This is a genomic window from Mucilaginibacter sp. P5_A4, assembly GCF_056400605.1.
This window is the reverse complement of sequence record NZ_JBFUKX010000008.1, coordinates 115,344-168,276: the sequence shown is the minus strand read 5'-3', so window position 1 is coordinate 168,276 and position 52,933 is coordinate 115,344. Positions and strand designations below refer to the sequence as shown.

At 43.3% G+C, this 52,933-nt stretch carries 35 protein-coding genes (1 of these 35 running past the window's edge); 19 read left to right on the top strand and 16 right to left on the bottom strand.

The genetic code is table 11. From position 1 onward, the window contains the following. The 4 genes from AC1DQW_RS07820 to AC1DQW_RS07805 all read left to right on the top strand — a co-directional run. Positions 1–415 (top strand): glycosyltransferase family 9 protein (locus AC1DQW_RS07820; protein ID WP_477453569.1); only part of this gene is annotated, 415 nt, incomplete at its 5' end. Next, entirely contained in the window at positions 403–1,473 is a 1,071-nt protein-coding gene (locus AC1DQW_RS07815) for a glycosyltransferase family 4 protein (protein ID WP_477453568.1), read from the top strand. The genes AC1DQW_RS07820 and AC1DQW_RS07815, both read left to right, overlap by 13 nt. A gap of 142 nt (positions 1,474–1,615) precedes the next feature. Next, on the top strand, positions 1,616–3,454 hold the full coding sequence (locus AC1DQW_RS07810; RefSeq protein ID WP_477453567.1) for an ABC transporter ATP-binding protein: 1,839 nt from the start codon (positions 1,616–1,618) through the stop codon (positions 3,452–3,454). Between the two features lie 36 nt (positions 3,455–3,490). Continuing rightward, positions 3,491–4,288, top strand: coding sequence for a DUF5672 family protein (locus AC1DQW_RS07805; protein WP_477453566.1), 798 nt, complete (start codon positions 3,491–3,493; stop codon positions 4,286–4,288). A 4-nt stretch (positions 4,289–4,292) separates the two neighbouring features. Here AC1DQW_RS07805 and AC1DQW_RS07800 read toward each other — a convergent pair whose 3' ends face one another. After that, positions 4,293–5,186: a glycosyltransferase gene (locus AC1DQW_RS07800; protein ID WP_477453565.1), complete on the bottom strand. Its 894-nt coding sequence runs from the start codon at positions 5,184–5,186 to the stop codon at positions 4,293–4,295. A 325-nt stretch (positions 5,187–5,511) separates the two neighbouring features. On the opposite strand from AC1DQW_RS07800, the gene AC1DQW_RS07795 reads away from it, so the two are divergent. After that, positions 5,512–6,519: a hypothetical protein gene (locus tag AC1DQW_RS07795; RefSeq protein ID WP_477453564.1), complete on the top strand. Its 1,008-nt coding sequence runs from the start codon at positions 5,512–5,514 to the stop codon at positions 6,517–6,519. Positions 6,520–6,570: 51 nt separating this feature from the next. On the opposite strand, the gene AC1DQW_RS07790 is transcribed toward AC1DQW_RS07795, so the two are convergent. Beyond that, positions 6,571–7,254, bottom strand: a complete 684-nt coding sequence (locus AC1DQW_RS07790; RefSeq protein ID WP_477453563.1) for a porin family protein — start codon at positions 7,252–7,254, stop codon at positions 6,571–6,573. 194 nt (positions 7,255–7,448) lie between these two features. On the opposite strand from AC1DQW_RS07790, the gene AC1DQW_RS07785 reads away from it, so the two are divergent. The 4 genes from AC1DQW_RS07785 (at position 7,449) to AC1DQW_RS07770 (ending at position 15,155) form a co-directional block, all read left to right on the top strand. Next, positions 7,449–9,173, top strand: a complete 1,725-nt coding sequence (locus AC1DQW_RS07785; protein WP_477453562.1) for a glycoside hydrolase family 3 protein — start codon at positions 7,449–7,451, stop codon at positions 9,171–9,173. A 614-nt stretch (positions 9,174–9,787) separates the two neighbouring features. Continuing rightward, on the top strand, positions 9,788–12,958 hold the full coding sequence (locus AC1DQW_RS07780) for an ATP-dependent helicase (protein WP_477453561.1): 3,171 nt from the start codon (positions 9,788–9,790) through the stop codon (positions 12,956–12,958). Between the two features lie 81 nt (positions 12,959–13,039). Next, positions 13,040–13,582, top strand: a complete 543-nt coding sequence (locus AC1DQW_RS07775; RefSeq protein ID WP_477453560.1) for a transposase — start codon at positions 13,040–13,042, stop codon at positions 13,580–13,582. A gap of 226 nt (positions 13,583–13,808) precedes the next feature. Beyond that, on the top strand, positions 13,809–15,155 hold the full coding sequence (locus AC1DQW_RS07770; RefSeq protein WP_477453559.1) for a M28 family metallopeptidase: 1,347 nt from the start codon (positions 13,809–13,811) through the stop codon (positions 15,153–15,155). A gap of 415 nt (positions 15,156–15,570) precedes the next feature. Here AC1DQW_RS07770 and AC1DQW_RS07765 read toward each other — a convergent pair whose 3' ends face one another. Both AC1DQW_RS07765 and AC1DQW_RS07760 read right to left on the bottom strand, forming a co-directional pair. Beyond that, positions 15,571–17,403, bottom strand: coding sequence for a RagB/SusD family nutrient uptake outer membrane protein (locus AC1DQW_RS07765; RefSeq protein ID WP_477453558.1), 1,833 nt, complete (start codon positions 17,401–17,403; stop codon positions 15,571–15,573). 18 nt (positions 17,404–17,421) lie between these two features. Next, complete coding sequence (locus AC1DQW_RS07760; protein WP_477453557.1) at positions 17,422–20,742, bottom strand: SusC/RagA family TonB-linked outer membrane protein; 3,321 nt, start codon at positions 20,740–20,742, stop codon at positions 17,422–17,424. Between the two features lie 269 nt (positions 20,743–21,011). On the opposite strand from AC1DQW_RS07760, the gene AC1DQW_RS07755 reads away from it, so the two are divergent. From AC1DQW_RS07755 to AC1DQW_RS07735, 5 genes are all read left to right on the top strand, one after another. Next, entirely contained in the window at positions 21,012–21,155 is a 144-nt protein-coding gene (locus AC1DQW_RS07755) for a DUF6728 family protein (protein ID WP_477453556.1), read from the top strand. Then, positions 21,152–21,529 carry a RidA family protein gene (locus AC1DQW_RS07750; protein WP_477453555.1) on the top strand — a complete coding sequence of 126 codons (378 nt, stop codon included), beginning with the start codon at positions 21,152–21,154 and terminating at the stop codon, positions 21,527–21,529. Before AC1DQW_RS07755 ends, AC1DQW_RS07750 begins: the two co-directional genes overlap by 4 nt. 128 nt (positions 21,530–21,657) lie before the next feature. Next, complete coding sequence (gene recG, locus AC1DQW_RS07745) at positions 21,658–23,760, top strand: ATP-dependent DNA helicase RecG (RefSeq protein ID WP_477453554.1); 2,103 nt, start codon at positions 21,658–21,660, stop codon at positions 23,758–23,760. A 397-nt stretch (positions 23,761–24,157) separates the two neighbouring features. Next, positions 24,158–25,540 (top strand): M20/M25/M40 family metallo-hydrolase, encoded by a 1,383-nt coding sequence (locus tag AC1DQW_RS07740; protein ID WP_477453553.1) that lies wholly within the window; start codon positions 24,158–24,160, stop codon positions 25,538–25,540. Between the two features lie 257 nt (positions 25,541–25,797). Next, entirely contained in the window at positions 25,798–27,117 is a 1,320-nt protein-coding gene (locus AC1DQW_RS07735; RefSeq protein WP_477453552.1) for an MFS transporter, read from the top strand. Between the two features lie 114 nt (positions 27,118–27,231). On the opposite strand, the gene AC1DQW_RS07730 is transcribed toward AC1DQW_RS07735, so the two are convergent. After that, complete coding sequence (locus tag AC1DQW_RS07730) at positions 27,232–28,179, bottom strand: tryptophan 2,3-dioxygenase family protein (RefSeq protein WP_477453551.1); 948 nt, start codon at positions 28,177–28,179, stop codon at positions 27,232–27,234. Between the two features lie 182 nt (positions 28,180–28,361). Here AC1DQW_RS07730 and AC1DQW_RS07725 point away from each other — a divergent pair, with 182 nt between their 5' ends. Next, a complete protein-coding gene (locus AC1DQW_RS07725; protein ID WP_477453550.1) occupies positions 28,362–28,838 on the top strand; it encodes a universal stress protein in 477 nt (158 codons plus the stop codon). Between the two features lie 76 nt (positions 28,839–28,914). Here AC1DQW_RS07725 and AC1DQW_RS07720 read toward each other — a convergent pair whose 3' ends face one another. The 3 genes from AC1DQW_RS07720 to AC1DQW_RS07710 all read right to left on the bottom strand — a co-directional run bounded on the left by AC1DQW_RS07720 (position 28,915) and on the right by AC1DQW_RS07710 (position 32,296). Next, the gene (locus AC1DQW_RS07720; protein ID WP_477453549.1) at positions 28,915–30,204 is read right to left on the bottom strand and encodes an HAD-IB family phosphatase; all 1,290 of its coding nucleotides are present in this window, start codon (positions 30,202–30,204) and stop codon (positions 28,915–28,917) included. 75 nt (positions 30,205–30,279) lie between these two features. Further along, complete coding sequence (locus AC1DQW_RS07715) at positions 30,280–31,266, bottom strand: acyltransferase family protein (protein WP_477453548.1); 987 nt, start codon at positions 31,264–31,266, stop codon at positions 30,280–30,282. Positions 31,267–31,327: 61 nt separating this feature from the next. Next, complete coding sequence (locus AC1DQW_RS07710) at positions 31,328–32,296, bottom strand: NAD-dependent epimerase/dehydratase family protein (RefSeq protein WP_477453547.1); 969 nt, start codon at positions 32,294–32,296, stop codon at positions 31,328–31,330. Positions 32,297–32,461: 165 nt separating this feature from the next. Between AC1DQW_RS07710 and AC1DQW_RS07705 the strand changes: the two genes are divergently transcribed. From AC1DQW_RS07705 to AC1DQW_RS07695, 3 genes are all read left to right on the top strand, one after another. After that, a complete protein-coding gene (locus tag AC1DQW_RS07705; RefSeq protein WP_477453546.1) occupies positions 32,462–33,643 on the top strand; it encodes a formimidoylglutamase in 1,182 nt (393 codons plus the stop codon). Positions 33,644–33,700: 57 nt separating this feature from the next. Then, the gene (locus AC1DQW_RS07700) at positions 33,701–34,873 is read left to right on the top strand and encodes a redoxin domain-containing protein (protein ID WP_477453545.1); all 1,173 of its coding nucleotides are present in this window, start codon (positions 33,701–33,703) and stop codon (positions 34,871–34,873) included. 178 nt (positions 34,874–35,051) lie between these two features. After that, on the top strand, positions 35,052–36,185 hold the full coding sequence (locus AC1DQW_RS07695) for a redoxin domain-containing protein (RefSeq protein ID WP_477453544.1): 1,134 nt from the start codon (positions 35,052–35,054) through the stop codon (positions 36,183–36,185). Between the two features lie 149 nt (positions 36,186–36,334). Here AC1DQW_RS07695 and purD read toward each other — a convergent pair whose 3' ends face one another. The 4 genes from purD to AC1DQW_RS07675 all read right to left on the bottom strand — a co-directional run bounded on the left by purD (position 36,335) and on the right by AC1DQW_RS07675 (position 41,529). Beyond that, positions 36,335–37,609 carry a phosphoribosylamine--glycine ligase gene (gene purD / locus AC1DQW_RS07690; protein WP_477453543.1) on the bottom strand — a complete coding sequence of 425 codons (1,275 nt, stop codon included), beginning with the start codon at positions 37,607–37,609 and terminating at the stop codon, positions 36,335–36,337. A gap of 271 nt (positions 37,610–37,880) precedes the next feature. After that, a complete protein-coding gene (locus AC1DQW_RS07685) occupies positions 37,881–38,744 on the bottom strand; it encodes a hypothetical protein (RefSeq protein WP_477453542.1) in 864 nt (287 codons plus the stop codon). 375 nt (positions 38,745–39,119) lie between these two features. Beyond that, positions 39,120–39,362, bottom strand: coding sequence for a hypothetical protein (locus tag AC1DQW_RS07680; RefSeq protein ID WP_477453541.1), 243 nt, complete (start codon positions 39,360–39,362; stop codon positions 39,120–39,122). Between the two features lie 178 nt (positions 39,363–39,540). Next, positions 39,541–41,529, bottom strand: a complete 1,989-nt coding sequence (locus tag AC1DQW_RS07675; RefSeq protein WP_477453540.1) for a hypothetical protein — start codon at positions 41,527–41,529, stop codon at positions 39,541–39,543. Between the two features lie 508 nt (positions 41,530–42,037). Between AC1DQW_RS07675 and AC1DQW_RS07670 the strand changes: the two genes are divergently transcribed. Next, positions 42,038–43,828 (top strand): sensor histidine kinase, encoded by a 1,791-nt coding sequence (locus tag AC1DQW_RS07670; RefSeq protein ID WP_477453539.1) that lies wholly within the window; start codon positions 42,038–42,040, stop codon positions 43,826–43,828. 309 nt (positions 43,829–44,137) lie between these two features. On the opposite strand, the gene AC1DQW_RS07665 is transcribed toward AC1DQW_RS07670, so the two are convergent. The 4 genes from AC1DQW_RS07665 to AC1DQW_RS07650 all read right to left on the bottom strand — a co-directional run. After that, complete coding sequence (locus AC1DQW_RS07665) at positions 44,138–44,518, bottom strand: hypothetical protein (protein ID WP_477453538.1); 381 nt, start codon at positions 44,516–44,518, stop codon at positions 44,138–44,140. 5 nt (positions 44,519–44,523) lie between these two features. Further along, a complete protein-coding gene (locus AC1DQW_RS07660; RefSeq protein ID WP_477453537.1) occupies positions 44,524–48,357 on the bottom strand; it encodes a DUF6443 domain-containing protein in 3,834 nt (1,277 codons plus the stop codon). A 28-nt stretch (positions 48,358–48,385) separates the two neighbouring features. Then, complete coding sequence (locus AC1DQW_RS07655) at positions 48,386–52,663, bottom strand: DUF5977 domain-containing protein (RefSeq protein WP_477453536.1); 4,278 nt, start codon at positions 52,661–52,663, stop codon at positions 48,386–48,388. 70 nt (positions 52,664–52,733) lie between these two features. After that, a protein-coding gene (locus tag AC1DQW_RS07650; RefSeq protein ID WP_477453535.1) for a hypothetical protein crosses the window boundary here: on the bottom strand, positions 52,734–52,933 show its final stretch. The gene runs 757 nt beyond the window's last position; only the last 200 of its 957 coding nucleotides appear in the window; the start codon falls outside the window, past its right edge; the stop codon is at positions 52,734–52,736.

The following is a 52,933-nucleotide window of genomic DNA, read 5'->3' as shown; positions in this document are numbered from 1 at the left end:
TGGTAGTGGTATGGAATGGGGGCTTGATAATTTTGCCGGGCTGATTAATGCTTTATCACCCGATAAATACAACGTGATTATTACAGGATCAGATAAAGAAAAGCTGTTATTAACAGACTGGATAAAAAACCTGCCTGCCACAGTTACAGATATGACCGGCAAAATGACCCTGCCACAATTGATAACTTTTATAAGCCAGGCTGATGGACTGATAGCATCCGGAACCGGACCTTTGCACCTGGCGGCTATGACAGGTATTAATACATTAGGTTTATTTCCATCGGCGAGGCCAATCCATCCGGGGCGATGGGCCCCATTAGGTAAAAAGGCCGAATATTTAGAAAGCGGGACTAACAACCTTGATCTGATTTCGGTTGATTTGGTTGATAAGCAAATAAAATTATGGAAAAAATGAGCACGCCGGGGATATTAGTTACGTTGGATTCAATGCGTTATCCAAATACAGGCTTGTATTACTTTGGCAAAAGCTTAGGTAAAGCGCTTATCAGACAAAACAATGAAAAATTTGATCTGAATTATTTTTTATACCCTAATACACCGGAATTTGATAATGACGATGTTAAAAAAGATTATTTCAAAAAGTATCACAAGTTTTTTTATATCAATAAAAAAAATATTAGTCTTTTTCATTTTACCGATCAGCATTCCAGGTTAAAACCCAAAAAGGTTAGGTCGGGTAAAAAAGTCCTTACTATACATGACATAAACCAGGTACACGAAAACCAAAATGCCAAACAGTTAAAACATTACCTAAAAAAATTAGGTGAACGTATATATCCCTGTGATAAAATTGTAACTATATCGGATTTTGTAGCCAGGGATGTTTTAAATTATTTTCCGGATGTAGCCGATAAGATTAGTGTAATTTATAATGGTGCTGATAAACTTGAGCTAAAAAGCGGCCACCAGCCAACCTATAAACCCCTAAAGCCATTTTTATTCTCAATAGGAATAGTATCGGCAAAAAAAAACTTTCATGTATTACCGGCTTTACTCGCAGGTAACGATTATGAATTAATAATAGCAGGCATATTAACACCTTACAAAGAAAGCATTATAGAGTATGCCAAAAAGTTTGGTGTTGAAAACAGGATAAGGCTTACCGGGCCGGTTTCTGAAAATGACAGGGCCTGGTATTATAAAAATTGCGAAGCTTTTGTTTTTCCATCTATTGCCGAAGGGTTTGGCTTACCAGTAATTGAGGCGATGCATTTTGGCAAGCCTGTATTTGCATCAACCCGAACTTCGCTGCCGGAGGTTGCCGGTGATGCCGCCTATTATTTTAACACTTTTGACCCGGAAGATATGAAGAATACGTTTAATGAGGGAATGCAGCATTTTAGCAAAAGTGATCAGTCCGCTAAAGCGATAGCTCATGCTAATAAATATAACTGGGATAAAACAGCACAACAATATATGCAAATTTACCAGGAGTGCCTTAACAATAAGTGATCAGAACTGTTTTTTAGCTTGCCGCTATAAGCTAAACAAATGGTGTGTTTTTAATCTTTATTAGGGGCAACAACGGGGCTAAATATACATGCACTACGTCCACGTTGCTAATTTTACATAGTTTTGTGCTTTAATATTTTAAATGAAAACTTATTTCAGGCTTTTATCATTTGCAAAACCAATAGAAAAATTTGCTATACCCTATATCATCTTTACGTTGTTATATGTGGTGTTCAGTACCTCTGTGTTAGGTCTGTTGGGGCCATTACTTAATACCTTGTTTCACGTTGGCGCATCAACCTGTGATCCAAAAACCGTTGTTGCAAACGCTAAAGATATTTCAACATTTGATATTGCTGGCTGGTTTAAATATTATACTAATCACTTTATTATTATATATGGTGAGTGGGGTGCATTAAAGTTTGTATGTGCTGTAATAGTTGTAGCCGTTTTTTTAGGTAATATATTCCGTTACTTATCCCAGCGTATTATGGAGAGCTTGCGTATTCATACACTGCTTAGAATCAGAAAAGCTGTGTTTGATAATGTAATGAACCTGCACATGGGCTTTTTCAGCAATGAGCGCAAGGGCGATATCATGTCGAAAATTGCATCCGAAGTACAAACGGTACAATTTTCGGTAACCGGCACTTTACAGGTTGTTTTTAAAGAGCCTTTGTTACTTATCGGCTACCTGGTTTGGCTGTTTATAATATCTGCCAAGCTCACGCTTATATCATTACTTATTATTCCTATAGCCGGTTTTTTAATTTCACGCATTGTAAAAAAATTACGATCACAGGCAATCGCGGCACAAAATTCTTATGCCAACATGATCAGCTACCTTGATGAGGCCCTTTCGGGAATTAAGATCATCAAGGCATTTAATGCTACCGATTTTATTATTAAGCGTTTTGATGACGAAAACGTTCGATACTCCAAAATTACAAGAGCCATGTCCAAACGGCAGCAACTGGCATCGCCGGTTTCCGAAACGTTATCGGTAACCATGATCTCTTTTGTGGTACTTTATGGCGGATACCTTATTTTTAATAAAAGATCAGATCTGAGCCCGGGTGATTTCATTGCTTACATCGCATTGTTTTCGCAATTAATGCGCCCGGCAAAAGCCATTGGCGATGCTTTTAGCAACATTCATTCGGGTTTGGTAGCCGGTGAACGCATACTTGCACTTATTGATGAAAAGCCATTGATAAAGGATGCGCCGGATGCAATTGTTACAGATGAGTTTAAGGAAGGAATACATTTTGAAAATGTTTCCTTTGCCTACAATGAAAGAGAGGTATTGAAAAACATCACCCTTACGCTGCCAAAAGGTAAAACCATAGCATTGGTTGGCCCTTCGGGCGGTGGTAAGTCTACCCTTATGGATATGCTGCCACGATTTATTGAGCCTCAAACCGGCAGGATTATGGTTGATGATCATGATATACAAAAGTTAAAAATAACTTCCCTGCGAGGCTTAATGGGCTTTGTAAACCAGGAATCGATATTGTTTAACGATAGCATATTTAACAATATAGCATTTGGTAAAAATAATGTAACGCAGGAAGAAGTTGAAGCTGCCGCCCGTATTGCCAATGCACATAATTTTATAATTGAAACAGATAATGGTTATCAAACCAATATTGGCGATAGGGGAACTAAGCTATCTGGGGGGCAAAGGCAAAGAATATGTATAGCAAGAGCTGTACTTAATAATCCGCCAATCATGCTGCTTGATGAGGCAACTTCGGCACTGGATACCGAATCGGAAAAATTGGTTCAGGATGCGCTGAACAACCTGATGAAGAACCGAACATCGCTGATTATTGCGCACCGCCTTAGCACTATACAAAATGCCGATTTAATAATTGTACTGGATAACGGAATGGTTGCAGAGCAAGGCACGCACAGTGAATTAATTAACCGTAATGGGTTGTACAGGCGCTTAATAGATATGCAGGCTTTTAATGGGTAACAAGCTATATTATTGTTTTATTGATAAAGGATTGATATGAAAGTAGCTGTTGTTATACCATTTTATAAAGATAAGCTATCCGCTTTTGAGAAAATTGCGCTGGAGCAAGCCCGGAAAGTTTTATTTGGCTATCCCATAATCGCCATAAAGCCCCAAAGCTTGATATTGACCGGCGAAATAAATGCATTTCCATTTACAGATATCATAAGCTTTGATGACAATTATTTTAAAGACGTTCAGGGTTATAATGCTTTAATGCTCTCTGATGACTTTTATAAACGTTTTTTAGATTATGAGTTTATACTGATACACCAACTGGATGCTTTTGTATTTAGTGATGAGTTAAGCTATTGGTGCAGCCAACCGTATGATTACATTGGTGCCCCCTGGATTCGAGTGGCCGAGTACCCGGATTTTATTAAAGCACTTAAATCAAAAATTCAATTTTATTACCACGCTCGTTTTAACGTTCAAAAAAATGGATTTCCATCACCCATGCAATACGAATACAGAGTGGGTAACGGAGGGTTTTCATTACGAAGAGTGAAAAAATTTCATGATTTGAGTATAAGCATGCGCCACAAAATGGAAAGCTACTTAACACGCACCGAGCATGAATTTAATGAAGATATTTTTTGGGGTATTGAAGTAAATCGCCGACGTAAAATATTAAAAATTCCCAACTACAAAAAAGCGCTTAAATTTTCAATTGAGTTGGCTCCCGTGCGTTCATTTAAACTAAACAACAACCAAGTACCCTTTGGATGCCATGCCTGGGACAAGCATCTTGACTTTTGGCGGCCAATATTTAAAACCTACGGATACGATGTATAGCAGGCTAAAGCTGTGTATTGTTTAAGGTAAGGTATTTTTTAACGATATAGAATTTCAGTTTAAAAAACAGCTTAATATCGAGGTTCAAAAACTTTTTATTTTTCCAAAGCATTTTAAACGCAGTTGTAATAGGATAGTTGAACTTGATTAGCTGATCAATGAAATGTTTAAAGGTGTTTTTTTCTATATAAACAACTTCGTGGGGTGTAAGCGCTCCAACATTTTTAGGCAAATATTTGTTCCATTTATCATGGAGTTTTAAATTTTCCTTCATCCAGGTTTTATCGTAAACGCCTTCAGAAAAATGATCAAGTAGTATATCATAACTAACAGCTACCTTATACTTTTGCCCCACTGATAAAGAGAAATCAATATCATAGCCATGGAATTTTTTGAAAGTGATTTCGTCAAACATAATTTCTTCGGCTATACTTTTAGTTGTCATCATAAATACACCATCAACGCAGGCCACTTCTGCCAGGTTTTGATTATTGGGGTTATGATAAACATGTTTTGATCGCTTTTTTTTATGCTTAAATGATTGGATAATATTGGCGAATGAAGTACCTGATCCTGCCCCTCCCCAACCAGAAGGACTTATTGCTTTATAACTGCTGCCTGCGATACCTACTAAACCTAATGATGGGTCGTTATAAAAAAGATCTATAAGTTTTTGCCCCCAGTTATGGGATTTTATTAACACATCTTCATGCATAAAGCATAAAATATCATATTGTGCTTTGAAAATGCTTTGGTTATAAACCTGGCATATACCCATTTCGCCGTTGCTGTTGTCGGTTGAAATTATTTCATGAGGAACCCCGATTGTAGCTGCAATATTATCTCTTACCTGTTTAAGATGAGCACTATTTGCAGATGAAATAATAATTGAGATCATTACTAATTAATTGTTTTGACAAAAGTAGTTCAGTAATATAACGAATAATTATCCCTTTTAATACAATAATCATTCCTAACACGTAACATTACGTGTAGTTTTGTTAGTTCGCTACAGGGATGATGTTGAAAATATGATAAAACAAGCCCCTGACGGATTTTAAATGGAGAGAATGTATATAGCTGATCTTTATATCTGGGGTAATTAAACTTTTGTTACACTTAGTAAAATAATGAATAGTTTTTGCTGCATTATCATCAGAACGCCTATATTTAAAAACTAATTTAAACTATTCAATTAATCAATTTTAACGGGACCTGTTGATGTGATAAAGTGCTATGCAAATACCAAAATATATATTTTTTGTCCCGGGGGATTTGCAACAGGTGGTCCCGAAGCGCTGCATCAGTTAGGAGCACAACTTATATTATTGGGCTTTGATGCTTATATGTATTACTATTCCCCGGCACCCGATTTGGGCGATTTGGTGCATAACAACTATAAAAAATATAATGTGCCGGTAGCGGGGGAACCAGAGAATGAGCCGCAACACATCATTATATTGCCAGAAACCTATTTAATGCCCATTTTTGAATACAATTATCACAGGATAAGGAAAGTAATCTGGTGGCTAAGTGTAAACAACTATTACATTACGCAGCAGTATATAGTAGATGGTATAAAACACAAAAAGTTTATTAAGCTTCGTACATACTTTGGCAGTTTCCGCATAGCGTCATTCAGCAAGCTCAGACGTCGCCAAATTCAGCACATCAGCCATTCTTATTATTCGCAGGTGCATCTGCTCGAGAATGGCGTAAAACCTGCCGGGCGAATTTCTGATTATATGAACAACGAGTTTTTTGATGGCGTTGATGAAAGTATCGCCAAAGAAAATATCATTATTTACAACCCGGTTAAAAATGATGAGTTTTTGGATCAGATCATCCGTTTAACCCCAACTTTAAATTGGATACCTATAAAAGGCATGATGCCGACACAGGTAGCCGATTTGATGAATAAGGCAAAATTATATGTAGATTTTGGCTATCATCCCGGCAAGGAGCGTATGCCACGCGAAGCCTGTATTATGCGTTGTTGTATGATAATTGGCAAAAACGGTTCAGCGGCGTATACTGAAGATATGCCCATCCCCGAACGATACCGGTTTGATAAAAGTACGGATCTGATTCCCGAAATTATTATACGAATTAACGAATGCCTTGCTAATTATGAAAACCTGGTAACAGATTTTGAACCTTACCGAAAGGTACTTTACCGCGAGGAGCAGGAATTTAAAGAAGATGTGCAAAAAGTATTTGTAAGGGCCTAAAAAAAGCCACCCGACAATCCCGAATGGCTTTTAAAATTGTTTTAACTGCTTTTACTGGAACTTAAATCCCAACCCAACCTGCCAAACCTGGTTGCGGTAATCGGGCAGGTATGAATCATTGTCGGGGTGATTGGCCGATAGGTCGATATTATATCTTGCCCTGAGTTCTACATTCCTGGCAACATCAACACTTAAGCCTATAACACCGCTTACGTTGGTTTGGTCGCCGCGGTTATTATAAAAATGTTCGTAGTCGGTTACAAAATCGGTTTGGTAAGTGTTATTGGTTGATGTTAAAAAGTTAATCGAAGGGCCTACCAGGAAGTTAAAGTTTGGTGCAAGCTTAACTTTTAACAGCAACGGTACATCAATGTAATTGGTACGCTGTGTAAACCTGCCATATTCGGTATTTGCGGCATATCCCTTTCCGGAGTACATGATCTCGGGGGCAAACGATAATGGGTAAACAATGGGAATATCCAAAGTTAACCCTGCATGAAACCCGGCTATGGCATCGGTACTGAAATTAGAATCATAAGCATCAATGGTGTTTGAGATATTTAAACCTGCGGCTACGCCAACCTTTACACGGTAAAAGTCATCGTCCTGGCGGCGAAACCTTTCGCGTCTTTCATCCCTATGTGGTGGTCTGCGTCGGGGAGGCCCATAATATCGCTGCGCACTGGCTGTGTATGCTGTAAATAAGCATAAGGCTAAAAAGATAAATTTTTTCATTTTTTGTTGTTTTTAAAGGTAATGAACTACCATGAGCATTGTTTTATGTTTTGCTCATGAGGCATTCATGGTTAGTTTGTTTTTTATACATTCATAGAGTTGAAATTAAGCCAAAGGTTTATTACAGGGTTTAATTTTTGTAATAATTGCATGCCGATCAATCTGCCAAAACAACATTTATACTACATTTGGGAATGCCAAAATTGAAAACCAGTTATTGTTTTATCTTAATTATCACCCTTAATTTTATTGCTGTAAATGCTTTTGCACAAAAGGAAAGCTATATAGAGAGTTTAAATAAGCAAAACCATTGGGTCGATTCGGTTTATAAAAAGCTGAGCAAAAAGCATCGTGTTGCACAGCTACTTTTTGTACGAGCACATACTAATAAGGGCCAGGCTTACGAGGATTCGGTAGCCAAGGTGATCAAAAAACAGCAAATTGGCGGCCTTGTATTTTTCCAGGGTGGCCCCGGCAGGCAGGTTAACCTCACCAATAAATACCAGCAACTGGCAAAAGTGCCCTTACTGATAGCCATGGATGGCGAATGGGGACTCGGTATGCGTTTGGACTCCACCATATCGTACCCCTACCAGATGACTCTTGGCGCCATACAGGATAATAACCTGGTATACAAAATGGGGCAGCAGGTAGCCTACGATTTTAAGCGGATAGGTGCCCAGATAAATTTAGGCCCCGATATGGATGTAAACAATAACCCCAACAATCCGGTAATCAATTACCGGTCCTTTGGCGACAATATGTACAATGTAGCCAAAAAGGGCATAGCCTATTTTAAAGGTATGCAGGACGCCGGTTTACTCACCACAGCCAAGCATTTCCCCGGCCACGGCGATACCAATGTGGATTCGCATTTTGATTTGCCGCTGTTGCCTTACAGTCGCGGCAGGTTAGATTCATTGGAAGAATATCCTTTCCGCGAGGCCATCAACGCCGGCATTAGCGGTGTGATGATAGCACACATGAGTATTCCCGCGCTGGATAGTACGACACATTTACCGTCAACCCTTTCGCGCCCTATCATTACCGGTGTTTTAAAAGATTTGCTGAGGTTTAAAGGATTGGTAGTATCTGATGCTATGGAAATGAAGGGCGTTACAAAATACTTCCCCGACGGAGAAGCCGATGTAAGGGCCTTTATTGCAGGTAACGATATTATCGAATTGTCCGAAGACTCCAAACGCGCCATCAAGCTTATCCGCAAGGCGGTGCGTAAGGAAAAGGTAAGCAAAGAAGAGTTTAAAGCCAGGGTAAAAAAGGTATTGGCTGCCAAATACTGGGCCGGGCTTAATAATTACCAGGAGGTATCGCCGGTAAACCTTGGCGAAGACCTTAACGGGCCGGCTGCTAAAGAGCTGGTGCAGCAATTAAGCGATGCGGCGGTAACCGTATTAAAGGGTGATGCATCAACCTTAAAGCTCAACCCATTTTTAAAAACAGCCATTTTGAGTATTGGTGTTTCATCGCCTACCGTTTTTCAGCAGGAAGCTGCTAAAAACTTCCCGAACAGTAAATTATTTATGGTTGATAAAAATACCCCCGCCATCGAACTTAAAAACATATTGGGTTTATTGAGCCAGTACCAGCAGGTAATAGCAGGCGTGCACGATACCCGCATGCGCCCGCAAAGCAAACTGGATTATACCAGCGATGTAAAACTCATGATAGCCGACCTGGCCGGGCGACCAAATACCGTGATGAGTGTATTTGCCAATGCCTATACCATAGCAGGCCTGCCAGGTATCGAAAACAGTAATGCTCTTATGGTATGCTACCAAAACAGCCCCGAGCTGCAAAAATCTGTAGTAAAAGTACTAACCGGCAATTTAAAACCCACCGGTAAGCTCCCCGTAAGCGTTAATGTGTTTTTCCCTACGGGGACGGGGATAGGGTTGTAATAACCGTACTATATCTACTTATAATCCAGTCATTATAAGGTGCCAAGCAATCGCCACGTAGGCAGATTGGTCATGCAATAACGCCTTGATGGCGACTCTGTACCTTAGATATTGCCTGGTACTCACCTATGATAAGTTGTAGAATCCCAGACTTACGAAAATTTTAAAACTAAGTCTCTCATCATACCTTCGTTTTTTGGGATCGCTTTACCATAGCCAAAGTCTCATCCCACGTAAATGATTGTCCAATGCCATTTCTATGATCGTTAAATCTTTTGTCTAATTCATTGCACATCTCAATACTCAGATATTGTTTTTCTTTTCGTCGTTTTCCCATACTATTCGGTTTTTAACCGCGGTTTTATCTTGACTAATTTATTGAATAAAGTTGAAATAACTTTTTATCAGAATAAATTGTTCATTTAAAAAAATGTTTCTTATTGATGGTTTAATAGTTGCCGTGCATGCCGTTTTTCATTTATATGTTCTAATTTTGATATTGGGAGAGATCAATGGAATACTTCAAAAATCCTTCTATCATCAATCATCGGGAACGATTTTTTAACAACAAAATCAAAAGTCTCCCCCTTCAGGGGGAGATTTAGAGGGGGCTTATGCAATCCAACTTCAATAAATACAACGATAAATTCCAGGCGGCTTTAGCGGGGTTAAACCCCGAACAGCTGGCTGCAGTAAATAAAATAGATGGGCCGGTACTGGTAGTGGCCGGACCGGGTACAGGTAAAACGCAGATCCTGGCAGCACGGATAGGGAAGATTTTAACTGATACTGATGCACTGCCAAGCGAGATCCTGTGCTTAACCTATACCGATGCCGGCGCGGTGGCTATGCGCAAGCGTTTGTTTGAATTTATTGGCCCGGATGCTTACCGCATCAACATATACACTTTCCATGCTTTTTGTAACGAGATCATCCAGGAGAACCTGGAGTATTTTGGCAAGCTGAATTTGGAGTCGCTGTCCGACCTGGAATCGGCCATGCTGTTTCGCGAGCTGGTAGACGAATTTGACAACGACCACCTGCTGAAGCGTTTTACCGGCGACGTGTATTACGATACCAAACGCCTGAAAGATCTTTTCAGTACCATGAAACGGGAGAACTGGGATGCGGCAATGATTGAGGCCGCCGTACAGGAATACCTGGAGGATATCCCCAACCGCGAGGAGTTTGTATACAAGCGGGCCAATTCCAAAACCGGTGTCAAGGTAGGCGACCCCAAACAAAAAGATATCGACGCCGCGCATGATCTTATGAAAAAGCTGGTAGCTGCCGTGCGCGAGTACCAGAACTATGATGCCAAAATGAAGACCCGCGGCCGCTATGATTATGATGACATGATCATTTGGGTGCTGAGGGCTTTCCGTAACAATGAAGAAATCCTGCGCAAATACCAGGAGCGTTACCAATATATTTTGGTAGACGAGTTTCAGGATACCAGCGGATCACAAAATGAGTTGCTGCGCTTTTTGCTGAACTACTGGGATGTGCCCAACGTGTTTGTGGTGGGCGATGATGATCAATCCATATTCAAATTCCAGGGTGCCAACATGAAAAACATCCTTGATTTTGCTAACGACTATGTAACTACCCTGCACACGGTGGTGCTTAAGCACAATTACCGGTCCAACCAGCATATTCTTGATATTTCAAAGGCCCTTATTAATAATAATTTTGAGCGCTTAACTACACAGCTGCAACTGGATAAAGACCTGCGGGCTTCGCATCCCCGTTTTGTTGAAATGACAGCGGAGCCTGTGATCCGCGAATACGAAAATCCCGACCAGGAGTTGGTTGCCGTATCAGCACAAATAAAGCATTTAATAGATAATGGTACTCCCCCGGGCGAGATTGCGGTAATTTACCGCAACCATAGCCAGGTAGAGGAAATGATCCAGTACCTGGAGGTAAAAAAGATAGCGGTTAATACCAGGCGCAAAATAGATATCCTGACCCAGCCTTTTGGCGAAAAGATCATCAACATTATGCGCTACCTCATGATGGAGCTCGATTCGCCTTATAGCGGTGATGCGTTGCTGTTCGAAATTTTGCATTATGATTTTTTCAACATAGCGCCTATCGAAATTGCCAAAGCAAGCATCGCGGTATCGCAGGAAAATTTCTCGGCCAATAGCAGGGATAAGCCAAAAACATCCATCCGCCGGTACATCAGTGAATTGCGGCCACCGGCCCAGCCAGATCTTTTTGCGCCCGATAAGTATACCGAAATGAAGTACCTCCTGAATAATATTGATGAGTTGCTAAAATCGGCATTAAGTAAAACACTACAGGCTTTTTTCCAGGATGTGATAGCCAAAATGGGCATCCTGCGATACATCATGCAACAGCCCGATAAGGGTGGATATATGCAGATGCTCACCAGCTTCTTCGATTTTTTAAAAGACGAAAGCCGCAAAAATCCCGATATCAAACTATCCGACCTGATTGCTACTATCGACCTGATGAAAAAGAATGGCATCCGGCTGGATTTGAATAAAGTAATCTTCAGCGATAATGGCGTTAACTTTTTAACCGCCCATGGCTCAAAGGGCCTGGAGTTTGAGCATGTGTTTTTTATTGGTTGCGATAAGCGCACCTGGGATAGCAAAGGCCGCAATAGCGGTTTTAGCCTGCCGGATACACTTACCAGTGCAGCATCTGATGATATTGTTCAGGTTGAGGAGGCGCGCCGCTTGTTTTATGTGGCTGTTACCCGTGCCAAACAATGCCTCATGATCTCCTATGCGGGTCAGGATAAAAAAGGGAAAGCGCAGGAAGCCAGCAGGTTTGTGGGCGAGATATTGGCGAGCACACACCTGGAAGTACAGTTTCCTAAAGTTACACCGGATGTAATGATCGATTTTTTAGCGACCCAGTTCAGTGAAGTGGACAAACCCAAAGTTGAACTGCTTGACAGGAATTATATTAACCAGTTGCTGCAAAGTTATACCCTTTCGGTAACGCATTTAAACAATTACCTTGATTGCCCGCTGCGCTTTTATTTCCAGTGTTTAATCAGGGTGCCCTCGGGCAAAAGTCCGTCGGCCACGTTTGGGCAGGCCGTGCACTGGGCCCTCAACAAAACGTACAGGTTGCTTAAGGAGAACGACAACGAGTTCTTGTCTACCGAGCAATTTATGAAGGAGTTTAAATGGTACATGGCCCGTAACCGCGATTCGTTTACCAGGGATGAATACAAATTGCGCTTAGCCTACGGCGAAAAAATATTGCCCCCTTACTACGAGCAAAATGTAAACAGCTGGAACAAGATAGCCGTAACCGAAAAATCTATCAAAAACATCGAAATAAATGGCGTGCCCATAAAGGGTAACCTTGACAAGATGGAGTTTGATGGTAAAAATGTAACGGTTGTGGATTATAAAACCGGTAAGCTTAAAAATGCCAAAGACAAACTGCTGCGCCCCACATTTGACGCGCCCCTTGGCGGCGATTACTGGCGACAGGGCGTATTTTACAAAATCCTGGTAGATCATGACCGCACCAACGATTGGGAAGTAATAGACACCATTTTTGATTTTGTGGAGCCTGCAAGTGAAGGCGAATATCACCGGGAAAAATATGTGATAAGCCCACAGGATATAGCATTGGTAACCAGCCAGATCACCGAAACCTACCAAAAAATTATGGCCCATGATTTTAACACCGGCTGCGGCAAAAAAGAATGCGACTGGTGCCATTTTGTAAAAAGCAATTTTAAGCAGGCCGATGAGATGTTAACAGCAGCGAGCGAGGAAGAAGAGGGATAATCTTTTTCAGTAGAGACGCATAATTGCGTCTCCCGCAGGACATTCAAATCCAGATAAAATGTTGGTTACAATGTAGAACAAATGGAAGATAAGTACCAAAGGAAATATCGCATATCATCGCCTCGCCTTGCCGGATGGGATTACGGTTCCCATGGTTTATATTTTGTGACCATTTGTACCAAACATCGTGTTCAATATTTTGGCGAAGTTATCCAACCTGAGAACCCTGACGATGCGTTTGTTGAATATTCTGATATGGGTAAGATTGCTTATGAGAATTGGTTAAGAATACCTGAATTTTCTCCATTTGTTAAACTCGACGATTTCAGCATAATGCCAGATCATATGCATGCCATCCTGTTTATTGACAAGCCCGATAAAACCTCATGGGAGGTTAATAAATTTGGCACACAAAAGGAAAATTTAGGCGCTGTTTTACGTGGATATAAATCATCCATCAAAACATTTGCTAATGATAATGAAATGGAATTTACATGGCAACCCAGATATTATGATAGGGTTATCAGAGATGATAAAGAATATGATAACATTCGCCAATACATTCATGATAATCCAAAAAACTGGTTGTCAGATAACAACGGATTTGAGAGTTTTTATCTGTAAAGAGTAATTCCTATTTTTAATGAACAATAATTTTTATTTTTTGTAGAGACGCATAATTGCGTCTCCCGCAGGACAGTCAAACTATGCAGGAGAATGCTAAATCTTTATAGAAATATTAAGTAAGAAGATTAGCGTTATTTTGGCAAACACCGCGGAATACAAAAAAATAGGGATTGAACGCGGGAGACGCAATTATGCGTCTCTACAGGAACACATCACACCCACTATGAAATACATCAAAACCATCCTCCTCCTCATCATCACTACAACCACCTTCGCCCAAACCATCATCAAACAGGATGAAAAAATAAAGCAAATGGTTGATGAGGTATCCTCCAAAAATATCGAGGCTACCATCCGCAAACTGGTAACATTCAAAAGCCGCCATACCCTGAGCGATACCACCGGCAAAACCACCGGCAGCGGCGCGGCACGCAACTGGATCAAGGCTGAAATGGAAAAATATGCGCTGGAATCAAACGGCCGTATGACAGTTCAGTTTGATACATTCACCCAGCCAAAAGGAACCCGCATTGATAAGCCGGTAAAGCTTAAAAATGTACTGGCGATATTAAAAGGTACCGACCCAACCGATACCCGGATGTACCTGGTATCGGGCCATTATGATTCACGCATTAATGATGTAATGGATGCCAACGGCGTTGAGCCGGGGGCGAATGATGATGCATCGGGCACGGCGCTTTCTATGGAGCTGGCAAGGGTGATGGCTAAAAAATCATTCCCGGCCACCATAATTTTTATGACCGTGGTAGGCGAGGAGCAGGGGCTTTATGGCTCAACCAATGTAGCCAAACGCGCCAAAGCCGAAAACTGGAACGTGGATGCCATGCTGAACAATGATATTGTAGGCAATACCCACGGCATGGAAACCGACCTGAAGGATAACCGCAGCGTTCGCGTTTTCAGCGATGGCATCCCTACCAATGCTACAGATAAACAGGTTGCGGCACTGAAGTCATTAGGCGGAGAAAATGACAGCCCCTCACGCGAACTGGCCCGCTATGCCAAAGAAACCGGGGAAAGGTATGTTGACCAGCTGGATGTAAAACTCATTTACCGGCGCGACCGTTACCTGCGCGGCGGCGACCACCTGCCATTTTTGGAGCAGGGTTTTACTGCTGTAAGGTTTACCGAAATGAATGAAGACTTTAACCGCCAGCACCAGAACATCCGCACAGAAAATGGTGTAAAATACGGCGACCTGCCCGATTTTGTTGATTTTAACTACGTACAAAAAGTAGCCCGCATGAACCTGAGTGTATTAGCTAACCTTGCTTCGGCACCGGGGCGCCCGCAAAACGCAGGCATTATAACCAGCGATCTCACCAACAAAACAAAACTCACCTGGGAAGCGCCCGCTACCGGCAAAAAACCGGCCGGCTACTACGTACTGATGCGTGAAACCACCAGCGCTTTTTGGGAACGCAAGTTTTACGTAACCGATACCTCGGCCACCCTGGCATACTCCAAGGATAATTACTTTTTTGCGGTACAGGCTGTAGATGCCGATGGGCATGAGAGTTTGCCGGTGTTTCCGAAGCCGATAAGGTAGGAGCCCAATCTTTTATGCCATACGAAAAACGCATAAGGCTTTTTTTTCATCAAATATAGCCTGGTTCTTATCCACGCGTAAGTTTTTGATTATCAATATTCATTTTTTACACATAACCCTCTTACCCGTCATTGCGAGGAACGAAGCAATCCCCGATTTACAGAGTAGCTGTGCAAATCCGCTCTGTATTTTGGGGATTGCTTCGTCGTACCTCCTCGCAATGACGATCATGAGGTGATTGTGGTACCTATACATGTCATTACTGTTTTTTCCAGCTCGGCTGGTGGAAAGGCAATGACGGTTTGTTTTTTTATTTTTAGACGGCCTCTTATAAACAATAGTATTATCCAATACCTTGTAAAAACAAAAAAAGGCTGTCCTTTCGAGACAGCCTCTTTCTTACTACCAACCTGTATTACCAACCCGGGTTTTGGGTCAGTTTTGGGTTTAACGTTAGTTGTTGGGATGGGATGGGGTATAAATAATTTTTTTCGGCAAATAACCTGGCAGTTTGATCAATGATCAGGTTGCCGTTGGCATCTTTGGCGTTCGTAGGCACAGGTTTTACAGCATCGGGGCCTAATTGTGCCTGGGTGCCTGTGTATTTATACAATACCGGCCATGGGCTTACAAAGCCGGCAGCATTGCCATATGCGGTACCACCGGTATTAGTTACCAGGTCTGTTGTGCCGCTGTGCCAGCGCTTAATGTCGTCAAATCTAAAATCTTCGTCATAAAGCTCTATCGTACGCTCTCTTCTTATCTCGGTGCGCATATCCAGGCTGTTGGTATTCACCAGCGCGTTGGTAAGCCCCGGCATGCCATTGGTGGAATTGCAGCGGAGGCGAACCCGGTTTACAGACTTGTTGAGGTCTTCATCCGAAATTATTCCGTTTCTTTCATATACCGCTTCGGCATAATTAAGAAGTACTTCTGCGTAACGGATTACCGGGTAGTCTTCCGATTCCTTTCCATCAACCATTTGCCTTTCTGATATCCATTTTTGGTTGCCATAGCCGTAAGGTTTTGCTGGCCCCAGGGAATTTGCCCTGTCTGCGGCGTCGCCGGTCCAGTTAACACGGCCGTTTATGCTATACCAGTAATACTGGTAAGTGATTTTAATAGTGTATTTTAAGCGGTTATCCCGGTTCTGGAATTCTGACAAATAGGTTTGAAAGCCGCCAAATTTTGGCGATTTTTCAACCGGAAGCCCATCATTGCATAAAAACATATTTACAAATTTTTGCCCCACACCTGTTGCCGTGGTGCTCCTGCTTACAAATGCGTTAATCGGCTTCAATACATCATCGTACCGGGTAGAAAGGATATATTCATGATTGGCAGTTTTGGTAATACCCGCCGGATTTGATTTGATGTTTTCAAGTATGAATAAGTATTTCAGGCAGGAGTCGCCCAGCACGGTGCTGTTGCCGCCAAGGGCATTTGAAGCCGCTGTGCCAAACAATGCATACTGGTTACTGGCCATAACGGCGCTGCTTGCCGCTATAGATTTATCAAGCAAGGCATTATACCGCGCCGCATCGCCCGACCTGAATTTTTGCCACGTACCTTCATAAAGCGCAACACGGCCTAAAAATGCCTGGGCTGCCATCTGGGTTACACGGCCAAAATCTGCCGAGCTGGTGGCCAGTGATACTGGCAGGGCCGGTATGGCTTCCTGTAGGTCGGTTATAATAAAATCGGCTATTTCGCCGCGGGTGGCCCTGGTGCCAAACAACTCGGGAGAAGTAAGATCAAGGGGTTTGGTAATCAGGGGTACACCACCATATTGCTGCAAAAGATCAAAATAGGCATAGGCGCGAAAGAATTTTGCTTCGGCCACATATTGGGCTATTTCGGCAGGCCTTGGATAAGATGCGGCCTTATCCAGCAGGTAATTGGCAGCCCTGATCCTGCCATAATCTACATTCCAGTTTCCGGCGTTACCAAAGCCCGGCTCGGTAACGGGTACTATGTTGGTACCCGAGCCGTAAGCGCCGCCGCCGCCAAACAGGTCTGAACGCCCGTCAGAATGCGGATTATCAGACAAGCCGTTAACGGTAGTGAAGTTTTTAAGATAACCGTAATATTGGTTGGCAAAAGTTTTATAATCTGTTGCTGTTTTGAAGTAAGCCGGATCTGACAATTGGTCAAGCGGCTTTAAGTTTAGAGTTTTATTACATGACATTACGGCAAAGCCAAAGGCAACTCCCATAACCGACATGAATTTGATATATTTCGTCTTCATTTGATATCGTTTTTTAAATTAAAAAGTCACGTTTACGCCAAGGGTGAGGTAACGGTAAAATGGGTACCTTTCGTTACCGGCCACTGTCCTGGTAACTTCAGGGTCCCAGCCGTCATGTATATAAGTTTTTTCCCACAAGTCACTGCCCGACAAATAAATCCGGAGGCCTTTTATGGCATGGGTGTGTGCAAGCAGGCTTTTAGGTATTGTGTAGCCAAGCACCACGTTTTTAAGCCGTACATACGCGCCGTTTTGCACCCTCCATGTTGATGGCTGATAGTTATAGTTATTGATACCGTTGTTCTGAGCAGAATGCAGGTTAGGATAATAAGCATCCGGATTTTCGGGCGACCATACATTGCCCAGGTAAGAAGTTGTTTGACCCTGGAAAATGGATAGGAAAGGCACACTGAAGTTTGCAGTTGAACCAGTACGCAGTACGGCCCGTTTACCAACGCCCTGCAAAATGGAGTAAAAATCAAACCCATTCCATTGCAAACCAAAGTTAAACCCAAAACTGTATCTCGGGTTATCAGACCCAAGATAAACAAGGTCGCCCTTATCGGCTGCGGTGCCTCCTATACTAAGTTTACCATCGCCATTAACATCCACAAACTTATTATCGCCGGGGCGCAGGCCGCTTACCTGGCCGGCAGGGTTGGCAAGCGCCGACGGAATTGGAAGGCCTACGTTATTAGTGCTTCCGGTAGGCGCGTATTGGGCGTTATAAGCATCAACTTCGGCCTGGGTTTGAAGCTTGCCGCCATATTTTAAGCCGAAATACGATCCCAGGGGATACCCTTCCACTGTATTATTATATCCGGGTGTAATAACATTTGCCCCGCCATAATGAACAAGCTTATTTTGGTTGTCGGTAATTGTGCCGGTAAGCGAGTAGGTTAGCTTACCGATGTTTGATCGCCAGGTAAGGCTGCCTTCATATCCCCAGGTATGCAACGTTCCGATGTTTTGTGCCGGTGCGCTGGCGCCAAGTACACCCGGGTACAACTGGCCAAGCAACATATTATTGTTTTCATTTCTGAAGATGTCAAAAGAGCCCGAAAGGTGATCGTTTAAAATACCGAAATCCAATGCCAGGTTCTTTTTAATCACGGTTTCCCAGGTTCTGTTAAGGGAAACCAGGCTTCCGGTAGTAGTTACCGAGGTAGCCAGGTTTGAGCCAAGTAACGCTCCGCCGCCAGTTACGTTAAGCGACTGTAAATAATCATACAAGCCAATCCCGCTCTGGCTACCAGTGGTTCCGTAGCTTGCCCGTAGTTTAAGGTTCGAGAATATGTTGAGGTTTTTAACAAATGACTCTTCGGATATAATCCATGAACCCAGTACCGAACCAAATATCTTCCACCTTTTATCAGCAGTAAATTTTGATGAGCCATCATAACGACCTTGCACCTCCAGGTTATATTTGTTGTTGTAGGTATAAGTTGCACGTCCGAAATAAGATCCCAGGGCATAATGGTTCTGGGTTTCGCCATTGGTTACAAAACCGGCGGTACCGCTGCTAATGCCGATTCCTAACGAAGGGATATCATCGCTGCCCAGGTTGTAGGTACGCGTGGTAAAAAAATTGTACTCATCGCGCTCATATGAACTTCCAAGCATCAACCCTACCGCATGAACCTTGTTAAACACGTTATCGTACGATACCCTGCCCGCCAGGTTGTAATAGGGTTCGGTGATGTTGCTGCGGTTATAAAAGGTATTGCTGCCGCCGCTCCCGCCGTTTATTGGGTTAGTTTGTATTTGCAGGTTACCGGCATAGTTATAAAACTGAACCTGCTTTTGCTGTATCCTGCTGTCCTGGTACCATACATGATAGCCGGTTACCGCGGTAAATGTGAGGTGTTTGGCAAAATTGTAGGTAAAAGTTGAATTTAACAGGGCCCTGCTGTTCGATTCCTTATTGTCGCCACCATATTTAAGCAAGGCCGGGGCACTGTAAACTGTTCCCCAGGCGTATGGTTGTCCTTTTGACGTAAACGCAGGCAGGCCTGGCTGGCCGTAGTTGCTCAGCGCGCTGTAACCTCCGTAGCTGTATAGCGTAGGCTGCTGTATATTATTCCTTTCGAGGGAGATATTGGTTTCCAGGTTTACCCTGTCGCTAAACTTATAACTATGATTTAAACGGAGGTTATAACGCTGGTTTCCGTTGAGGCCCCATTTTAACTGGCTTCCATCGTTAAGGTAACCTAAAGATACGCGGTAGCTGCTATGATCGCCGGAGCCCGAAAAGCTCAGGTCCTGCTGGGTTGATGTGGCATTTCCCCATAACATTTTTTGCATGTTGGTATCAAAAAAGGTAAAGTCCTTAACATCACCGAAAGATGGCAGCGGTGTGCCGTTATATAGAACGCCATTAGCCGAACCTGCATAACCTGGTAATTTGGTGATATCGATGTAAAGTGAATCGGGTGGATGGGTAGCCAGGTCGGCCAGTTGATACCAAAGATAACTTGAAGGGATCACACCATAGTTATCGTTGATTAAGGCTTCTTTCAAACTTTGGCCCCATTGCCGGTTATTGATCAAAATAGGCTGAAGGCCAAGTCTCTTTTGCGATATAGTGGAGAGATATTGTACATTCATTTTACCTGGTTTGGCTTTTTTGGTGGTGATAAGCACCACGCCGAATGCCGCGCGCGCACCGTAAATAGATGCGGCGGCGTCTTTTAAGAAAGATATATTGTCAATATCATTCGGATTAATGGAGTTCAGTTCGGCATTGTTAACCAATGCGACATTATCCAGCACAATAAGCGGATCCTGCGTGTTTGTAGAGGTGGCCCCACGAATCTGGAAGTTCCAGTTTTCGCGGCCGGGTTGGGCAGAACTGCGGGTAACCACAACGCCGGGAACCTGGCCCTGTAAGGATTCAAGCGGGTTATTAATAGGCCCCCTGTCCTGGAAAACCTTCGAGGAAACGGTTGCAACAGCTCCTGAAACGGTAGCGCGTTTTTGCTGACCATACCCTACAACAACCACCTCTTCCAGGCCCTTGTTTGATGGCTCTAATTTGATCACCATTGGCTTGTCGAAATCAGCGGCCACGGTAACCGATGTATAACCAATGCTCTTAAACTGCAGCGATGCATTTGCCGGAACTATGATTTTAAAAGTTCCGTTCAAATCGGCAGCCACCCCGTTGGAAGTACCTACAGCCAGTACAGTGGCCCCTATAACGGCTTCGCCGGTACTGGCGTCAATAATTTTACCGGTAACGGCCTTGTTCTGGGCCGATGCTGTTGCCCAGCACGCAATTAACAGAAGTACAGCAAACAGCCGTAGTATCCGGTGTCTTGTTTCGTAAAAAACATTCATAAAGTGTTGATTTTAATGTTCATAATTTAAATTTGTATTGGGTTCCAGTTATTGAATCATTGGGTTTATTTTATTGCCCCCGGGCTGGTAATTAGTATGGTATAGACATTAAAAGCAAAGGCGGATACTCATTTTCAGAGCATTTTTTTCAATTACACTACAAATTCTGCTAAAACAACAGGGCGTTGAGGCTGCGGGCCCTAAACAAAAAAGAGGCTATCCTTTTGAGACAGCCTACGTAGGTGAGGCTTTTTTATTAGTTTTGTATTATGTATTTCTTTAGAAAAAAAGATCCCAACAGGCCAACAAACATTAACCTGCGCATTATGCATATTATAAATGCTATTGCCATAATCATGTTTTTAGCTGGCATCATCTACAAGCTGATACAAGTGTTCATACTCAAAAAATGATGGAAATAATAAACACCAATAATGCGCCTGCACCTATCGGGCCTTACAGCCAGGCAACTGTTGCCGGTAATTTTGTATTTGTATCGGGACAGATCCCGCTTAATCCTGCAACCGGCGAACTGGTAACCAGCAGTATTAAAGATGAAGCAGTGCTGGTAATGGAAAATATTAAAGCCATTTTAACCGAAGCAGGCATAGGCTTTGCCAACGTGGTAAAAACCAGCATATTTTTAACCGACCTGGGTAATTTTGGCCAGGTAAACGAAGTATACGGCACCTATTTCACCGCCAACTTCCCGGCCCGCGAAACAGTACAGGTATCTGCATTGCCAAAAGGCGTTAATGTAGAGATCTCGGTTATTGCGGTAAAATAAAAAGCCCCAAGCCCCACCCAACCCTCCCCTGAAGGGGAGGGCTTTTGAATAAAGAGTTTTTGAATTTTTAAAACCATGCTTATAAAAGTCTTCCGCTAACCAGCGGAGAGATTTAGAGGGGCTTTCTTATGGATCCTTTTCAAACACCACTTACATACTTAAAAGGCGCCGGCCAAACCCGGGCCGAGGTGTTGAAAAAGGAGCTGGGCCTGGCCACTTTTGAAGATCTGCTGCGCCATTTCCCTTTCAGGTATATCGATCGTACCAAATTTTATAAAGTAAAGGATATTAACCCCGATTTGCCTTATGTGCAGGTTTTGGCGCGTGTTATCAGCAAGCAGGTGGTAGGCGAGAAACACACCAAACGCCTGGTAGTGCAAACCCGTGATGATACCGGCACGCTGGAACTGGTGTGGTTTAAAGGTATTAACTGGATCGAGAAAACCGTCGTCCCCGGCAACGTATATATTGTATTTGGCAAACCGGGATTTTTCAACGGGCAGGCCCAGATGGCACATCCCGAAATGGAGGTTTATTCGGCGGCAACCATGCAGCGGCAGGGCAACGCTACCTTGCAGCCGGTATATAATTCTACCGAAAAGTTAAAACAGTTTCAGCTGGATAGTAAGGGGATCCAAAAACTTACCTCCAACCTGCTTGAACTGCATGCCAGGGATATCAGGGAGAACCTGCCTTTATATATTATTCAACACTTTAAGCTTATTGACCGCGCTGGGGCTTACCGTAATATCCATTTCCCGGCGGATGCCAATTTACTGAATGAAGCGTTGCACAGGCTGAAGTTTGAGGAATTGTTTTTGCTGCAACTTAAACTCCTGCGCAATAAAATGCTGCATACCCAAAAGTTTAAGGGGAATGTATTCAGCACCGTAGGCCATTATTTTAATGATTTTTATCACCATAAATTGCCTTTTCAGTTAACCACGCCACAAAAGCGGGTGTTGAAAGAGATAAGACAAGATACCCAGCGCGGCGTACAAATGAACCGCCTGCTGCAGGGCGATGTGGGCAGCGGGAAAACTGTTGTGGCATTAATGGCGATGCTGATAGCTGTTGATAACGGCTTCCAGACCTGTATCATGGCGCCAACTGAAATATTGGCAAGCCAGCATTTCCAGACGATCAGCAGTTTGGTAGGGGATGATTTTATTGCAGTGGCTTTGCTTACAGGGTCAACCAAACAAAAAGACCGTAAAATATTACACCATAAACTGGAAAGCGGCGAACTTAAAATACTGATAGGTACCCATGCTTTGATAGAAGATAAAGTTCAATTCAAAAACCTTGGCTTTGTGGTGATTGATGAACAGCACCGTTTTGGCGTGGAGCAAAGGGCAAGGCTGTGGCGTAAAAATATTGTACCCCCGCATATCCTCGTGATGACGGCCACACCCATTCCCCGCACATTGGCCATGACCTTGTATGGCGACCTGGATGTATCTGTAATAGATGAATTACCTGCCGGCCGTAAACCTATCCAAACATTGCACTTTTATGAAAATCAGCGCCTGCGGGTGTTCGGCTTTATGAAAAAAGAAATCGCGCTGGGTAGGCAGATCTACATTGTATACCCGTTGATTAAGGAAAGTGAAAAACTCGATCTGAAAAACCTGGAAGATGGTATTGCGGTTATATCGCGTGAGTTTCCCTTGCCCGATTACCGCATCAGCATAGTACATGGTAAATTAAAACCTGCCGATAAGGAATTTGAAATGCAGCGATTTATTAAAGGCCAAACGCAGATCATGGTTGCTACAACCGTTATTGAGGTTGGGGTAAACGTACCCAATGCATCGGTAATGATCATTGAAAATGCCGAGCGTTTTGGCCTGTCGCAATTGCACCAGCTGCGCGGCAGGGTAGGGCGTGGGGCCGAGCAGTCCTATTGCATTTTGATGAGCAGCCATAAGCTAAGTCACGATGGTAAGATCCGCCTGGATACTATGGTGAAAACCAATAACGGTTTCGAGATCTCCGAGATCGATCTGCAGCTGCGCGGTCCGGGTAACCTTGATGGCACCCAGCAAAGCGGTGTGCTCGACCTTAAAGTAGCCAACCTGGCTACCGATCAGGAACTGTTGTTTAAAGCCCGCAAAACGGTGGAGCAGATTTTTGCCAAAGACCCCCAGCTGGCCCTCCCCGAAAACCAGGTATTGCACCATGCCTTCGAAACAAAAAATGCCGGTTTAAGCTGGGATAAGATTTCCTGATAGGGTAAAGATCACTTCGTGGCTACTTATGACGTATTCGATTTTCAAGGTGTGAAGGCCTGTCAGTCTGAGCCTGTCGAAGACTCGTGGGTAGAGGCATTGCCCGCTGTGCTTCCACAGGCTCAGGTACTGTCTTAAAAACAAATTTTATCTCCCGCAATGTTTGAGCAGAACAAGGTAAAAATAAATTGCCCGAAATCAAAGTATTACATTGGTAACTCAAGTCGGTTTATGTTTATACAAATTCAGTAGTAATATCTGTCTTATTTTTCGCCCAAAATATTAAATTTGTTTCCGACTGACTTTTTGTAGATTAATCTTTAAAAAAACTGAACAAAATTCGATTTTATTGAAAGATTACTATACATTTTTACCATTTTTTTGAACATTTATATAGATGAAAAAAACACTTACGTTCCTCTTTTCCATGCTGTTATCAGCCAGCCTGCTCCACGCGCAGGACTCATTAATCATCCGTAAAATTTACGACGAAGCCCTGGTAAACGGCAAAAGCTATGAAAGCCTGCGCTACCTGTGCAAAAGTATCGGCCAGCGTTTAAGCGGCTCGGCCAATGCGCAAAAAGCGGTAGACTGGAGCAAAAAACTAATGGAAAGCTACGGCTTTGATAAGGTTTACCTTCAGGAAGTTATGGTGCCGCATTGGGTAAGGGGTGCAAAAGAAACCGCTTTTATCATTGACGGCAAAACCCGCATCCCGGTGCCGATAGCTGCATTGGGTATGACGGTAGCTACGCCTAAAGAAGGCATCACCGCAAATGTTATTGAGGTACAAAGCCTTAAAGAGGTTGAAACCCTTGGCGAAAGCGTGATAAAAGGTAAGATAGTTTTCTTTAACCGGGCCTTCGATCCGCGATTTATTGAAACCGGGCACGCATACGGAACCGCTGGTGATCAGCGTTTTATGGGCCCGGCTGTCGCCGCCAAATATGGCGCGGTAGGCGTTATCGTCCGTTCATTAACCGAAGCGCTGGATGATTATCCGCATACCGGCGCAACATTGGTTGATAAGGACGGCAAGAGCCTCCCTGCGGCGGCAATATCAACAAAAGCAGCTAACAGGTTGAGCACTATGCTTAAAATGCGTAAGCTGCCTCTGATTAAATTCTACTTTAAGCAAAGCTGCCAGACATTGCCCGATGTATTATCCTACAACGTTATTGGCGAATTAACTGGTACCGAGCATCCTAATAAGTTCATCACCGTAGGCGGTCACCTGGATTCATGGGATTTAGCAGAAGGCGCTCATGACGATGGTACAGGTGTAATGCAATCGGCAGAGGTTTTAAGGATCTTTAAAGCAACAGGTTATCGCCCTAAAAACTCGATACGTGCTGTATTTTTCATGAACGAGGAGAATGGTCACAAAGGCGGAACCAAATACGCCGAGTTGGCTGCCCAAAATAAAGAAGAGCACATTGCGGCCATAGAAACCGATGAGGGAGGCTTTACCCCGCGCGGTTTTAGTTTCTCGGATGTATCAAAAGATTTCATCGCAAAAGTAAACAGCAACTGGAAGGCGCTGCTTGAGCCTTACGAGGTTGATCAGCTAATCATCGGTGGATCGGGTACTGATATTGAGCCTATGAAAGAGAAACTGCCCGGAGTTATCCTGATAGGTTTCCGCCCAGATTCTCAACGCTATTTTGATATTCACCACACCCCCAACGATGTTTTTGAAAACGTGAACAAACGCGAGCTTGAACTGGGGGCTGCGGGTATAGCTGCGCTGATCTACCTGATAGATCAGCACGGATTCTGATAGATTTCAGATGTGCAGATTTCAGATGTGCAGATTTCAGATGTGCAGATTAATAAGGCTTTTTTCCGCCGCCTGGGTGCTTGCAGGCGGCTTTTTATTCTGTTAGCTATTTGTGAGGATACAAACCGGGGAGCTAAAATCTGCACATTTGAAACCCGGAATCTGCACATCCGCATTTTCACATCAAAAAAATCCTGATAATCCTGCAAAATCTTGTTAATCGTATTGTAAATTTGTGGCACATCTAAAACAACACTGTGGCCGAAGAAGGAGATAGTAAACCCAAAATTGATTCTTTTGCAGCATTGCGATATAAAGATTTCAGGTCTTATATCGGGATGCGCTTTTGTTTCACTTTTGCATATTCCATGCAGGCCGTTGTAATCGGTTTTTATATTTACCAGTTAACAAAAAGCGCGTTTGCGCTTGGGCTTGTAGGTTTGTGCGAAGCCATACCTGCGGTTTGTATTGCCTTATACGGAGGATATATTGCCGATAAATCCGAAAAACGCAAGATGCTGCTGCTGATATTTAGCGGGGTAATCCTTACATCTGTTGTAATGTTCGTGGTTACGCTCAAAAGCATGAGCGGGGTTATTCATGCCGGCTGGATAGTACCCATTATTTACATCATGATTTTTTGCAATGGTATTGCCAGGGCCTTTTACGGGCCGGCAACTTTCACCATTTACGCCCATAGCATCCCCAAAGAATTATATCCTAACGGAAGTACCTGGAGCAGCTCGAGCTGGCAGGTGGCATCCATTATAGGCCCGGCTGCGGGCGGATTAATTTATGGTTACGCTGATAAACTGATCCCCGGTTTAACCGGCATTACAGCCACGTTTGCCGTGATTATATTTTTCTTGCTGGTATCGCTATTGCTTGTTGCGTTATTACGCAAATATCCGCCGGTTTTTGTACCTAAGGAAAGTATCTGGAAAAGTCTTTCCGAAGGCATCCACTTTGTGTTTAGCAATAAAATGATGATTGGCGCCATGAGCCTTGATCTGTTCTCGGTGTTTTTTGGCGGCGCTGTGGCATTGTTACCCATATTTGCAAACGAGATATTAAAAGTAGGAGCCGAAGGACTGGGTATTATGCGGGCTACATCCTCATTAGGTGCAGTATTAACCATGCTGGCCATGACGCGGTTTTCGCCCATGGGTAAGCCCTGGCGTAATTTGCTTATCGCGGTAACAGGTTTTGGCCTTTCTATAATCTGTTTTGGTTTATCACGCAGCTTTTACCTGTCGCTATTATTTTTATTTACCGAAGGCGCGTTCGATAGCATCAGTGTCATCATCAGGGGAACCATCATGCAACTGTTAACACCAGACCACATGCGTGGGCGGGTATCGGCAGTAAACCAGATGTTTATCGGCTCCTCAAATGAGATAGGCGCTTTTGAATCCGGAACGGCTGCCCGCCTGTTGGGCACGGTACCTTCTGTAATATTTGGTGGCAGCATGACCATGATCATCGTGGGCATTACTTATCTTAAAACCAAAAAACTTATCCCGTTATCATTACAGCAGATACAGCCACCGGAAGTGGTTGAGAAGGAAATAGTATAATGAATAAGCCGTGCCGAACTTGTTTAGGCACCCCACAAGCACGGACGGTGTACAACATAAAGTCGAAGTGCCCTATGAGATCCCTGAATTAAATTCAGGATGACCATTATGGCTTTACCCCAACACACTTTCCACCCAGGCTTTACCCCAATTATCTATTTCTTCGGCGGTCCAGAGTGATGGATAAAAAATACGTTTCTGGAAACGCGGAGGCAGGTATTTTTGCCAGTTGGTGCCGCCGGTAGCTTTAATCTCTTCCGGCTCACGATTAAGATAGCGCACAGCCGATTTATAGTGCGATAAAGGCCAGTTTACATTTACGTTGGTATCCAGATGGCGCAGCTCATTTTTTAATTCGGCTGTCATTTGCCCGGCTGTTTCAAATCTTAAGGCCAGGGCATTAAAATTATAATTTACCGCCGCCTTTCCAAGTTCAATGAAGGTTTTGGAATATTTTTTTTCAAACTGCTTAAGCGTTAACGTTTTTTTACCGGTTGATAGCTCTGTAGCGCCAAATTTCCAGTATAGGTATTCAAACTGCTGTTCTATAGATGCGCCGCGCAGCTCTTCGCGTTTATCCTTAGCAACCAGGTTAATAAAATCGGTTGCATAAATTTCAATCATCCGGTACTGTCCAGATTGAAAACCGCTGGCAGGCAACAACGACATCCTGAACTTAAGGAACTGATCTTTCTCCATGCCATCAACCATGATCTCGAATGATTGGGTTAAGGCGCCAAAATAACGGTTAATGCGTTTTAACCGGGCTGTTAAAAACTCAGCGGTTAGTGGCAGTGCTTCTGTAATCTGCCGGCACTCGTGCAGGGCCAGCTTAAAATATAATTCGGTTATCTGGTGGTAGATGATAAATATCTCTTCATCCGGGAAAGGCGTTTTAGGATTTTGCAAACTTAATAACGTATCCAGGTGGATATAATCCCAATACGTTAAAAAATCGGCATAAAGTAAGCCGTCGAGGTACGAGTTCATATCCTGGCCCATGGCCTCATATTTTTCCTGCAGCCGTGCCAGGCGATCTTCAATTTCGGGATGGAATTGCATTAACAAAGGTAGTAAAAATGAGATGAGCTGAAATAAGCCTAAGTATCTGCAAAAGATAAAACATTTTTAAAGTGTGTATGTCTTATTATCTGAACCGGGATTAAAAAAATTTTTGAATTCAAAGAATGATAAAATTCTGAACATTCTTAAATCCATGAAATTCTGATCTAACCTTAAACATCATGAAAATAAGAAAAATATTGATAGGCGTTGATGATAGTACTTACGCTCATAATGCCGCTGCTTATGGCTTTGATGTTGCCCGCATGTATAACGCAGCAGTTGGTTTGGTACATATTATTGAACCTGTTGTATATCCGCTGGATACTAACGATGGCTTCACAGGTATGTCGATGGATCCTAACCTGGGCTTAATGCAAACTGAACTTGTGAATCTGCAAAGCGAACAATCATCAACAGTTATTGAAGGTATTATAGAAGAATTTGGAAGCGGGTTGGAGGTGTCTAAATTTGTTGAATATGACAACACCGGCGATGGTATAATAAATCGCGCAAAAGAGTTTAATGCCGATTTGATAGTAGTAGGTACCCACAAACGTTCCGCTCTTGATCGTTTGCTGTTGGGAAGCATAGCCGAAAGCGTTATCCGTCACTCGGAAATACCTGTGTTGGTGGTGCCGTTTGCAGAAGAAGAATAAATTCAGGTTCGGGCGGGGTATAGTTTAAAAACTTTCCCTGATACCTCTCGCTCCTGGTAACCCGAGCCTCGCAACCTTAATAAAGCAACCTGAACTTTATGGTATGTTCAATGGCTTTTAGTTCGTTAAGTACCTGGGTATCATAGCCGGTGTTTACGTCTGTTATCACGTAGCCTATCTGGGCATTGGTAACTAAAAACTCGCCAACTATGTTGATGTTGTGGCGGGCAAACACATCGTTTATTTTAGCCAATATACCGGGTATGTTTTTGTGTATATGAATCAGGCGGTGCGCATTACTAACCCTCGGCGGCTGCAGATCGGGGAAATTACAGCTGGTATGCGTTTTTCCCTCGTTCATAAAAGCCATAACCCTCTTAGGAATAAAATCGCTGTTATGGGGGTTATGCTTAGGGTCATCAAATATAATAATGCCACAATCGGTAGCTGCATCTGCCAGCTTGCGATTGCATTTGCCAAAAATGCCTATCACTTTTAACCTGCCGGCGTTCTGAATCTGTTCGGGATTGGGTTGATGATCTTCATCGCAGAATAAAACACCCGCTTCTTCTAAATATTTTTCTTCAATAGTCTCCCGGTTGCGGATGTTGTAGCCTTCCTTTTTCATTTGGGCCTGTGCATCCTCATCAATATCACCTACTACCAGGCATTTAATGCGGTTTTTGGGGTACGATATGGCTCTTGGCAGTTTATTAAGGTACAGGAATTCATCAAAGCTTGGTGTAATATGGTCGGCCTTTTCGGCTACAGATTTGCGCTCGATGTTCTCGGTAAAAGCAAAGAATTTTTTGATCATACCCGATTCCTTTAACTGGAAATCGGAGTAGCCATCACCTATGCCATAAATATCGCCGGGCAATTGCAGCTCTTTTAGTAATTTAACTTTACCACCTTCCTGCGAGAGGGGATTGGTACGGTCATAGCCTACAATATTGCCTTCCTCGTCAAACTCAAAGGTATTGGCGTAGATGTTTTCTTTTTTGATATGATACTCGGTAACCACGGGCGTAATGAACTCCTTAAAGCCACCGGATACAATCAAAACTTCGTCCTGGTGATTTTTAAAGAAAATAGTATTACGGGAAAATGAAGTGGATACTTTTTTCTTAAGATGGCTGATAAGCTGCTTTAAATGATCGCGGTTGGCCTGTAGCAATTTAACCCTTGCTTCTAAACTCTGGGTAAAAGATAGCTTGCCCTCCATTGAGGCGTTGGTTAAATCTTCAATTTGCTTGTAAATACCCTCGCGGTCGGGGTGATTTTTGAGAGATATGCGTGCCAGTTCGTCAAGGGCCTCAACCTGTGTAAACGTGCTATCGAAATCAATAATAAAGTACTGCTCCATCTTGGGTGCAAATGTGCGAAAAATTTTATTGATAGGGTAAGCAGAGTTTTATTAGTTATTGGCCAGGCGATTATTTTATTTCGCAAACCGCTTTCCATATTCAATTGCCGGTAGTTCAACATACAGGTGCATTAATTTGGAAATAAACAGGAGGAATGCCAATAGTGCAACATCAAACAGAATATTTAAAGTCATATTGGTTTGTATAACTACAATCTTGAGGTGCCCTGACAGGTAAACCCCTATGGGTACATGCACCAGGTAAAGAGAATAGGATACATCGCCATAGCGGCTCAACAGGTTATTTTTAAGCGGCTTAAAGTGATTACCTATGATAAGTACTGCCGTTATAGCACAAGATATAATATAAACAGTGGATTGATGTGTAGTGTAAAACCCTGTTATGGCCAAAATTAATAATGCAATATTAAGCCACTTTTGGCCGGGCTTATGCAGCAACAGGTATATAGCCAAACCAAAGCTAAACAAGGGCCAAAGGTTCAAAAAGAAAAATGGGCCCGATTCGAACTTTGGCAAAAAAATACTTAATAAAGTTACTGCAATTAAGGCGATGGTGAAATATTGCTTCTTAAAAAAAGCGCAGGCAAATACAGCCAGGTAAAAAAGCACCTCGCAGGATAATGTCCAATACACCCAATTTATGGTAGTTATATTGCTTATAGGCGATGTGGTAAGCGTAATGGTTGCCAAAATTCCCACAATGCTTTTAGGTATGGCTATTGCCGAATTAACCCCTGTTATCAGTTTTAGCAACAAAATTATAAGGGCGGTTATAGCCAGGCTGAACCAATAGGATGGGAAGATTCTGAAAAAACGCCTGACGATAAACTCCGCTGGCTTTTTAGCATGCTGAAGGGCGATTAATATGCAATAACCACTAATCATAAAAAATACAGGCACCCCAAGATGCCCGTACTTGCAAAAATTGCGGTACCAGTTATCAATATGTTTGATGGGCTCATTAAAATGAAAAAGAACTACCCACGAAGCAGCTAAGATCCTCAGCAGATCAATCAGGTGGTTTCTTTTATCTTGTTGCATTTGAAAATTTGGAGAGCAAGATAGTGATATTGGAGTAAAGAAAGATTTTAACCTAATGCCGCTAATTACTCAAGGCAATACATATTTCTTTAATAGTTTCATTCACCGGTTTAAACTCAATCCCGATAGCCTTTTTAATTTTTGAGTTGTCAAACTTCCGTGTTACAGAAGCCGCCTGTGCCGACGTTTTATCAATAGCCGGATCACCGCCCGTTAACGCAGCCCAAACAGCGGCTCCACGCCAGGCCAGTTCCATTAACCATGGTTTGGCTAACATAGCAGGTGGTTTTATCCCGAACCTTTGTGCAGTTTCGGTTGTTATGGCTTTATAGGTATAGTTTTCGGCACTGATGATATAGCGTTCGGCTGTAATATTGCTGTTCATGAGGCCTGTCATACATTTGGCCACATCCTCTACATCAACAAAACCGATGCTGCCGGGGGTATAAAATTTAAGTCCTTTACGTACAGTCTCAAACAATGCGCCGCTGCCTTCTTTACCTGCACTGGCGCCTATAATGAGCGAAGGGTTTACAATTACAGCATCCAAACCTTCGGCAATGCCCCGCCATACTTCCATCTCACTTTCCAGTTTAGATATGGCATAGCCGTCATTTTCTGTTGATTGCTCCAGGTGGTGATTTTCGGTAGTAAGTTCGCCTGGTTTGGCAAGGCCAATAGCAGCAATGGAACTTACATGCACCATCCTGGTACCCTTTTCTGCGCATAAATTAACCAAATTTGCTGTGCCGGTAACGTTTGTGTTAATCATCGGCTTTTTATCGGCCGCTTTTAACGATACCCATGCCGCGCAATGGTAAACCTGGGTTATACCTTCCAGCGCGTTCTCCAATGCAAAAATATCCAGCAGGTGGGCATCAACCCATTCAATTTGTGATTGAAGAGGAACAAGTAAAGCGGGTATAGTTGAGGTAGTTCGTTTAGTGCAACGAATATGCGCACCGGATTTAACCAGCAGCTTCGCCAGTTCGGCCCCTAAAAAACCTGTTGCGCCAGTAATAAGAATCATTTTAATTTGAAGATTTGAAAATGTGCTGATTTGAAAATGTAAAAGTGCACAATATCATTTGATGATTTATCATACACTGCTTTTGAAAATTTGCATATTTGCAGCTGAAGTAAGCGATTGATCATTTTCAAATCTTCAAATTAGCACATTTTCAAATTACAATTAATGTCCTTAGCTGATTTTTTTACACCTGTTGATCTAAAAAAGATCGCTCCTAAAAAGGGGTATTATACCAGCCAGCTTGGCGATATAATTGTGCATTATTCGGTCGATTTTCCTGACCTGGAAGAAAAAACCGACCTCGCCATTATTGGTGTGATGGACGACCGCAACGCGACCGATAACCAGGGCTGCGCCCTTGGTCCCGATTATATCCGCGAAAAATTATACCAGCTTAACGAAGGCGGCTATAATTTAAAAATTGCCGACCTGGGTAATATTGTTGCCGGGGCTACAGTAACCGATACCTATTTTGCCCTTAAAACTGTAATTGCCGAATTGGTAAAAAAGGATATTGTGCCTGTTATTATAGGTGGCGGGCAGGACCTTACTTATGCCCAGTACCTGGGATATGAAGACCTGGAGCAAAAGGTAGACCTGGTGGTGATCGATTCGCGGTTTGACCTGGATGAGGATGAAACATCCGGTAGTTTGGAAACCACCTCGCAATCCTATCTCAATAAGATATTTTTACACGAGCCCAATTACCTGTTCAATTTCAGTAACCTGGGTTATCAAACGTATTTTGCCAACCAGGAGAGTTTGCGGGTAATGGATAAGCTTTACTTTGATGTACACCGCCTTGGCGAACTGAGCGGCAATATAGCCGTAACAGAACCTGCCATCCGTAACGCCAGCATGATCAGTTTTGATGTGGGGGCTATCCGCTCATCAGATGCTATGGGGAATGCCAATGCTTCGCCCAACGGCTTTAACGGGCAGGAGGCCTGCCAGCTATGCCGGTATGCCGGGTTTAATGATAAATTGAGCTCAATTGGCTTTTATGAATTTAACCCGGCGTATGATAATAATGGCCAAACCGCTATGTTGCTGGCGCAGATGATATGGTATTTTGTGGATGGTTTTTATGGCCGAAAGCGTGATTTTCCGCTCAACCCAAAATCACAATACCTTATTTACAAAACCAGCCTTAAACATGAAGATCAGGAAGTGGTATTTGTAAAAAGCAAGAAATCCGATCGCTGGTGGATGCAGGTACCGTACCCAACCGGTGGATCGCGTAATGAGCGTTTTCATCTGGTACCCTGCAGTTATGCCGATTATAAAACAGCCACATCCGGCGAGTTGCCAGACCTGTGGTGGCGTACCTATCAAAAATTGAACTGATAATTACAATTAGAACCGCATTTTAACGTTATCAAATCTTATAGTTTTAATATCCTGATGAAAAAAATATATTTTTTAATAACCGCGTTGTTGCCGGTTATGGCACTTGCCCAAACCCCGGATACCTTTACAATAAACGGGAAAATAGGAAATACCGGTGCTCCGGCTAAAGTTTACTTGTCATACCAGTTAGGTGCTAATAGCGTAATTGATTCTGCCGATGTTGTTAATGGCGTGTTCAGTTTTAAAGGAACAATGCTAAATCCTGTTAATGCCACGCTGGTTGTTGATTATAAGGGAGTTGGTATTGAAAAATTTGCACAGCAATATGCTGATGGCAGGGCACTCTCCAATAATGCGGATAACCTGAGCTTTTTTATTGATAAAGGTACATTAACCATTACCAGCAAAGACTCTGTTAAAAAAGCGCAGATCGGCGGTTCGCAGCTTAATATTGATAATATAAAACTGCAGGAGCAACTGAAAAGTATCAACATAAGGGGCGAAAAATTAATGGCCGAAGTTAAGGCCGCAACGCCGGAGCAGCAAAAGTCGCCTGCTTTTCAAAGCAGTATGCAGGCCAAGTATAAAGCATTGCAAACGCTGCAAAGCTTTACTTTAAAAAGCTTTATAACTGATAATCCCAACAGTTACCTTAGTTTACTTGCTTTAAGCTCGGTAGGCGGTCCTTCACCAGATCCCGGTGAAATTCTGCCTTTGTATAATTCGTTATCGCAAAGTGTAAGGGAAACCGAGGCAGGCAGGGTTTTAAAAAGCCAGCTTGATATGTTAAAAGCGACTGCTGTTGGTGCTGTTGCTCCCGATTTTACACAAAATGATGTAAACGGCACGCCTGTTAAACTATCCTCATTCAGGGGTAAGTACGTACTGCTTGATTTTTGGGCTTCGTGGTGCGGGCCCTGCCGCCAGGAAAATCCTAACGTGGTGCGCAACTATAACAAATACAAAGCAAAAAACTTTACCGTATTAGGGGTATCATTGGATAAGGCTGACAGCAAATCGGCCTGGCTTGCGGCTATTAAAAATGATGGCCTCGACTGGACCCAGGTATCTGATCTTAAATACTGGAACAACGCGGTAGCCGCGCTTTATTCAATAACTTCTATCCCTCAAAATTACCTGATAGGGCCCGACGGAAAGATCATCGCCAAAAATCTTCGCGGCGAAGACCTTGATGCCAAGCTGCAGGAATTGTTTGGGAAGATATAGGTTGATGGGTGGTTGATTAAGTTGGATAAACCCGGGCTGTTGGCAAAGCTGCCCCTGCTGTCTAAATTTAATCAAACATTCACTATGCACTTATCAACCAAAAACAATGTAACTTTTTACTGACTATTAGTAATATATTGTTTTTACATATTATATTGCGATATAAACTTTATCTCTTATGAAAAAAACAATATTATTAGCATTAGCCACGCTGCCTGTCATTGCTTTTGCACAGGATACCAAATATAACATACAAGGTAAAATAGGTGAATTTAACACCCCTGCCAAGGTTTACCTCGAATACAGGTTCCCTAAGGGCAAGCCTATTTATGATTCCTGTACTGTAGTTAATGGTAAGTTTCACTTTGCAGGTTCTGTTGGCGCCGCGCCGCTTAATGCCTACCTGTTGTTTAATCGTAAAGGTACGGGTACAGGCAACGCTGATGGATACCGCGTAATTTACCTTGAACCCGGTGTTATTAACGTAACTGCTACCGATAAGATTGAAAACGCAACAGTTGACGGACCAAAAACTAACCAGGAAAACGAAAAATATCAGTTAGTGCAAAAGCCGGTGAACGATGCTTACGCTGCTTTGGAAGAAAAGCAAAAAGCAGCTACAGACGAGCAGAAGGCTTCTCCTGAATATATCAAAAAAGCAAAAGCCGATGAAAAAGCCATCGACGATATGAGCGCTGCTATAGATAAAAAATTTATCCAGGAAAATCCGGGCTCCATTATCAGCCTCAATGCCCTTGAATCATTGGCCTACAGTGCCGATTATGTAGATCTTAAACCTTTATACGATGCCTTAACACCTGCTGTAAAGAGCACCGAAGCAGGCAAAGCCTTGGGCGAAAGGATGCCTAAATTTAAGGCTGTAGCGTTGGGTGCAATAGCGCCTGAATTTGCCGAGGCTGATACCAGTGGAAAGATCATTAACCTGTCGTCATTTCGCGGGCAATATGTTTTGATTGATTTTTGGGCATCATGGTGCGGTCCCTGCCGCAGGGAAAATCCTAATGTGGTGAAGGCTTATAACCATTATAAGGGTCAAAAATTTACTATTTTGGGCGTATCGCTCGATAAACCAAATGCAAAAGACAAGTGGCTGGCTGCCATCCATAAAGATGGCCTTACCTGGAACCACGTATCCGACCTTAAATTCTGGGACAGTAAAGCGGCCGGTTTATACGCTGTTCGTGGTATTCCCCAAAACTTTTTATTAGACCCCAACGGGAAGATAATTGCCAAAAACCTTCGTGGCGATGACCTGGAAGATAAGCTTGCCGAAATCTTCGGGAAGATATAGTTAGTTCATTGGTTCACTTGTTCATTAGTTTATTGGTGAACTGTTCATTAAGGTCAGCCAAATTTAAACGGCATGGCTTTTTTTTAGTTAAGATAGCCTGTTATCTAAGCTATCCTACTAATGAACTAATGAACAAGTGAACCAATAAACTAAAGAAGATCAAACCCGATATCTTTTCTGAAGTACATACCATCGTAATAAATACGGCTGGCATCGGCGGTGGCTTGTTGCAGGGCGTTAAACATGTTGTCCTGCAGTGAGGTTATAGCTAAAACCCTGCCCCCGGTGGTTATCACGTTTTCACCATCGTTAGCGGTACCCGCGTGGAATACTATCGAATCGCGGACGTTTTCGGTGCCGGTTATTACTTTGTTTTTGAGGTATTCGCCGGGATAGCCGCCTGCAACCATAACTATGGTGGCCGCAGTTTTGCCCGATATGATGAGTTCTTTTTCGTTGAGGTTACCTTCGGCAACGCCCTGTAGCAGGTCTACAAAATCGCTTTCAATGCGGCGCATTACACTTTCGGTTTCGGGGTCGCCCATGCGGCAGTTATACTCAATAACCCATGGCTCGCCATCCTTGTTCATCAGGCCTATAAATATAAAACCCTTATAGGGGATATTATCCTTTTTTAGTCCCTCAACGGTAGGAATTATTACCAGTTCCTCAACCTTTTTCATATAGGCGGCGTCAGCAAAAGGTACCGGCGAAATAGAGCCCATGCCACCTGTATTTAAGCCGGTATCGCCCTCGCCAATACGTTTATAGTCTTTGGCTTCGGGGAGTATTTTGTAGTTGGTGCCATCGGTCATTACAAAAACTGATAGCTCGATGCCCTGCAAAAACTGCTCAACCACCACGCTCGAACTTGCATCGCCAAACTTAGCTTCGGCAAGCATTTGAGTAAGTTCTAATTGTGCTTCTTCAAGCGTAAGGCAAATCAATACGCCTTTGCCGGCGGCAAGGCCATCGGCCTTTAACACCACGGGCAAACCCGCTGTGGCCAGGTAAGTAAGGCCTTCCTGCAGGGTATCTTTTGTAAATGTTTTGTAGGCTGCGGTTGGGATGTTATGCTTTTGCATAAACTGTTTGCTGAAATCCTTGCTGCCTTCCAGCTGGGCCGCATGCTGCTGCGGACCAATCACCGGTACATTTTTCAGCTGAGCATCGGCCAAAAAGAAATCATGAATTCCCTTAACCAGTGGTTCTTCGGGGCCAACGAGCACCAGGCTGATAGCGTTTGCGATAACAAAAGCCCCAATGCCCTCAAAGTCGGTAACCTTAAGGTTAACGTTGGTGCCATACTGGTGCGTGCCGGCATTGCCAGGAGCAATAAAAAGCTTTTGACATTTGGGGCTTTGTGCAATTTTCCAGGCGAAGGCGCTTTCCCTTCCACCAGAACCGATGATCAGAATATTCATGCCGACAAAGATAGTTTTTTGGACGAAGGATTTTTGGATGAAAGCGCAAGGATTTGGACTTTCGGACAATGGATTTTCGGACAAAGGACGTTTGGACAAAGGACTTCCTGAGGGCGGATGCCTACAGCGTCAACAGGTCAGGCGCATATGGCTTAAAGACCAGCTTGTTTGATTCTCCCTTTCCCATGCCTTCAAGTTGCGGAAAATCTCAATAAAAAAAAGAGGCTGCCTTTTTGTGACAGCCTCTTTTCTGGTTTGCTTAATTTAATATTTAATTAATGCGCTCAGGTTTGCTCACTTCTCCGGTTAGCAGGTTGATAACGTATTTGTAATATGAGTTTGTTGTGCCTTCTATTTTAAAATAAGATTCTAAAGTATCATTATCCAAAAATACCATATAACCGCTATTGCCGGCCTTTGAATTCTTATCAGGCGAGGTTTTATAATCGTGACTTTGCTCATAATCAAAGTACACTTTCCCAAGTACAAACTTTCCTGTTGTTTTATCAGCCGATTGTACTCTGCGGCCAACTACTTCTTGAAACAAATACTTGGTAGAGAAATAATGCGATTCGCTCAGAATATTTTGATTCAGCACGTTAAAACGAGCTGTAGCCGACGCGCTTCCGGCGGTTGTAAAATAAATGCCATCAGAGGCTTTCACATGAAAATTCAAAAGGTCATCATAAACATTTTCAAATCCTTTGCCACTAACAACTGTGTGCATGGTATCGTCCAAAGCATATGCATTAATATTATAGCCATTCGCCCATAATTTTCCGTCGCACAAATAAGTAAATTTTGAGTTGCCCGTATATTTACGGGTCGTATCGCCATTAATTACTGTTCTATTAGTTGGCGTGGTTTCGAAATCTCCACATTTGGTTAAAATTGTTTGCCCCATGACGGTTAATTTGTCCTTACCGCCAGCGCTTGAATGGCTTATATGCGCAGATGCTAACTGCGCAGACAAAGACATGTAAACGCTTAAGGCCATTTTTTTAGCGACTTCAGACTGACTTACACTTGTTGTTTTTTTTGTATCGGTAATTTTTGCGTCGTTCTTTTTACAAGCCGTGTAAAGTAGGGTAATGCCAATCAGTGTTGTAATTGTAATTTTTAAAGTATTTTTCATAGAGAAAATTTTGTTTTGCGATGAAGGTTTTTCTCGGGATACTCAAATTCTATTCCAATTAAAATCAACTATAAAGTGATAAAGAATTCGGTGCGTTGAGAAATAAAATGGACAAAAATGGGAAACTTATTGCCCGCCCCAAAAACATACTTATAGGCATGTTAGCGATGCCTGTTGTACTGAAATAGTTCATTACTTAGCATGCGGCCTCAGGGTCCTTTTTCAAAGAAACCCTGAGGGGCAAAAGGATTTGGACTTTCGGACAAAGGATTTTTCCTACTGCCTGCTGGATGAAGTGTTCTTTTGTCTGCTTTCGTCCGAAAGTCCTTTGTCCGAACGTCTTTTGTCTGCCAGTCCTTCGTCCAAAAAATCCATCTAACCGGCTGTAATCAGCGCCGTCCCGGCTTCGTCAATATGCACATGGCAATCTGCAACAGAAATATGGTGTTTGAATTTACTTATGGGTTCAATCCAATCACGGGAAGTAAAAACCGGGGCATGTATGTTTACAGAATCAACCAGTACTTCTTCACCATCCAAAACCAGTCGCCAGCATAAGTCCCGGCCGTTACTCTCGGTATTAAAACGTATTTGGGCAAGCGCCACCTGTTTATTCATATTGTAAATAGTGATGCAGGAAAAACGCTTGGATTGTAGGATTAGTATATTGGTAAGCGGGTTTTAAGTTAACGGGTCCCGAACCCGTGCCGGGCTTATCCGTATAGCAAAAACAGCCGCTACCCGTATGGCAGCGACTGTGAAATTAATTATAAGATTGGCCTTGCACCTGTAATATTTAAGGCGCCAGGCAAAATGCTATGCTTTTATACGCATCGTACTGTGATTGCCTGCCTACGCCATTAATTACTGTGGAGTATACAGCAAGCGATTCGGCAAAGGCTGCTACGCCGGGGCAGGAGCCCAGCATAACCGAAACCGGTTTTACATAGGTATAATCTACAAAAGTAGCCGGTAAAAGTGATCCCGATACGCTATCGAAACCATTGGCTCCCTTAATAATGCTAAAGCCATAGGTGGCAAAGCCCATAGGGTGAGATGCTACCCAATGCAGCGATACGGGGTGTGTTTTGTCGGTGTATTTTAAATAACCGCAATCGGTAGTCGCGTGGTTGCCATCAAGTAAAGGCATATCTAATGATGCTACGCATTGCTGGTTATCAATAAATAAGTTGTTGCCCATGGTTGATACCAGGTTATGGGCTGCATCATAAAACTCTACAACCAGGCTATGCAAGCCGTTGGTAAGATTGTTGCTGCCCAGTTTGCAGCCAATATCTGTTTCCATGTAGGAATATACCGGGTTGTGCACAGTATAATAACCGCCTGGCTGGGTGCTTTTGGCCTCAACAATATTATAGTAACCGGTTGCAGGGTCCATACGTACTTCGCTCCAGCTATCTGTTCGGGGTAGGCCATCTACCAGTACGCGGTAATAGGTAATACCAGAGTTCCAGGCATGATAATGATCAATATTTACCGGAAGGGTGCCGCCGAAGGGCGAATCTTTAGGAAACTGGTAGGGGTAGGCAGGCAGCGAGGTGGTATCGGCCTTGCCGCTTGCCGGGATCAGGTTCCAGGCAACATAGCCAATGCCTTTGTACAGGAAATTGCCTGTACCTAAAGTTAAAAAGTGCTGGTCAATTTGATTGTTAGCGGCAACGCAATAAATGCCCGGTGTGATTACGGTTACACTTGATGGGCGGAATGCGGTACCTCCGATAAGCAGGTTTACATTTGCGGTAGTTTTGGTAACATCCACAACCGAGATCCGGTTTGCAGGGTCGCGCTCGGCTACCAGTAAGCGGCTTTCTGTGGCATCGGCCCAGGTTAGGTAAAACGGACTGGTTAAGCCCGTGGCTATTGTTACTTTAATACCGGTTGCCAGTTCTATACGGCTTACGCAGTTAAGTCCCTGCTCGGTAACATAAGCATAAGAAAGGTTCGCCGATAGCGTTAATCCCACTGCCAGGTTTAAACCATTATATAAAACTGTTTGCACCCCTGTGCCCAGGTTAACCCTGATAAGCCTGCCCGGATTGGCATACTCAACTACGTAGGCCTGGTTGTGGGCCTCATCTACCCAAAGCTGCTGCGGTGTGTTTAAGCCCGTGCATACCACCGTTGATACATTACGGTTGGCATTAGCTAAATTTACTCTAACAATATTGCCCGTGCGTTCGGTAACATAAGCGGTGGCTTCGTTATTTAATACACAGATGTCCTCGGGCTGGTTGTAGCCTATGCCGATATGCGCATATGCCGGGTTCAGCTTGTAGGTTACCCATTGTATCTTAAGGTCGTAACCATAAGCTACAACGCCTATTTTGGCATAATTGCCCTCGCGGGTTTTAACGCAAAAAACATCGCCCGCAACTAATTTATTGGAGGCATCATTATTACCAATAATAGCGCTTGAAGTATAATTGAACAATTGCATGGCGGCTGGTGTAAGCTGGCCAAAATTAACCTGCCCCAGGTTAACTATTTGCGCTGTACCCTGGGGTACCATTTGGCGTTTAACACTGTCAATTTGTTCCCACCAGATATCTGCAGTGGCGCCCATGCCAACATTAGTGCCTGTTTCACAATCAAAAAGCCAGGTGCCTTTAATAATTGCTGTTCCCTGCGATACAATGCCGGCCGAGCCCTGTACAAGATCGAGTTTGGAAATAAAACCGCCGTATTCTACAAAAACAAGCTTGTTGTGGTTTTTAAGATACTTTGAGCCGATAGCGCCGGCCAGACCTGTGACTAAATTTTTCATAATTTTTAAATGTTTATAAGGTTTAAATTTTTAAATGGAATGCGCTTATAGTTTTACGATTATTGAAGTATGAGCAGGTAAATGATCCCTGCGGCGTTTATATTCACGCTGCTCACTAACTTTGTTTTTAAATTGCTGACAATCATTGTTTAGGTAAATTTTATGATGTCAAAATTGTGGATTAATCTACATAGGGCATGTAGTATCAATACGCTAATTAAAGCGTACATATACGCAATTGAAAAAGGTAGGGCTACGTTGAAATAAAAACGAGAACCGCGTAATTCTGCTGCAGCAAACGGTTTTAAAGTAAACCATGTTACATGGTTTAAATTATGCAAACCCGTATATTGTGTTTTATTAAATTATTGCTTAAAAAGCTAATTTATTTACCAGAATATTATTTATTTATGAATAATAGCATGAATTATATAATAAACCTAATTTTGCGTTGAATTAGGCGGGTGTGATAATAGATGCGAAATTTTATATAGTGAATTGAATTTGAATGGATAATTTCTTAGCCAAAAATAAAGAATCGTTATTTCAGATCCTCTTTTATCAAAACCCTCAGCCTATGTGGTTTTTTGATACGGCAACTTTAAGGTTTCTGGAGGTTAATAACGCTACGCTTGAACAGTATGGTTATTCGCGCGAAGAGTTTTTGGGTATGACTATAATGGATATCCGTCCCCGGGAAGATATTGAAAAATTGAAATCGGTTTTACAGTCATTGTCCGGGCCGGCAACGCATAAAAGAGATTTTCGCCATGTTGTAAAAAACGGAACAATTATTCATGTACAGATAGTTTCTTACCCGGTAGATTTTAACGAACAACCCGCAAGGCTGGTTATGGTGAACGATATTACCAGGCTATCATTATATGTTGAGCGCTTTGAATTGCTTACCCGGGCCACCCACGACGCCATTTGGGACTGGAACCTGGAAACCAATGAATTGTGGTGGAACGAAACCTTTTTGCATTTATTTGGCGATAGCGAAACGGAAATTGAACAAACTATAGAGTCATGGTCGTCAAGGGTACACCCTGAGGATAAAGAACGGGTAGTAAACGGCATCAGGCAGGTAATTCAAACCGGCGAAAAAAACTGGACCGATCAATACCGTTTTGCCCGCGCGGATGGTTCGTACGCAAATATCCTGGATAGGGGTTACACCATATTTACCGAGGATAAGGCGGTACGAATGGTGGGTTCGATGATGGATATCACGCAGCAAATAGAGCTTCAAAAAGCGCGCGACGAAACGGATTCGCTTTTGCAAACCTTAACCACGGCATCGCCTACCGCACTATGGATGTCGGATGCATCGGGAGAATTAGTTTATGTAAATCAAAAATGGAAGGAGTGGACATCGGCATTTACTTCGGATAGTTTGAATGATACCTGGTTAAACGTAATTCACCCCGACGACCGCCAGCGCGTTGCCGAAGCTTATGATAAAGCACATTTGTTACAGGAAGCTTACCATATCGATTACCGCATCTGTTTTAAAGATAGTTCGGTACGCTGGGTAATTGCATCGGGTACACCCAGGCATTTGCCGGGTGGCGAATTTATAGGCCTGGTAGGTTCATGTACCGATATCACCAGGCAAAAGCACCTCGAGATACAAAAAGATGGCTTTATAAGCACGGTTAGCCATGAATTACGTACGCCCATTACTTCAATAAAGGGCTACGAGCAATTGCTGAGCCGGTCGGAAACAGTTAGCGACCCGCGGGCGCAGCGCTTTTTAAGCCGGATGCGCGTACAAATAGCGCGGTTGGATAACCTGGTGCAGGATCTGTTGGATATTTCGCGCATCGAATCGGGCAAACTTACCTTTAACGAAAGCGAGTTTGAAGTTAATGTACTGCTTGCCGAAGTAGTAAGCGATTTACAGTTGATTTTCCCTTCGCACAGGCTTATCATTAAAGAAAATCATGCGTGTAAGTTTTTTGCCGACCGTAACCGCTACATCCAATTGCTTACCAATTTAATTGACAACGCTGTTAAATATTCGCCTGCTGCCGATAAGGTTTATATCTCGCTCACCTGCGATTGCGAATATTTAACCTGCAGCATCCAGGATTTTGGCCAGGGAATTCCTAAAGAACAGCAAGCCTATATATTTGAACGCTTTTACCAGGTTAATGATGTTTACCGCGCCCCGGGGTTAGGCATAGGCCTGTATATCTGCAACGAAATTGTTAAACGCCAAAACGGCGAACTATGGTTTGATAGCACCATTGGCCAGGGGAGTATCTTTAGCTTTAAATTACCCTGCAAGGATTAATGTAGATATTTAGGCGTTTCCCCCGCTGGTAGAAGCGGGGGCCAGGCTTTCTGTTCATACGCCTGCAGGCCTTAAGCGCAATGGCCTGTATCCACGCCAATCCTTAACGCGACATTTTAGATACAAAAAATCCCGGATGAAAAAACATCCGGGATTTGCATATTCAATACCTTGCATGCGGGCCACAAGGCTGGAGCGGCGGCAGCGAAAGGTAGCCGGGGAATCGAACAGCGAAAGCCTACAGACAACAGGAGGTAATGTCGCGATTACTCTACTCACGTCAAACCTGCATACTAGCACCAGATTGGCCTATCGTTTATTTAACTCAGTAATGATTTTCTGTAGATCATTACTGTCATAAATAAAGGGGCTAAGTAGGTTTTGAATTATTTCTACTTGTACAGATTCATCAATATCTTTCCAAGACTCTATTTCTAACAAATATTCAAGAATCTTTTCTCTTTCTTCTTTTCGATATTTTAGTTTCCATTCTTCAATTGAGGCAGAACTATCATCAACAGTTTTGATTGTGTTATAGCGATCAATCATCTCAAGGACGGCTTCATTGAATACCCGACTAAAAAAAGGACTTCTTACTATTCGACTTAATTCATCATTATCGATGCCAAATTTTAAAGCGTAAAACGCACTTACGAGAACTTTTAACTCCGAAATATTATCTATAACCATAATTATTATTTTTTAGGATTAGTCCCAATATACACCATATTCCCCGGTCTAATTCTTAAAGTTCCTGCATTGTAATCATATTCGTGTACGTTTGTAGGATTTTTACTGATATTAGATGCTTGATCGGGGTCGACTTTGAATATTGTCATGTATTTTCCAGAACCTTTCTTTGTTGGATCTCCAATGAATAGAATATTTTCAACCTCTTTTTCCGTTAAAAGAGATTTAGTCAGGTATACTTTGTTTTTTTTATTTGGTAGAATCACTTGGGTCGTTGCAATACCTACGATTCCCTTCCTATTTGAATAATGAATATAATATTCCTTCCTTTCTTCATTATCAGTTGGGATATTGAGACTTCCACGAAAATGTCCTTGTCGGTTCATTTCTGTGTCGAATCCTGGAGCAACATCTGTATTTCCTTTAGGGCCCCCATATTCATTGTAAACTGTTTCAGGTGTTTTCGAATCGTTGGGCGATGTAAATAACTGGATCACCAACCAGGCAGCAAGTTCAACCACGGCCGGTATTTTAACGCCCTGATCCATTATCAACTCTCCGGCCGCGTTAACTACAGATTTACTTATTGGCGGTTTAGACGAAGTTGTAGGTGGAGCGGTTGTAATTGTTTTACAGCAATCGTCACCTTCATTTTCTTGTTCAGTGGGCGCTTGATACAAAGTTATCAAATCATCAGTAGTTATACCATGATCCTGCATCCAACTTTCAGTGGACATCCCGTCTGGATCAATAAATCTGATTGGATTATTATCACCATAGTTATATGGTGACATCCTTCTCGAAGTCTCTGCCAGAGGATCCACACTTGTCCACCTGCCGGTAGCGCCATCGTACATGCGAGCCCCATAGTCATACAGGTTCATATTCAGCTCATCCTGCAGTTCCTTGCCGTTGTATTTGTACTTATTGTCTGGGTTGGGGGCCACCATACCGCCCCGGTTCATCTCCAACCCAAAGGCATAATAATCCGTTTGCTGCGCTACCTGGCCATCCTGACCTATCAGCACACGGGTATTACCCAGATGGTCCTTCAGGGCATAATCATAAAAATAATTATTCCCATTAGGTCGGGCGCGCCCTTCCTCTGTCGCCAAAAACATCAGGTTACCCACGGCATCATACTCAATACCGTTCACATAGTCGCGGTTGCCGCCTGTTATTACCTTGCGTAATTTACGGCCCGTTGCATCATAGATATAGGTAAGCACGTTTCCTGTTGTCGGCGTAACCGTATATGGCAGATCTAAATAATTATACGTAAATGTAAGCCCTTTTTTGTTATCCGTCCATAAGTTGCCATTATTATCATATGTATAACCTGCTGTTCCGTTTAGCTGACCTTCGTTACTGCCACTAATGTCTGTTACCGATAATAACTTACTACTGTTATCACTATTGCCATATAAATAAGTCAGCTGGTCAATAGGCGTAACGGCGTTATTAATATCCCGGTAGCGGTTCAGCTTTTTAATGTTGCCCATTGCGTCATAGGTAATGGCTTCATTATACCTTCCTGCAAGCCCTACCGTTGTGTAGTTAGCAAGGGTAAGCCGGTTGAGCTTGTCATAGCTGTATTCATATCCCTGCGCAATTTGCGCCGCCGTGCCCGAGGGGTGCTTTTTGCCCTGCCAGTTTACCGCGCTGATGTTGCCATTGTATTGCTTTAAAGCAGTGGTACCGTAATCATCATAAGATAGTTCCTCGCCAAAGGCATCATTGGTGTCGTTATTAATCAGCGGATCGGCATTGTTCAATGCGGCATTATTAATGCTTTTAAGCCAACCGCGGCTGTTATAGCGATAATCGACACTTTGTACAAACGTTTGCCCGTTATCTGCTGAGTGTAGTTTTTTATCAATCAACTGGCCTGTTTCGTTATAAACATTTGAATTTAGCATTATGGCGTTGCCATTAATACTTTGCCAGGTACGCAGCTTGCGGCCCATATGGTCATAATCATAAGTCAAATTTACAGCTACAGACTGCAATGCCGTATTACTGCTGCTGTTTATGACATTTACACGGTTATTGGTAAGTACTGCATCTGTAAAATCATACGTGCTTTTTACCTCATCGTAATTGTTTATGCTTACCAGGCCTCCCTTAAAATGTTCTGCAAAGCCACGGATGCTGCGGCCAAAGTCATCATAATAACTTACATTCCACAGCATATTATTACTGCCATTGGTACCATCCAATATTTTAATCAGGCTGGCTGTTGGGCTGCCAGCAGTCATTGCACTCATCCCCGCTTCAGCACGTTTATCGAAAATAGCCGGAAGCGAGGGAATGTTATAATTATCATAGTAATTTACCGCAAGTGTTGTATTAAGAGATGTTGGGTAAGCAAGGTAAACACCAGCTGCTGTATTGTAGCCGTTACCACCGGTTACCCTGGCTTCCCAAAGTTTGGCGTTACCGGTTACCGCAGCCTGCATGTTTGTCCTTTTTTCGGTGCCCGCAGTGCTGCCTGCATCGGTATATAAACCTGTTACCACAACGCGGCCCTGCACATCGTATTTGGTAACTGTCCATTGCTGGTTAGCCACGCCGCGCTGGTTGGCATCCTGCATCATCACAACCTGGTTAAGGGTATTATAAACCATAAATTCTTTTCCCCTACCCGGCAGCTTTTTTTCTATAAGCCTGCCGCGCTCATCATAACGGTACTGGTAACACCAAAAATCAAGTGAAGTGGAACTGACGATGCCGCCATCAGGTAATGCGCCGGGGGGCAATACAAAAGCCAGGTTGCCATAATCATCATATACATAATAAGTGGATAGCATTTCTATGCTGCCATCTGGCTTTTTATTAAAAACCCTTTTTAGTATTACATTGCCTGCCTTGTTTTTAAATGTTTGCGCGGAACCCACCCGCAGATCGCCCAATTGCCAGTTCTCGTCTTTACCGATGGTTACATATAACTGACCATTAGCATAAGCATTGGTGCCTGCATTTACCAGTGTGCGGGTGCCGTCTGTCCCAATAGTTACTTTATATAGCATCACTTTAAAAGTGGTGGCTATATTGGTAATATCGGTATTATCGTTAGTAGCATAAGATACGCGGCCGGTATGGCTCAGGTCCGCGTTACTTAAATTAGGCTGCCAGGTATCACCCGGCGCCCCCTGCTCTGTTACCCGGTTTAGTGGCGAGGGCTCATATATGGTTACCGCGTAAGGAGTTGTAATATGAGGGATACCACCAGCAAGCTGTGGCTGGGTGGCTGGGGTTCCTGATGGATTGTAAAAAGCAGATACGCCATAGCCCGGAGTTAACGCATTACTTTTATAACTGCCATCACTGGTTTCTGTACTTAGCGTGTAAGGCAGGTATTTGATGTTATCGCGGCCGTACATATCATAAACCATGGGCTGTACTATATCCTTATCAGCCGGTGACCCTTTTACCTGTACCGTTTGGATTGGGCGACCGAGTCCGTCAAAGTATTGCACGGTTTGCATCAAATCGCAGGTACTACGATTGGCCAGGCCTGCCGGCGACGTAATACCGCCTATACGTGGCGTTGAGGTGATAATGTAGTTTTGCGCGGTACTGGGGTTAGCATTTAGTGGCACACAATATGGCGCGGTGATAAACAAATTTAAGCTGCTGCCTGTTGCGGCGGCAAAGCTGAATGGTGCTGTTAAAGTAATGCTGCTGTTATTATAATACGAGCCGGCTGCCGGTGTGCCCGTTATTTGCCCCCCGGTTACATAGGTTTGCGCCTTTACTGCCATTACCGAAAAGAGCAACATCGTGGTTAATAGCAAACCCGCTATACTCCTTTGTTTTTTTATTAACTTATATTTCATTTTAATAAGGTTTAAAGTGGTACTGCATTTAATTGACAGATATGGTTAAGTTGCCGCCGGTAGCGACGATTACGCCACTAAATAAATTTCGCGGAGCCGTTACTGATTGCGAACCGCACGTAATGGTATGATTAATATATGCGCCGCTGGGATATACATCTACAGAATAAGTGCCCGCAGGTACCTGCACTGTGGAACTTCCTGAATTTGGAAAGCTAAAAGTCCACGACGCTGTGCTATTTGAAAAGTATACATAATAACCTGTATTAGTGTTATTACTTAATGTAACCGGAACACTTTGCATACACGTTCCGTTAATATTAGCGTAGTTTTGTCCGTTCGCATTCAGGTAATTTTGTGCCTGCTGATCTGCATCACTCTGTGATATAATAGAACTAAAAGCTCCGGCTGAAACAGTATAAGTTACAGGGCTCGAAATATAACCAGCACCACAATTATTTCGGGTAAAGTTGCCAGACTGACTTGCGCTGGTGTAAGTTATAACAGGTGGCACAGCATAGTTGTAGTTATAATTTTTAACTATACTGCTATCCTTATCTCTGATATTTAACAGTCGCTGAAAGGAATCGTATTCGTAATAAGTAACTAAGCCCCTTCCGTCTGTACTGCTGGTCATCCCAATCCCGGGGTCATAGGTATAGCTGGTCATTTCCGCGTTCAATGGGTAAAAGCGAACATCATCAATTTGGCCAGTAGGTATGGAAATGGTGTAAGAACTTCCTGCAATTGTAACCGGGATACTTTGCCATGACCAGCTACTTCCGCTGCCTTTTAACCAATAGCTCAATGTATATGTGCCTGCATCCAGCCCTGTAAGCGCTTTGGTATAGCCGCCTGTATGACTATAATGCCCGGTTTTGCTAACGTTACGCACGCTATTACCACCTGTTTCTTCAAAGCCATCAAAAAATATATCATTCGCCTTTGAAACATTTACCTTAGCAACCGGGTAAGCCGCGTTATAACCCCACTGGTATGCTGCTGCCGGAGTTCCAAAAACATTAACCTGCGTGGTGTTACCTAACGCGTAATTGAAATTTGCCTTTTCGTTATACCCGGGATCTTTAACCAACGAATAATTATCCGCTCCGGTAGCGGTATAGGTAAAGCTTGCCGGGGGACCAAAAAAGTCGGTTTTGCTTACTTTAGAAAGATAGATTTGATTTTGCGATGCCGGGAAATAATTATACGTGTAAAGTGTTGAGCCTAATACGCTGCCGTTTTTTAAAGTAGTGGTTTCAACCGGTTGATAATTATTTTGGACACGCATGGCTATCAGTGGTTTCAGATCAGGGCCAACGTTATTTACGGCCGCTGCAAGCTGCACTTTAAAAGTATTACCGGTACCGGTAATATTGGCTATCCGGTAATTATTAAAGTCCTCGCGTTTATGTATCAGCCCAATGGTATAATCAAACCACGCTACACGCTGACAGCCTACGCTGCCCGTACAGCTTGATATACTTGAATTGAAGGTATTATTAACCGCGGCAAACTGGGTCAAATAATTAGCCAGGCCATCACTTAAACCATCTACATTTGAAAGCCGGTAGTCTGCCGCATACCTGTAGCGGGTTTCCATTACATCACCGGTTGAATTAGTGTTCGTATTTCTGGTTAACTGGTGGTGATACGGGCTGTCAAAGTATGATTCTTCGATGGTATTAACGGTGCCGTTACTCGCATATAAATTTTTAACTACAGTTTCCTTTATTTTACGCCCTGTTGTTTGATTATACCAGGTAAAAAAAGAAGGAATATTACTGCCTACCGGATTCCCTACAATTACAAACGCAGGTGTCGTCATAGGGTTATCCTGGTATACAGTGGTAAAGGTAGCATCATCTAACAGTGTCCCGTTTTCACTATAATCTGCCTTATACTGCAATTTTCCGCGATTAAAACTATTAGGCTCCGGTGCGGCTGGATAGTTTGGAATATCTGAGGTGCAGGTGTTGGGTGTGGTAACGATGGTTCTGTTTACGATATCGTCATGCGTTATATAATTCTCGCCATCTGTATCAAACATCGAAACACTATACCCTTTACCTGTTTGACTAACCGTAACCTTTTTATAACCGATATGACTGCCCTGGCTTGAGTTCATCGGGCGTATGCTACCTGCGGAAACCATGTACGGCAGACCATAACCGGGTGTTGCAGGGCATCCCTCAGCGTAAATATTTGTCTGGTGGGTGGCCTGGGATTCCTGAAAATAATTTTTGTCGATATCGTTGCGCAGTACCTGCGCCACGGTGGGTTTTCCAAAAAGCACCCCGGTAGAAAGATTGTTTGGCCCGTCGTTGTAGCTGTAGTTAGTTACCATGTCCGGTCTGCCATTGCCGCTGTTCTGGGTAATGGTTTTTATTCTTAAGCCGCCCACTGTCTCGTTTGTGCTTACAACAGAGCCCGCAAGCTGATAGATTTTGACCGCTGCCCCGTTGCCGCCGTAGGCATCGTCCTTGATGACCTCAAACTTGTAAGTGCCGGGAGCGTAGTTTCGCATAATTTCCCTGGTCTCGTCATTGTTTGCCAACAGCTGGTCGATGAGGGCGTTGTTGCTATTGTACACGTTCATGTGCCCCGCGCCGCCGTAGTGGAGGTTTGACAGCTGGAACACATACTGGTGGTAATCCAGTGCCTGAAGGATGAAATTAGTTTTGGTGGTTTGCCCGCCGTCATATCCCGCGCTGACGCTGTTTATAAACGTCCTGTCCCCGTTTGTACCGGAGATAATCGACTTGTAAAACTGGTTCGCTTCAAAGTCATACAAGTTGTACCCGCCTGTAGGGAAAGTGATTTTTTTTAAAGTGCCTCCCCGCATGGCTGGCCATTTAGGATCACGGTCGGCCCCGGTTACGGTAGTTTTTGTATTATAAGTATTGTAATAAGTGGCGATCAGGTTGTCGCCATTGCTCGTTACCCCATTAATAAAGCCCCAATGATCCTGGGCAAAGCTCATCCGCCTCGGCACCAACTCAGTAAAATAATCGAATCTATAAGGAGGGTTTGCGATACCCGTACCGCTTTTTTCCTGGATACTCAACAGCTGCAGCCTCTTTTTGTCGGTTGTTACTATGTTTAATGTTGTAGCCACCGGAGTGTTATTATCTACAAAATAATCATACAGAAAATTGTAACTCTTTAAGAGCGTTTGCCCGTTCCTCTGCAGCACGTCGATCCTGGCAAGGGCTTTGGCCGACGTGTTCACACCTTCAATGCCGTTTGCATTGGTATTTGAAAGGTCTTCCCTGGCGGCGGATGTCGGTATGAAGTTCACCTGGCCGTTTAACGAGGTGATGTTATCCAGCTCAACACCATGGATGATATTCCTCACCAGTTTATACCCTCTGGCATTGCCCGTTTCCACACTCGTGGATACCGTATAATAGCTATAGCCAACCGAACGGTAGTTAAGGGTAATGGAGTTATTGCCATCGGCAGACACGATTTTGTTCAGGTACCAGCTGGATAATACTTTATCCCAGCCCATGCCGTTCTGGTCTGTAAACACCTTCGTATATTCAACGGGGTCAACATCCGTTGTAGACGGCGTTGCCCCAAAGTAATATTTTACGCCATCCGGGGTAGTCAGCGTAAATCCCTGGATGCTTTCTGAAGAACCGTAGGTGTAATTGTATTCAATTTTAATATCCTGCTCCGGCAACAGCATCGGCGTGCGGTCGTCATTGAAATAAAACTTGCCGGAATAACCGCCAAAGTTAAAAAAGAACAAGTCCGGCTCCGAATCAAATTCTCCGGAAACGAAACGTAGATAGTTAACTTTATAGCCACTATCCGGCCGGGTATCAGCAGGGTAAGGGTCATTTGGATCATTCAGTGGATGCCCGGTTTCAAGCATATGACTGGTATAACCGTGATCACTGAAAAAACCCGTATGTTGAAAATTATTCACCGTTCCTTTCTCATCCGGCGTTCCCCTTACCGAACGGGTGATCACGCCACCGGCATTTAATGCCCATCCGGCGCCCACCCAGCCTGCCGGCTCAGCCGTTTTTAAGCCCGAAGCATGATAACTCATACTGATAGGCAGCGATAACTGGCCCTGTTGCAGCGTGTACAACGGAATACCAATGTCGGGAATACCTGTATGCAGGCTAACCGGGATATCCACAAACTTGGCCAGGGACCCAGCCGTTGGGGAAGCAATGGATACCTTATTGTATTCGTTGGCTTCAGCTGCTGTTTGAGCGCGGAGCTTGACCGGTTTTAAACAGACCAATAGCAGCATAAAAGCCGCAATTGTTAAATAAAAGTTTTTCATTGAAATTTGTTTTAACCCTGATTAAGGCTGTACTTTCTTTAATTTATAACTGTATTGATAAAAGGCTGATTTAATGGCCCTGGGCTTGTTCCAGTTTTTTTATCCTGACCTCCTGCTCGGTTAATCTCTGTTCCTGTTCCTTTTCCTTTTTATCCTTCTCAATCAAATACAAAGTCAGTTCCTCTACCTTTTTAACCAGCAGCTTATTCATTTCGCCAAGGTTCAACCCATCTTTGGCAACCTCCGCTTCAGATGGCATATCCGGCAAGT

Coding starts and splice junctions, on each gene's coding strand:
- AC1DQW_RS07655 (WP_477453536.1), bottom strand. CDS start 52,663: ATGAAAAACTTTTATTTAACAATTGCGGCTTTTATGCTGCTATTGGTC.
- AC1DQW_RS07800 (WP_477453565.1), bottom strand. CDS start 5,186: ATGATCTCAATTATTATTTCATCTGCAAATAGTGCTCATCTTAAACAG.
- AC1DQW_RS07765 (WP_477453558.1), bottom strand. CDS start 17,403: ATGAAGACGAAATATATCAAATTCATGTCGGTTATGGGAGTTGCCTTT.
- AC1DQW_RS07660 (WP_477453537.1), bottom strand. CDS start 48,357: ATGAAATATAAGTTAATAAAAAAACAAAGGAGTATAGCGGGTTTGCTA.
- AC1DQW_RS07775 (WP_477453560.1), top strand. CDS start 13,040: ATGGAAGATAAGTACCAAAGGAAATATCGCATATCATCGCCTCGCCTT.
- purD (WP_477453543.1), bottom strand. CDS start 37,609: ATGAATATTCTGATCATCGGTTCTGGTGGAAGGGAAAGCGCCTTCGCC.
- AC1DQW_RS07780 (WP_477453561.1), top strand. CDS start 9,788: ATGCAATCCAACTTCAATAAATACAACGATAAATTCCAGGCGGCTTTA.
- AC1DQW_RS07700 (WP_477453545.1), top strand. CDS start 33,701: ATGAAAAAAATATATTTTTTAATAACCGCGTTGTTGCCGGTTATGGCA.
- AC1DQW_RS07760 (WP_477453557.1), bottom strand. CDS start 20,742: ATGAATGTTTTTTACGAAACAAGACACCGGATACTACGGCTGTTTGCT.
- AC1DQW_RS07725 (WP_477453550.1), top strand. CDS start 28,362: ATGAAAATAAGAAAAATATTGATAGGCGTTGATGATAGTACTTACGCT.
- AC1DQW_RS07740 (WP_477453553.1), top strand. CDS start 24,158: ATGAAAAAAACACTTACGTTCCTCTTTTCCATGCTGTTATCAGCCAGC.
- AC1DQW_RS07670 (WP_477453539.1), top strand. CDS start 42,038: ATGGATAATTTCTTAGCCAAAAATAAAGAATCGTTATTTCAGATCCTC.
- AC1DQW_RS07675 (WP_477453540.1), bottom strand. CDS start 41,529: ATGAAAAATTTAGTCACAGGTCTGGCCGGCGCTATCGGCTCAAAGTAT.
- AC1DQW_RS07770 (WP_477453559.1), top strand. CDS start 13,809: ATGAAATACATCAAAACCATCCTCCTCCTCATCATCACTACAACCACC.
- AC1DQW_RS07665 (WP_477453538.1), bottom strand. CDS start 44,518: ATGGTTATAGATAATATTTCGGAGTTAAAAGTTCTCGTAAGTGCGTTT.
- AC1DQW_RS07805 (WP_477453566.1), top strand. CDS start 3,491: ATGAAAGTAGCTGTTGTTATACCATTTTATAAAGATAAGCTATCCGCT.
- recG (WP_477453554.1), top strand. CDS start 21,658: ATGGATCCTTTTCAAACACCACTTACATACTTAAAAGGCGCCGGCCAA.
- AC1DQW_RS07720 (WP_477453549.1), bottom strand. CDS start 30,204: ATGGAGCAGTACTTTATTATTGATTTCGATAGCACGTTTACACAGGTT.
- AC1DQW_RS07715 (WP_477453548.1), bottom strand. CDS start 31,266: ATGCAACAAGATAAAAGAAACCACCTGATTGATCTGCTGAGGATCTTA.
- AC1DQW_RS07785 (WP_477453562.1), top strand. CDS start 7,449: ATGCCAAAATTGAAAACCAGTTATTGTTTTATCTTAATTATCACCCTT.
- AC1DQW_RS07705 (WP_477453546.1), top strand. CDS start 32,462: ATGTCCTTAGCTGATTTTTTTACACCTGTTGATCTAAAAAAGATCGCT.
- AC1DQW_RS07680 (WP_477453541.1), bottom strand. CDS start 39,362: ATGAATAAACAGGTGGCGCTTGCCCAAATACGTTTTAATACCGAGAGT.
- AC1DQW_RS07810 (WP_477453567.1), top strand. CDS start 1,616: ATGAAAACTTATTTCAGGCTTTTATCATTTGCAAAACCAATAGAAAAA.
- AC1DQW_RS07750 (WP_477453555.1), top strand. CDS start 21,152: ATGATGGAAATAATAAACACCAATAATGCGCCTGCACCTATCGGGCCT.
- AC1DQW_RS07730 (WP_477453551.1), bottom strand. CDS start 28,179: ATGCAATTCCATCCCGAAATTGAAGATCGCCTGGCACGGCTGCAGGAA.
- AC1DQW_RS07755 (WP_477453556.1), top strand. CDS start 21,012: ATGTATTTCTTTAGAAAAAAAGATCCCAACAGGCCAACAAACATTAAC.
- AC1DQW_RS07685 (WP_477453542.1), bottom strand. CDS start 38,744: ATGAAAAATACTTTAAAAATTACAATTACAACACTGATTGGCATTACC.
- AC1DQW_RS07815 (WP_477453568.1), top strand. CDS start 403: ATGGAAAAAATGAGCACGCCGGGGATATTAGTTACGTTGGATTCAATG.
- AC1DQW_RS07695 (WP_477453544.1), top strand. CDS start 35,052: ATGAAAAAAACAATATTATTAGCATTAGCCACGCTGCCTGTCATTGCT.
- AC1DQW_RS07710 (WP_477453547.1), bottom strand. CDS start 32,296: ATGATTCTTATTACTGGCGCAACAGGTTTTTTAGGGGCCGAACTGGCG.
- AC1DQW_RS07790 (WP_477453563.1), bottom strand. CDS start 7,254: ATGAAAAAATTTATCTTTTTAGCCTTATGCTTATTTACAGCATACACA.